This is a genomic window from Streptomyces lothianensis (assembly GCF_047779955.1).
In the GTDB taxonomy this organism is placed as follows: Bacteria; Actinomycetota; Actinomycetes; order Streptomycetales; family Streptomycetaceae; genus Streptomyces.
Map to the genome: position 1 here is coordinate 1 of NZ_JBLMKT010000007.1, position 57671 is coordinate 57671.

43 protein-coding genes, 8 tRNA genes and 1 pseudogene (1 of these 52 running past the window's edge) are annotated in these 57671 nt (G+C 71.3%); 28 read left to right on the top strand and 24 right to left on the bottom strand.

The features are described from left to right. From ACLF6P_RS00415 to ACLF6P_RS00435, 5 genes and pseudogenes are all read left to right on the top strand, one after another. Window positions 1-897 (top strand): annotated as a pseudogene (locus ACLF6P_RS00415) (hypothetical protein); the annotation flags it as partial. A 287-nt stretch (window positions 898-1184) separates the two neighbouring features. Then, window positions 1185-2435, top strand: a complete 1251-nt coding sequence (gene purD, locus ACLF6P_RS00420) for a phosphoribosylamine--glycine ligase (RefSeq protein ID WP_415947238.1) — start codon at window positions 1185-1187, stop codon at window positions 2433-2435. Between the two features lie 342 nt (window positions 2436-2777). Continuing rightward, window positions 2778-5192 (top strand): hypothetical protein, encoded by a 2415-nt coding sequence (locus tag ACLF6P_RS00425; RefSeq protein WP_415947239.1) that lies wholly within the window; start codon window positions 2778-2780, stop codon window positions 5190-5192. Window positions 5193-5358: 166 nt separating this feature from the next. Further along, on the top strand, window positions 5359-6876 hold the full coding sequence (locus tag ACLF6P_RS00430; protein WP_415947240.1) for a N,N-dimethylformamidase beta subunit family domain-containing protein: 1518 nt from the start codon (window positions 5359-5361) through the stop codon (window positions 6874-6876). Window positions 6877-6983: 107 nt separating this feature from the next. Beyond that, window positions 6984-7889, top strand: a complete 906-nt coding sequence (locus ACLF6P_RS00435; protein ID WP_415947241.1) for a phosphoribosylaminoimidazolesuccinocarboxamide synthase — start codon at window positions 6984-6986, stop codon at window positions 7887-7889. Window positions 7890-7982: 93 nt separating this feature from the next. Here ACLF6P_RS00435 and ACLF6P_RS00440 read toward each other — a convergent pair. The 8 genes from ACLF6P_RS00440 to ACLF6P_RS00475 form a co-directional block, all read right to left on the bottom strand. After that, window positions 7983-8058: transfer RNA gene (locus ACLF6P_RS00440), tRNA-Gly, on the bottom strand. A gap of 36 nt (window positions 8059-8094) precedes the next feature. Then, window positions 8095-8715: a response regulator gene (locus ACLF6P_RS00445; RefSeq protein ID WP_415947242.1), complete on the bottom strand. Its 621-nt coding sequence runs from the start codon at window positions 8713-8715 to the stop codon at window positions 8095-8097. Beyond that, a complete protein-coding gene (locus ACLF6P_RS00450) occupies window positions 8712-10106 on the bottom strand; it encodes a sensor histidine kinase (RefSeq protein ID WP_415947243.1) in 1395 nt (464 codons plus the stop codon). The genes ACLF6P_RS00445 and ACLF6P_RS00450 overlap by 4 nt, the downstream gene beginning before the upstream one ends. Window positions 10107-10124: 18 nt before the next feature. Beyond that, window positions 10125-10934, bottom strand: coding sequence for an ABC transporter permease (locus ACLF6P_RS00455; protein ID WP_415947244.1), 810 nt, complete (start codon window positions 10932-10934; stop codon window positions 10125-10127). After that, a complete protein-coding gene (locus ACLF6P_RS00460) occupies window positions 10931-11911 on the bottom strand; it encodes an ABC transporter ATP-binding protein (protein ID WP_415947245.1) in 981 nt (326 codons plus the stop codon). Before ACLF6P_RS00460 ends, ACLF6P_RS00455 begins: the two co-directional genes overlap by 4 nt. A 201-nt stretch (window positions 11912-12112) precedes the next feature. Continuing rightward, window positions 12113-12188, bottom strand: a tRNA-Gly gene (locus tag ACLF6P_RS00465). Window positions 12189-12268: 80 nt separating this feature from the next. Continuing rightward, window positions 12269-12340: transfer RNA gene (locus ACLF6P_RS00470), tRNA-Gly, on the bottom strand. 170 nt (window positions 12341-12510) lie between these two features. Beyond that, entirely contained in the window at window positions 12511-12843 is a 333-nt protein-coding gene (locus tag ACLF6P_RS00475) for a histone-like nucleoid-structuring protein Lsr2 (protein ID WP_415947246.1), read from the bottom strand. Window positions 12844-13262: 419 nt separating this feature from the next. Between ACLF6P_RS00475 and purS the strand changes: the two genes are divergently transcribed. The 7 genes from purS (at window position 13263) to purM (ending at window position 21138) form a co-directional block, all read left to right on the top strand. Next, on the top strand, window positions 13263-13529 hold the full coding sequence (gene purS / locus ACLF6P_RS00480; protein ID WP_415947247.1) for a phosphoribosylformylglycinamidine synthase subunit PurS: 267 nt from the start codon (window positions 13263-13265) through the stop codon (window positions 13527-13529). Next, on the top strand, window positions 13526-14206 hold the full coding sequence (gene purQ / locus ACLF6P_RS00485) for a phosphoribosylformylglycinamidine synthase subunit PurQ (protein ID WP_415947248.1): 681 nt from the start codon (window positions 13526-13528) through the stop codon (window positions 14204-14206). Before purS ends, purQ begins: the two co-directional genes overlap by 4 nt. 32 nt (window positions 14207-14238) lie before the next feature. Then, window positions 14239-16488, top strand: a complete 2250-nt coding sequence (gene purL / locus ACLF6P_RS00490) for a phosphoribosylformylglycinamidine synthase subunit PurL (protein WP_415947249.1) — start codon at window positions 14239-14241, stop codon at window positions 16486-16488. Window positions 16489-16656: 168 nt separating this feature from the next. Then, window positions 16657-17448 (top strand): maleylpyruvate isomerase family mycothiol-dependent enzyme, encoded by a 792-nt coding sequence (locus tag ACLF6P_RS00495; protein ID WP_415947250.1) that lies wholly within the window; start codon window positions 16657-16659, stop codon window positions 17446-17448. Window positions 17449-17497: 49 nt separating this feature from the next. After that, window positions 17498-18385: an META domain-containing protein gene (locus tag ACLF6P_RS00500; RefSeq protein WP_415947251.1), complete on the top strand. Its 888-nt coding sequence runs from the start codon at window positions 17498-17500 to the stop codon at window positions 18383-18385. An 88-nt stretch (window positions 18386-18473) separates the two neighbouring features. After that, entirely contained in the window at window positions 18474-20003 is a 1530-nt protein-coding gene (gene purF / locus ACLF6P_RS00505; RefSeq protein WP_415947252.1) for an amidophosphoribosyltransferase, read from the top strand. Window positions 20004-20049: 46 nt separating this feature from the next. Then, window positions 20050-21138 carry a phosphoribosylformylglycinamidine cyclo-ligase gene (purM, locus tag ACLF6P_RS00510; RefSeq protein WP_415947253.1) on the top strand — a complete coding sequence of 363 codons (1089 nt, stop codon included), beginning with the start codon at window positions 20050-20052 and terminating at the stop codon, window positions 21136-21138. 164 nt (window positions 21139-21302) lie between these two features. On the opposite strand, the gene ACLF6P_RS00515 is transcribed toward purM, so the two are convergent. Continuing rightward, a complete protein-coding gene (locus ACLF6P_RS00515) occupies window positions 21303-21554 on the bottom strand; it encodes a DUF3073 domain-containing protein (protein ID WP_415947254.1) in 252 nt (83 codons plus the stop codon). A gap of 309 nt (window positions 21555-21863) precedes the next feature. After that, entirely contained in the window at window positions 21864-22976 is a 1113-nt protein-coding gene (locus tag ACLF6P_RS00520) for a Leu/Phe/Val dehydrogenase (RefSeq protein WP_415947255.1), read from the bottom strand. A gap of 172 nt (window positions 22977-23148) precedes the next feature. On the opposite strand from ACLF6P_RS00520, the gene ACLF6P_RS00525 reads away from it, so the two are divergent. Both ACLF6P_RS00525 and bldC read left to right on the top strand, forming a co-directional pair. Beyond that, window positions 23149-24075: a hypothetical protein gene (locus tag ACLF6P_RS00525; protein WP_415947256.1), complete on the top strand. Its 927-nt coding sequence runs from the start codon at window positions 23149-23151 to the stop codon at window positions 24073-24075. A gap of 518 nt (window positions 24076-24593) precedes the next feature. After that, window positions 24594-24800 carry a developmental transcriptional regulator BldC gene (gene bldC, locus ACLF6P_RS00530; protein ID WP_003949541.1) on the top strand — a complete coding sequence of 69 codons (207 nt, stop codon included), beginning with the start codon at window positions 24594-24596 and terminating at the stop codon, window positions 24798-24800. A gap of 671 nt (window positions 24801-25471) precedes the next feature. Here bldC and ACLF6P_RS00535 read toward each other — a convergent pair. Both ACLF6P_RS00535 and hrpA read right to left on the bottom strand, forming a co-directional pair. Further along, a tRNA-Asp gene (locus tag ACLF6P_RS00535) sits at window positions 25472-25546 on the bottom strand. A gap of 122 nt (window positions 25547-25668) precedes the next feature. Then, complete coding sequence (hrpA, locus tag ACLF6P_RS00540; RefSeq protein ID WP_415947257.1) at window positions 25669-29601, bottom strand: ATP-dependent RNA helicase HrpA; 3933 nt, start codon at window positions 29599-29601, stop codon at window positions 25669-25671. Between the two features lie 181 nt (window positions 29602-29782). Here hrpA and ACLF6P_RS00545 point away from each other — a divergent pair, with 181 nt between their 5' ends. Together ACLF6P_RS00545 and ACLF6P_RS00550 are read left to right on the top strand one after the other, a co-directional pair. Further along, window positions 29783-30544 (top strand): DsbA family protein, encoded by a 762-nt coding sequence (locus tag ACLF6P_RS00545; RefSeq protein WP_415947258.1) that lies wholly within the window; start codon window positions 29783-29785, stop codon window positions 30542-30544. 8 nt (window positions 30545-30552) lie between these two features. Continuing rightward, window positions 30553-31401, top strand: a complete 849-nt coding sequence (locus tag ACLF6P_RS00550) for a cytochrome c biogenesis CcdA family protein (protein ID WP_415947280.1) — start codon at window positions 30553-30555, stop codon at window positions 31399-31401. 68 nt (window positions 31402-31469) lie between these two features. Here ACLF6P_RS00550 and ACLF6P_RS00555 read toward each other — a convergent pair whose 3' ends face one another. The 5 genes from ACLF6P_RS00555 to ACLF6P_RS00575 all read right to left on the bottom strand — a co-directional run bounded on the left by ACLF6P_RS00555 (window position 31470) and on the right by ACLF6P_RS00575 (window position 37430). After that, window positions 31470-32726 carry an ATP-grasp domain-containing protein gene (locus tag ACLF6P_RS00555; RefSeq protein WP_415947259.1) on the bottom strand — a complete coding sequence of 419 codons (1257 nt, stop codon included), beginning with the start codon at window positions 32724-32726 and terminating at the stop codon, window positions 31470-31472. A gap of 65 nt (window positions 32727-32791) precedes the next feature. Continuing rightward, the gene (locus ACLF6P_RS00560) at window positions 32792-34012 is read right to left on the bottom strand and encodes an ATP-grasp domain-containing protein (protein ID WP_415947260.1); all 1221 of its coding nucleotides are present in this window, start codon (window positions 34010-34012) and stop codon (window positions 32792-32794) included. A 107-nt stretch (window positions 34013-34119) separates the two neighbouring features. After that, entirely contained in the window at window positions 34120-35217 is a 1098-nt protein-coding gene (locus ACLF6P_RS00565) for a hypothetical protein (RefSeq protein WP_415947261.1), read from the bottom strand. Between the two features lie 56 nt (window positions 35218-35273). Continuing rightward, window positions 35274-36620 carry an aldehyde dehydrogenase family protein gene (locus ACLF6P_RS00570; protein WP_415947262.1) on the bottom strand — a complete coding sequence of 449 codons (1347 nt, stop codon included), beginning with the start codon at window positions 36618-36620 and terminating at the stop codon, window positions 35274-35276. A gap of 138 nt (window positions 36621-36758) precedes the next feature. Next, complete coding sequence (locus tag ACLF6P_RS00575; protein WP_415947263.1) at window positions 36759-37430, bottom strand: cyclase family protein; 672 nt, start codon at window positions 37428-37430, stop codon at window positions 36759-36761. Between the two features lie 476 nt (window positions 37431-37906). Here ACLF6P_RS00575 and aroF point away from each other — a divergent pair, with 476 nt between their 5' ends. From aroF to ACLF6P_RS00615, 8 genes are all read left to right on the top strand, one after another. Continuing rightward, window positions 37907-38944, top strand: a complete 1038-nt coding sequence (gene aroF / locus ACLF6P_RS00580; protein ID WP_415947281.1) for a 3-deoxy-7-phosphoheptulonate synthase — start codon at window positions 37907-37909, stop codon at window positions 38942-38944. A gap of 22 nt (window positions 38945-38966) precedes the next feature. Continuing rightward, complete coding sequence (locus tag ACLF6P_RS00585; protein ID WP_415947264.1) at window positions 38967-40061, top strand: acyl-CoA synthetase family protein; 1095 nt, start codon at window positions 38967-38969, stop codon at window positions 40059-40061. A gap of 2 nt (window positions 40062-40063) precedes the next feature. Then, on the top strand, window positions 40064-41599 hold the full coding sequence (locus ACLF6P_RS00590) for an isochorismate synthase (protein WP_415947265.1): 1536 nt from the start codon (window positions 40064-40066) through the stop codon (window positions 41597-41599). An 87-nt stretch (window positions 41600-41686) separates the two neighbouring features. Beyond that, window positions 41687-42886 (top strand): NAD(P)/FAD-dependent oxidoreductase, encoded by a 1200-nt coding sequence (locus ACLF6P_RS00595; protein ID WP_415947266.1) that lies wholly within the window; start codon window positions 41687-41689, stop codon window positions 42884-42886. Between the two features lie 24 nt (window positions 42887-42910). After that, window positions 42911-44002 (top strand): histidinol-phosphate transaminase, encoded by a 1092-nt coding sequence (gene hisC / locus ACLF6P_RS00600; protein ID WP_415947267.1) that lies wholly within the window; start codon window positions 42911-42913, stop codon window positions 44000-44002. Between the two features lie 214 nt (window positions 44003-44216). After that, window positions 44217-45488 carry an MFS transporter gene (locus tag ACLF6P_RS00605; RefSeq protein WP_415947268.1) on the top strand — a complete coding sequence of 424 codons (1272 nt, stop codon included), beginning with the start codon at window positions 44217-44219 and terminating at the stop codon, window positions 45486-45488. A 151-nt stretch (window positions 45489-45639) separates the two neighbouring features. Then, the gene (locus ACLF6P_RS00610; protein ID WP_415947269.1) at window positions 45640-47013 is read left to right on the top strand and encodes a hypothetical protein; all 1374 of its coding nucleotides are present in this window, start codon (window positions 45640-45642) and stop codon (window positions 47011-47013) included. Between the two features lie 110 nt (window positions 47014-47123). Further along, window positions 47124-48179, top strand: coding sequence for a zinc-dependent alcohol dehydrogenase (locus ACLF6P_RS00615; RefSeq protein WP_415947270.1), 1056 nt, complete (start codon window positions 47124-47126; stop codon window positions 48177-48179). A 207-nt stretch (window positions 48180-48386) separates the two neighbouring features. Here the strand turns inward: ACLF6P_RS00615 and ACLF6P_RS00620 are convergent, their stop codons facing one another. Next, on the bottom strand, window positions 48387-49400 hold the full coding sequence (locus tag ACLF6P_RS00620; protein ID WP_415947271.1) for an ArsR/SmtB family transcription factor: 1014 nt from the start codon (window positions 49398-49400) through the stop codon (window positions 48387-48389). A 46-nt stretch (window positions 49401-49446) separates the two neighbouring features. Here ACLF6P_RS00620 and ACLF6P_RS00625 point away from each other — a divergent pair, with 46 nt between their 5' ends. After that, window positions 49447-50667, top strand: a complete 1221-nt coding sequence (locus tag ACLF6P_RS00625; protein WP_415947272.1) for an MFS transporter — start codon at window positions 49447-49449, stop codon at window positions 50665-50667. Window positions 50668-50710: 43 nt separating this feature from the next. On the opposite strand, the gene ACLF6P_RS00630 is transcribed toward ACLF6P_RS00625, so the two are convergent. The 5 genes from ACLF6P_RS00630 to ACLF6P_RS00650 all read right to left on the bottom strand — a co-directional run bounded on the left by ACLF6P_RS00630 (window position 50711) and on the right by ACLF6P_RS00650 (window position 53125). Next, window positions 50711-50784 (bottom strand) — tRNA-Phe (locus tag ACLF6P_RS00630). Between the two features lie 23 nt (window positions 50785-50807). Next, window positions 50808-50882: transfer RNA gene (locus ACLF6P_RS00635), tRNA-Asp, on the bottom strand. A gap of 38 nt (window positions 50883-50920) precedes the next feature. Continuing rightward, window positions 50921-50993 (bottom strand) — tRNA-Glu (locus ACLF6P_RS00640). A gap of 197 nt (window positions 50994-51190) precedes the next feature. Further along, window positions 51191-52711, bottom strand: a complete 1521-nt coding sequence (locus tag ACLF6P_RS00645) for a metallophosphoesterase family protein (RefSeq protein ID WP_415947273.1) — start codon at window positions 52709-52711, stop codon at window positions 51191-51193. 63 nt (window positions 52712-52774) lie between these two features. After that, window positions 52775-53125 carry a metallopeptidase family protein gene (locus tag ACLF6P_RS00650; protein ID WP_415947274.1) on the bottom strand — a complete coding sequence of 117 codons (351 nt, stop codon included), beginning with the start codon at window positions 53123-53125 and terminating at the stop codon, window positions 52775-52777. A 289-nt stretch (window positions 53126-53414) separates the two neighbouring features. Between ACLF6P_RS00650 and ACLF6P_RS00655 the strand changes: the two genes are divergently transcribed. From ACLF6P_RS00655 to ACLF6P_RS00665, 3 genes are all read left to right on the top strand, one after another. Continuing rightward, a complete protein-coding gene (locus tag ACLF6P_RS00655) occupies window positions 53415-53966 on the top strand; it encodes a hypothetical protein (protein ID WP_415947275.1) in 552 nt (183 codons plus the stop codon). 365 nt (window positions 53967-54331) lie between these two features. Then, complete coding sequence (locus ACLF6P_RS00660) at window positions 54332-56650, top strand: DEAD/DEAH box helicase (protein ID WP_415947276.1); 2319 nt, start codon at window positions 54332-54334, stop codon at window positions 56648-56650. Between the two features lie 172 nt (window positions 56651-56822). Next, window positions 56823-56895: transfer RNA gene (locus ACLF6P_RS00665), tRNA-Lys, on the top strand. A 342-nt stretch (window positions 56896-57237) separates the two neighbouring features. Here ACLF6P_RS00665 and ACLF6P_RS00670 read toward each other — a convergent pair. Continuing rightward, window positions 57238-57671: the 3' portion of a glycine-rich domain-containing protein gene (locus tag ACLF6P_RS00670; protein ID WP_415947282.1), read on the bottom strand. It continues 28 nt past the right edge of the window; 434 of the gene's 462 nt are visible here — the last part of the coding sequence; the start codon falls outside the window, past its right edge; the stop codon is at window positions 57238-57240.

Genomic DNA, 57671 nt, shown 5'->3' on the forward strand with positions numbered 1-57671 from the left:
AGCGCTCCGCCGTCCCGGCCACAGGCCGCGCAGCCTGCTGCCCCGCCCGCCGCGCCCGCCCCGCAGACCGGCGGCGGCGGTGGTCCGGCGCTGGGTGCGCCGCCGCCGGGCAGCCCGGACGTCCGCTCGATGTGGCCGAACATCCTGGAGGCGGTCAAGAACCGCCGCCGCTTCACCTGGATCCTGCTCAGCCAGAACGCGCAGGTCGCGGGCTTCGACGGCACAACCCTCCAGCTCGGCTTCATCAACGCGGGAGCCCGCGACAACTTCACGAGCAGCGGCAGCGAGGACGTCCTCAAGCAGGCGCTCGCCGAGCAGTTCAACGCGCACTGGAAGATCGAGGCGATCATCGACCCCTCGGGCGGCTCGGCCCCGCCCCCGGCGGCGACGGGTTTCGGCGGCTCCGGCGGCTCGTACGGGGGCGGTCAGGGCGGCTCGCACGGAGGCGGTCAGGGCAGCGGTCCGTACGGCGGGGGGCAGAGCAGCGGCTCGTACGGCGGAAGCCAAGGCGGTTCGTACGGAGGGGGCTCGGGCGGCGGCAGCGGCCAGAGCAGCTCGTACGGGAGCGGGCAGAGCGGTACGTACGGAGGCGGCCAGACCGCTGCGTACGGCGCGGGCGCCGCCCCCGCATCTCAGCGCCCCGAAGCGTCCGCCCCGCAGCAGGCGCCCGCTCCCGGCCCCGGCTCGCAGCAGACTTCGGCAGGCCGCCCCGCCCAGCAGGCCTCGGCGCCCGCGTCGTCGTCCTCCTCGTACAGCCAGGAGCCGCCCCCGATCTCCCCCGAGGACGACATCCCGCAGGAGGATGACCCGGACCTCGACGAGAGCGCCCTGAGCGGCCACGACCTGATCGTCCGCGAGCTGGGCGCCACGGTCATCGAGGAGATCGCGAACGAGTAGCGGCCGCCCCTCGGGGGCGAGGGAACGGTGCGCCTGGCCGAGTCGCACTGTGCCCAGCCGGGCCGTGCCCAGCTGGGCCGCGCGCCGAGCAGCGCTGCTCCGAGCCGAACCGAACCGAGCGGAGCCGGGCCGTGCGCCGAGCCCAGCCGCGCCGCGCCGCGCCGCGTGGATCAGCACGTCCCGAGCGGTGCCCCGAGCGGCGCCCGAGCGATTTCGGAGCTTCCCACAACCCCCGAGCGCCCCCCATCCGTGCAAACGCACCGGACCCCCCGACTAGGCTGCGCACCGTGAAGGTCCTCGTCATCGGCAGCGGTGCCCGCGAACACGCCCTGTGCCGCTCCCTGTCCCTCGACCCCGACGTCACCGCGCTGCACTGCGCGCCCGGCAATGCCGGGATCGCGGAGGTCGCCGAGCTGCACCCGGTCGACGCCCTCGACGGCGCCGCCGTCGCCGCGCTGGCCCGCGAGCTGGAGGCCGGGCTCGTCGTCGTCGGCCCGGAGGCGCCGCTGGTGGCGGGCGTCGCCGATGCCGTGCGGGAGGCCGGCATCCCCTGCTTCGGCCCCTCGCGCGAGGCGGCCGAGCTGGAGGGCTCGAAGGCCTTCGCCAAGGATGTGATGGCCGGGGCGGGCGTCCCCACCGCGCGCAGCTACGTGTGCACCACGGACGCGGAGATCGACACGGCGCTCGACGCCTTCGGCGCGCCGTACGTGGTGAAGGACGACGGGCTGGCCGCGGGCAAGGGCGTCGTCGTCACCGAGGACATCGAGCAGGCCCGCGCCCATGCCCGTGCCTGCGAGCGCGTGGTCATCGAGGAGTTCCTCGACGGCCCCGAGGTCTCGCTCTTCGCGATCACCGACGGCACCACCGTGGTGCCGCTCACCCCCGCCCAGGACTTCAAGCGCGCCCTCGACAACGACGAGGGCCCCAACACGGGCGGCATGGGTGCCTACTCGCCGCTGCCGTGGGCCGATCCGAAGCTGGTCGACGAGGTCATGGAGACGGTGCTCCAGCCCACGGTCGACGAACTGCGCCGCCGCGGCACGCCCTTCGCCGGGCTGCTCTACGCGGGGCTCGCGATCACCGGCAGGGGCGTACGGGTCATCGAGTTCAACGCCCGTTTCGGCGATCCCGAGACCCAGGTGGTCCTGGCCCGGCTGCGGACGCCGCTCGCGAGCGTCCTGCTCAACGCCGCGAACGGCACCCTCGACCTCGAGCCGCCGCTGCGCTGGCGCGAGGACGCGGCCGTCACCGTGGTCATCGCCTCGCACAACTACCCGGGCACCCCGCGGACCGGCGATGTGATCGAGGGCCTCGACGAGGTGGCCGCGCAGGATGCCCCCGAGGCGTACGTGCTGCATGCCGGGACCCGGCGCGAAGGCGAGTCCGTGGTCAGCGCGGGTGGGCGGGTGCTGTCCGTGACCGCGACCGGCAAGGACCTGTCCGAGGCCCGCGAACGCGCCTACCGCGCCGCCGCACGCATCCGTCTCGACGGCTCCCAGCACCGCACGGACATCGCGGCGAAGGCGGCGGGCGCCTGAGCGCTGCGTGACACCGGGCCTCTGGGCCCTTCACCAGCGGGCCGCTGAGCCCCTTCGTACCACCGGGCGCACGCCCGGAGCACGGTCGTTCACGGGACCGGATCTGACACAAGATCCGGTCCCGTTTCGTCTGCACCTTTGCCCAAAGCCATTCCATCGGGTGACCGATCCCCCATACGGCTGACGGGCCCCGAGGCCCCAACTATGGTGCGGCGCAAGCGTTCCCGGCATCTCCAGGCGCCTCCTAGCCAAACAGCCCACCGGCATTGCGATGTCAGTGGCGGGTGCCACAGTGGGGGAGTGAGCAAAGCCGTCGCAGCACGAAGGGGGTGACGTCCGGCCGTGTCCGGAACCAGTACGGGAAGCGAGCGGGGCGCGGTGGGCGCACGCGCCCGCGCGCTCGCCGTCCTGCGCGTCCGCAGCAGCGCCCTCGCGATCGCGCTGCTGCCCGCCGCGGTGGCCGTGGTGCTGCTCGCAGGCGGGGTCACGGGCCGTCTGAGCGGCGGGAGTTGGGATCTGGCGCGCTGGATCGTGAGCGCGCTGGCCGGGGTCGTGCTGCTCGCCGCGGGCGTCGTCGCCCTCTTCGTGGCGCGCTCGCGGCCCGCCCTGAGCCCCACCGTGCCGGTCGCCGAGGCCTCCGCCCCGGATCTGTACCGCCTGGTGCGCGAGCTGGCGGACCGGCTCGACGTACCCGCCCCGTCCGCGATAGCGCTCACCCCGGACTGCGACAGCTGGCTGGAGGACCGCACCCACCGCACCCACCGCGCCCACACCCCGCCCCGCCCCGGCCTGCTCCGGCGCGCACGCACGGCCATACGCGGACGGCGCACACCGCCGCGCACCGGGCCGGAGGGGCAGGGAGGTCCGGAGGGGCAGGCGCGTCCGACAGGTTCGGCAGGTCCGACGGGGCAGACCGGTTCGGTGGTGCGGTCCGGCGCGGCGGGGGACGAGGCTGCGGCGATACGGGACGGTGCAGGGGGCGCGGCGCAGGGTGCGCAAGGCGGCGGGTCGGTACGGGGGGATGCGGGCCAGGCCGTACGGGCGGCGGATGCCGCGGTCGGCCGGGGCGCCGCGCATGCCGCGCCGGGACCGGACCCGGATGCTGCGCCGGGCCGGGGCGGCGCGGACGGCGCGCGGGGCCGAGGCGCGGGGAGCCCGGTCGTGCCGGCCGGGGAGACCGCCGCGGCCTTCGGGAGCGCGGACCCCGTGGGCATACGGGGCGGCGAGACCGTCTCCGCGCGGCGTGGCGCGACCGAGTCCGCCGAGGCGGGTCCGGTCGCCCCCGTCCTCGTCATCGGCTCCCCCTTCCTGTGGTGGATGCGGATCGCCGAGCTCCGGGCGCTGCTCGCTCCGGTCGTCGCCGGTACGGGGCCCTCGGCCCATCCGGACATAGCCGCCGCCCGCCGTTTCGTACGGGGCCTGGACGCCGCGGTGGCCGTGACCGAGCGGCCCGGTCACGGGCCCGTCGCGCGGATCGTGCTCGGCGGGGTCGGCCGGGTCACCCGGCTGATGCTGCGCGCCTGCCGGGTGCACGCGGCGGAGATGGAGCGGGGGGTCGCGGCGGCGGCCGCCGACCGCGCGCAGACGGTGGACTACGGGTTGCGGATTGTCGCCCAGGAGCAGGTCGGGCTCGCCTACGCGGGCTGGGACCGGCTGCTCACCAAGGTCGCGCTGCCCGCCTGGCGCATGGGCCGCTGGCCCTCCGGGCTCGACGCCGGTGTGGTCGCCGCGCTCACCGAGCTCTCCCGGCGCGACCGCCTGGCCGAGGGCTTCGCCGCCCGGCTCGGCGAGCGGCCCGCCTGCGATCTCCTCGAGGAGCCCGGCGCGGTGGACGCGGCGGCCTCGCTGCTCGCGGCCCGGCTGTTCCACGGGGAGCAGGGCGGTGCGGACTGGGCGCCGGTCGACTGGCAGGACTATCCGGAGGAGGTCGTCGACCGCAAGTGGCGCACGGACGCGGCCCGCCTCCACCGGGCCCTGGACACCTTGACCGCCGCCTCCACGACCACCCACCACCCGGACCCGCCGGCACCGACGTTGGCGCGTGTGATGGACCACCTGTCGGCGGCGCCGGGCGAAGCGGACGGCGAGGGCGGCGCAGACGGCGAGGGCGCCGCAGACGCTCCAGACGCGCCAGACGCCGAGGACGCCGAGGACGCCGAGGACGCCGAGTCGGCCACGGCGGCACCCGGCGGGGACGGCGAGACGGCCCGGACGGGCAAAAGTCTCCACGCCACCCCGGCCCCCGCCGCACCCACCCCCGCCGCACCCACCCCCGCCGAACCGATCCCCGCCGAACCGATCCCCGACGACGACTCCCTCCCCATCGTCCCCCGCGGCGATCACGACCCCGCCGATCCCCTCGGTCTCGCCCCCCGGAGCGAGCAACTCGCCTCGCTGCTCAGTGTCGAGCTCTCCCGTGAGGAGGCCGCCACGCCCGCCCCGGAGCCGCCGAGGCCCGAGGGAGCCGTCTGGGACGAGGCGGTTCTGCCGCTCTTTCCGATGCAACCGCCCCGTTCCGGTCGGGAGTTGCTCGCCGATCACGTCACTGCCATGGTCTGCTGCGCCGCCGTCGACACGGCCGGTGCCACCCCCGGCCTCGACTGGCTCGACGGCCCGGCCCTGCTCGTCTCCGGCACCCGCGCAGCCGACCTCGGCCCGCGCGTGCGCAGCCTCGTCGAGGGCGGCGATCCGGAACCCCTGCGCGACTGGCTCACGGAGCGCGGGGTACGAGCGGAGAAGCCGGTCCGGCTGGTTTGAGGGCCAGCATCCGGAAGAACGCGTTCCGTTCACGTCAATTCACGACGAACGGTGACGGGATGCGTGCGTAATGTGATGTGCTGGGATCGGCCATCAACAACCAGTCACCAACCACACCGACGCGGCACCGGCAGAGCGCGGAATCCGGGGGAGGGAGGGGAGCGGCATGGGCAACGGCAGGATGCCGAAAAGCGGCACGCCGGGGACCGGAGCGCCGATCAGGCGCTGGGAGTCCGGCGCGCTGGCCCACGCCGTGAGCGACCCCTTCGGTCAGGGCCCGCTGCCCTGGCTGCGCGGCAGCGAGCACTACTTCGACGACACCGGCCAGGTCGTCCCCTGGTACCTCGACCACGCCCCGGCGCCCGGCGCCCGTATCCCCGCGCCCCGCAGTACCACCGGCCCGCGCACGGCCGATGACGTGCACCAGCAGATCAAGGGATTCACCTCCACGGGTGCCGTCACCCCCGGCGAGTCCATCGACTTCCGTATCACCGTGGACCCGCCGCAGCAGTTCGCCGTCGACATCTACCGCATCGGCCACTACGGCGGCGACGGCGCCGCGAAGATCACCACGAGCCCCCGCCTCTCCGGCATCGTCCAGCCGCCCCCGCTCGCCGCCGACCGCACGGTCTCCTGCCACCACTGGTGGCTCTCCTGGCGGCTGCAGGTCCCGAGCTACTGGAGTACGGGCGCGTACGTGGCGGTCCTGACCACCAACGACGGCTACCGCTCGCACATCCCGTTCACGGTCCGCGACGACCGCCCGGCGGATCTGCTGCTCCTGCTCCCGGACGTGACCTGGCAGGCGTACAACCTCTATCCGGAGGACGGCCGCACGGGCGCCAGTCTGTACCACGCCTGGGACGAGGACGGGTCGCTGCTCGGCGAGGGCGATGCCGCGAGCACCGTCTCCTTCGACCGCCCGTACGCGGGCGCGGGCCTGCCCCTCCACGTGGGCCACGCCTACGACTTCATCCGCTGGGCCGAGCGCTACGGCTACGACCTCGCGTATGCCGACACCCGCGATCTGCACGCCGGGCGCGTCGACCCGGCCCGTTACCGGGGCCTCGTCTTCCCGGGCCACGACGAGTACTGGTCGGTGCCGATGCGCCGCACTGTCGAGCGGGCCCGCGACGGCGGTACGTCCCTCGTCTTCCTCTCCGCCAACACCATGTACTGGCAGGTGGAGTTGAGCCCCTCGCCCTCCGGTGTCCCGGACCGACTGCTCACCTGCCGCAAGCGCCGCGGCCCCGGCCGGGCGGCGCTGTGGCGTGAAGTGGACCGGGCGGAGCAGCAGTTGATCGGCATCCAGTACGCGGGCCGGGTGCCGGAACCGTCCCCCCTCGTCGTACGGAACGCCTCGCACTGGCTGTGGGACGCGACCGGTGCGCACGAGGGCGACGAGGTCGAGGGCCTGGTCGCGGGCGAGGCCGACCGGTACTTCCCGCGGACCCAGCTGCCCGAGCACCACAGTCGCATCCTGCTCGCGCACTCGCCGTACCGCGACGGCGACGGGGCGCGGCGGCACCAGGAGACCTCGCTGTACCGGGCGCCCTCCGGCGCGCTGGTCTTCGCCTCCGGCACCTTCGCCTGGTCGCCGGCGCTCGACCGCCCCGGTCATGTCGACACCCGCATCCAGCGGGCCACCGCCAACCTCCTCGACCGCATCTGCAAACGGGACTGAGAGCGCGTCGGCGGCGCCCGGACGGCCCACTCCGGGGAGCCCCTGGTCGGCGCGGCCTTCGCGATAGGCGAGAATCGGACCGTTGGCCGAAACCACGGGGAGGAACCATGCCCGGATTTGTGGAAAAGCCCGAACCGATCGAGGTGCCGGGCCTGGTGCACCTGCACACCGGAAAGGTGCGCGACCTGTACCGGAACGAAGCGGGCGACCTCGTCATGGTCGCCAGCGACCGCACCTCCGCGATGGACTGGGTGCTGCCCACGGAGATCCCCGACAAGGGGCGCGTGCTCACGAAGCTGTCCCTGTGGTGGTTCGACCAGCTCGCGGATTTCGTCCCGAACCATGTCCTGTCCACCGAGGTCCCGGCGGGCGCGCCCGCCGACTGGGCGGGCCGGGTCCTGGTCTGCAAGTCCCTGAAGATGATTCCGGTCGAGTGCGTGGCGCGCGGCTATCTGACCGGCTCGGGGCTCCTCGAATACGAGGAGTCGCGCACGGTCTGCGGGCTCGCCCTGCCGGAGGGCCTCGTCGACGGCTCCGAGCTGCCCGCGCCGATCTTCACGCCCGCGATGAAGGCCGCCGTCGGCGAGCACGACGAGAACGTCTCGTACGAGGAGGTCGCGCGCGAGGTCGGCGCGGAGACGGCGGCGCAGCTGCGTCAGACGACGCTGGCCGTGTACGGGCGGGCCCGGGACGTGGCCCGTGAGCGGGGGATCATCCTCGCGGACACCAAGTTCGAGTTCGGCTTCGACGGGGAGGAGCTGGTGCTCGCGGACGAGGTCCTCACGCCGGACTCCTCGCGGTTCTGGCCCGCGGACCAGTGGGAGCCGGGGCGGACGCAGCCGTCCTTCGACAAGCAGATCATCCGCAACTGGCTGAAGTCGCCGGAGGCGGCGTGGGACCGGCAGGGCCCCGACGGCGAGAACCCGCCGCCGCCGCTCTCGCCGGAGATCGTGGAGCGCACGCGCTCGCGCTACATCGAGGCGTATGAGCTGCTGACGGGGACGGCCTGGTAGTCGGTCGGCGTCGAGCCCCCGGCGAGAACCGGGGGTCCGACGACCCCGAGCCAACGCAGAAGGCCCCCGGCGAGAACCAGGGGCCTTACTGTGTGGAGCGAACGACGAGGTTCGAACTCGCGACCTCAACCTTGGCAAGGTTGCGCTCTACCAACTGAGCTACGTTCGCATGCTCCGTGGGCTCATGCCCTCGGTGCGAAGCCCACTATACCCAACCGCGCTCGCGCGCGAGACGAACCGCCGCGTGCCGGTTCTCGGCCCCGAGCTTGGACACCGCGGACGAGAGGTAGTTCCGTACGGTCCCGGGTGACAGCGCGGCCCGCTCGGCGATCTCCGCGACCGGCGCACCATCGGCCGCGAACTCCAGCACCTCTGCCTCCCGCGCGGTGAGCGGTGAGTCCCCGGAGGCGATCGCGTCGGCCGCCAACTCCGGGTCCACATAACGGTTTCCGGCGTGCACCGTGCGGATGATTTCCGCGAGCCGCTGCGCGCTGACGGTCTTCGGCACGAAGCCCCGTACGCCCGCTTCGAGCGCCCGCTTGAGATGCCCCGGCCGACCGTGGCTCGTCACGATCATGGTCCGGCAGGAGGGCAGTTCACCGCGCAGCGATGTGGCCACACTCACACCGTCCGCCCCGGGCATCTGCAGATCGAGTACGGCCACATCGGGCCGGTGCGCGAGCGCCATCGCGAGCGCCTCGGGCCCGGAGGCGGCCTCGGCGACGACCGTCAGGTCCTCCTCCAGGGCGAGCAGGGCGGCGAGCGCTCCGCGGATCAGATGCTCGTCGTCTGCGAGCAGGACTCTCAGGGACGGTGCGTCGCTCATCGCGCGGTCTCGCTCTCGTTCGTACGGAGGGCGGCTTCGGCCACCTGCGGCCTTTCGGCCTCCTGCAACGGCCCTTCGTCCCCCCGCGACGGCCCCTCGGCCACCTGCGGCCCTTCGTCCCTCTGCAACCGCCCTTCGGCCACCCGCAACGGCACTTCGGCCACCACCCGGAACATCCCGTCCCCCGCCGGACCCGCCGAGAGCACCCCGCCCACCGCGGCCAGCCGCTCCCGCAGCCCGGCCAGCCCCGAACCGCCAGGACCGGGCCCGCCCGGCGCCTTGCGCGGCTCGACGGCGGCCCCGTCGTTCTCGACGGTGAGCGCGGCCCGCCCGTCGCTCACGGCCAGCGCGATCGAGCAGCGCGTCGCGTCCCCGTGCCGCAGCACATTGGTCGCGGCCTCCCGCACCACCCAGCCCAGCGCCGCGTGCGCGGCGGTCGGCAGCGCCTCCGCGGCCCGCGCGCCGCTGGTGCGGCAGTCGATGCCGGCCGCGGTCAGCACGCCCTGCGCACCGGCGAGTTCGGCCCCGAGGCTCGCCTCGCGGTAGCCGCGTACGACCTCCTGCACCTCGCGCTGCGACTCCCGTGCGATGCGCTGCACCTCCGTCATCTGGTCCACGGCCTCGGGCCTGCCGCGGTGGGCGAGCTGGACGGCGAGTTCGCTCTTCAGGGCGATCACCGCGAGGTTGCGGCCCATCACATCGTGCAGGTCCCGCCCGAACCGCAGCCGTTCCTCGGCGACCGCGAGCCGCGCCTGCGTCTCCCGCCCGCGCTCGGCCTGCCACATCACCGAGAGGCTCCAGGCGGAGCAGCGGACGCTGGCCAGGCAGAGCAGTCCGCCGCCGAAGACCCCGGCGGCGGTCGCGATCAGGATGCCGCCGCGCAGCCCCACGGCCGCGCTCACCCCGGTGACGGCGGCCGCGCCGAGCAGGCAGCGCACCAGGAACGTACGGACCGGCAGGGTCAGACAGCGCTCCAGGCAGTACGGGATGACCGCGAACACCGAGAAGAAGACGGTGGACGAGGCATCCGCCTCGCCCCGGGAGGCCCGCTGCGCCGCGATGGCGAGACCCAGCGTGGCGATCATCAGCGCGGCCGCGTGGACCCGGCCCCGGCGGGGCACGGAGCCCCGCCCCAGGTAGGAGTCGAAGCCCCGGGCGATCATCCGGCAGGCGACCACGCACTGGTCGGCGCCGGAGCAGAGCAGCAGCACGCCGAGCGTGACGACGAGCGGCTGCCGGCCGAAGAGCGCGACGACCGGCAGCACCAGCCAGGACAGATAGAAGAACCACACCATCGCCCGGACGATCAGGAGCGACTGGAACTCCATCCGCTCCACATGGCTGCGCTCGTCCCAGACCCGCCGGCGCCACCGCCGATAGCGCTCCCGCACCTCGTCACTCCCCGCCGCTCAGCGCCGCGGTTCCCACCGGAACCACCGCGATACAGCAAACACCGCGACCGCGATCCAGGCCACCGCCGTCGCCAGTGCGACGAAGGTGTCGGAGCCGGAGAGCGTGCCGGTCCAGCCGCCCCGTACGAGGGTCATCACCGGGGAGAGCGGCAGCAGTTCGAGTACGGAGGCCAGCCTGTCGGGGAAGACCTCCAGGGGAACGGCCACACCCGAGCCGATCATCGTGACGAAGACGAACGGCAGACCCATGACCTGCGCGCTCTCCGCCGTCTTGCTGACCGCCGCGGTCAGGGCGGCGAACGCCACGCACAGCACGAGTCCGAGCAGGAAGCCGAGCACCGCCAGATGGACCGCCGAGGGTGCGGCGAGTCCGAGCAGCGGTGTCGCGGCCACGGCCACGACCAGGCTCTGCGCGAACCCGATCAGGGACGGGGGCAGCGCGGCGCCCGCGAGGATCTCCCGGTCGCGCAGCTCGCCGGTGCGCAGCCGCTTGAAGACGAGCTCCTCGCGGCGCGCGACGTAGATGTTGACCAGGGAGCTGTAGACCGCGAAGAGCAGCGAGAAGCCGACCGCCGCGGGGATCAGCACCTGACCGATGCTGAACCCGGTCTCGTCGAGGGTGTCGCCCTGGAGCGAGGCCTGCACGCTGAACGGCAGGATCAGGGGTACGACGAGTGCGGTCACCAGGACACCCTTGTTCCGCGCGAGCAGCGTCAGCTCGGCGCGCGCGAGCGACAGCAGGCGGCCCGCGGGGGTGGTCCGCGCGGGGGCGGGGGCGGCGGCGGCGGTGGTCGGTGTGGCGCTCATGCCACGGTCTCCTTCGTCCGTACGGCGGTGTCCTCGGCCCTGCCGTCGCCGCGCGCCTCGCGGGCGATCTGCAGGAAGGCCTCCTCGAGGGAGGCGGAGCGGACATCGAGCCCGTGCAGGGCGATGTTCTGCTGCTCGGCCCAGACGAGCAGGCCGGTGGCGGCCCGCTGCAGTTCGTGGGTGTGCAGCTTCACGCTGCGGCCGTCGACCGTGTGCCCGCTGACACCGAGCTCGGCGAGCGGCGGCAGATCGCCGACGAAGTAGCCCTCGGGCAGGTCGAAGGCGATCCGGGACGGCTGCGAGGCGGTCACCTCGGCGGGTGTGCCGGCGTGCGCGATGCGCCCTTCGTGCAGGATGGCGAGCCGCTCGGCGAGCGACTCGGCCTCCTCCAGGTAGTGCGTGGTCAGGAGCACGGTGGTGCCGCTGTCGCGCAGGCCGCGCACCAGGTCCCAGGTCTCGGTGCGCCCTTCGGCGTCGAGTCCGGTGGTCGGCTCGTCCAGGAACAGGACCTCGGGCCGTCCGAGGAGCGCGAGCGCCAGGTCGAGGCGCCGCTTCTCACCTCCGGACAACTGCTTCACCCGTACGTTCGCCCGCCTGGTGAGCGAGACGAGTTCGAGGGCCTCGCCGACCGGGCGCGCCCCGCTGGTGCTTCCGGCCCACATCCGTACGGTCTCGGCGACCGTCAGCTCGGCGGGGAAGCCGCCCTCCTGCAGCATCACGCCGATCCGCGGGCGGACGGCGTTGCGCTCGGTGTACGGATCGTGGCCGAGGATCCGTACCTGTCCGGCGGTGGGCGCCGCGAGGCCTTCGAGCAGTTCGACGGTGGAGGTCTTTCCCGCGCCGTTGGTGCCGAGCAGGGCGAAGAGCTCGCCCTTGCGCACGCTGAACGAAATCCCCCGCACCGCCTCGAAGCCGCCCGTGTAGGTGCGCCGCAGATCGATGACGTCGATCACGCGTTCTTCGGTGGTGGTGTTCATGCCCCAAGTCTCCCCGCAAGGGCCGGCGAAGATCAGTGCGGCCCGTCACGACCTGGGGTGACAGCTCTCACGCCTGCGTATGACACCTGTCATACGCAGGGCGTAGGGCGTAGGGCGCAGGGCGCGGATCCGTGTAAGGACGGGCCGGTCACCGGTCCGGAAACGCAGAAAGCCCCCGGTTTCCCGGGGGCTTTCCGCTCATGGAGCGAACGACGAGGTTCGAACTCGCGACCTCAACCTTGGCAAGGTTGCGCTCTACCAACTGAGCTACGTTCGCATCGCCTCCGACCAGCTCTCACCGGTCGGCGCTGACACAAGACTACCTGATCCACAGCTGTGGTCGTAGACCTGCATCGGAGCGGGTGACAGGAATTGCACACTGCGCCTCCCCCCTGGAAGGGGGGTGTTCTGCTGCTGAACTACACCCGCGCGTTCTCCCGCGGCTTCCGGTTTCCCGGGCCCCGCGGCGCGCTCCAGACTCTAGCCGACCTGCGGGGGTGCAATGCAAGTCGGTCGGGCCCCGGCCCGCCGCGCGGACGTATCCGCGGTGCCGGCGGGGGTGTCGGCGGAGCCTGCCGCCGACACCCCTGAGCCCGGGGTCAGTTCGCGGCTTCGAAGGCCTCGTAGACCTTCTTGGGGATCCGGCCGCGGGCCGGCACCTCCATCTTGTGGGACCGCGCCCAGGCCCGTACCGCCGCGGGGCTCGCCGCCACCGAGGTGTGCTTCACGGCCCGGCCCGCCTTGCCCTGGCCGCGCGAGCTCCGCTTGCGCCCCGCCTCCAGGTACGGGGCGAGCGCCTCGCGCAGTTTCTTGGCATTGTCCTGATTCAGGTCGATCTCGTACGACTTCCCGTCAAGACCGAAGGCGACAGTTTCCGCCGCTTCCGAGCCGTCGATGTCGTCGAAGAGAGTGACCACGACACGCTGCGCCACGAATATCGGTCCTTTCGTGCGGAATCACCGCTCGGCCGCCGGTCCGGCAGATGCTTGGTCTCCGCCGCGCGCCGACGATGCCTTCCACCGGCCTTGATCGGCCTATTGTCCGGCTATTGCTTTTTGCCCGCGAATCCGCCGGCGAATCCTTTGTATCGCGCCCGGCATTGCATTGGGAAGTCCGACTAAATCTCTCCGCGTGTCCGGGCGCAATGGGTGGCGGGAGGTTTCTTGCCGGGTTTCCCGTGATTTTCCCCCGCCATTACGTGCGCAGGCGCCGCCGGACCTCGTGAAAGTGAGCGGGCTCACGTAGGAACCTACGAATCTACGCGAGTAGAAATTTCCGTCGGATACGCTGAACCGGCCAGCTCAGCATCGTGCTGGAGCCACCTGCTCAGCACCACACCCCGGGAGTGCCAGTGGCACGCGTCGTAGTCGACGTCATGCTCAAGCCCGAGATCCTCGACCCGCAGGGACAGGCCGTGCAGCGTGCACTGCCGCGCCTCGGATTCGACGGGATCGCGGACGTACGTCAGGGCAAGCGTTTCGAACTCGAAGTGGACGGTCCGGTGGATGACGCCGCGCTCGCCCGTATCCACGATCTTGCGGAAACCTTCCTCGCCAACACCGTGATCGAAAACTTCACCGTGAAGGTGGAAGAGCCCGTGGTGGGAGCCGAAAAGTGACCGCTCGTATCGGCGTCGTCACCTTTCCGGGTTCCCTCGACGACCGGGACACCCAGCGCGCGATCCGTCTGGCCGGCGCGGAGCCGGTGGCCCTGTGGCACAAGGACAAGGATCTGAAGCAGGTCGACGCGGTCGTCCTGCCCGGTGGTTTCTCCTACGGCGACTATCTGCGCGCGGGTGCCATCTCGCGGTTCTCGCCGGTGATGGAGACCCTCATCGACCAGGCGAAGGCGGGCCTGCCCGTCCTCGGCATCTGCAACGGCTTCCAGGTCCTCACCGAGGCCCACCTGCTGCCCGGCGCGATGCTCGGCAACGACCACCTGCACTTCATCTGCCGCGACCAGAAGCTCCGCGTCGAGAACGCGGAGACCGCCTGGACGGCCGACTACGACAGCGGGCAGGAGATCCACATCCCGCTGAAGAACATGGACGGCCGCTACGTCGCCGACGAGCGCACGCTCGACATGCTGGAGGCCGAGGGCCGCGTGGCGTTCCGGTACCTCGACTTCAATCCCAACGGCTCGCTGCGCGACATCGCCGGCATCACCAACGAGGCGGGCAACGTCGTCGGCCTGATGCCGCACCCGGAGCACGCTGTGGAGCCGCTCATCGGCACCGGCCGCACCGACGGTCTCCCCTTCTTCACCTCGATCCTCAAGAAGCTGGTCGCTCCGTGACCGAGCGCAGCGAGGGAGCCAAAGGACGCAGCATGAGCCTCGACACCGTAGAGAACGCAAGCAAGACCCCCGACGTCGAGCTGCCGTGGGCCGAACTCGGCCTGAAGAAGGACGAGTACGAGCGCGTGGTCGAGATCCTCGGCCGCCGCCCGACCGGCGCCGAGCTCGCCATGTACTCGGTCATGTGGTCCGAGCACTGCAGCTACAAGAGCAGCAAGGTGCACCTGCGCCAGTTCGGCGAGAAGGCCCCGCAGTCCGACGCCATGCTCGTCGGCATCGGCGAGAACGCGGGCGTCGTGGACGTAGGCCAGGGCTACGCCGTCACCTTCAAGGTGGAGTCCCACAACCACCCGTCCTACGTCGAGCCCTACCAGGGCGCGGCCACCGGCATCGGCGGCATCGTCCGCGACATCATCGCCATGGGTGCCCGCCCGGTCGCAGTCGTCGACCCGCTGCGCATGGGCGCCGCCGAGCACCCCGACACCAAGCGCGTCCTGCCGGGTGTCGTCGCGGGCATCGGCGGATACGGCAACTGCCTGGGCCTGCCCAACATCGGCGGCGAGGTCGTCTTCGACGCCTGCTACCAGGGCAACCCGCTGGTCAACGCAGGTGCCATCGGCGTCATGCGGCACGAGGACATCCACCTCGCGAAGGCCTCCGGCGCGGGCAACAAGGTCATCATGTACGGCGCCCGGACCGGCGGCGACGGCATCGGCGGCGCCTCGATCCTGGCGAGTGAGACCTTCGACGATGCGAAGCCGTCCAAGCGGCCCGCCGTCCAGGTCGGCGACCCCTTCCAGGAGAAGCTGCTCATCGAGTGCACCCTGGAGGCCTTCGCCGAGAAGCTCGTCGTCGGTATCCAGGACCTGGGCGCCGCCGGTATCTCCTGCGCCACCTCCGAGCTGGCCTCGAACGGCTCGGGCGGCATGCGCGTCGAGCTGGACGACGTACCGCTGCGCGACTCGACTCTGTCTCCCGAGGAGATCCTCATGAGCGAGTCGCAGGAGCGCATGTGCGCGGTCGTCGAGCCTTCGAAGGTCGACCGCTTCCTGGAGATCTGCGCGAAGTGGGACGTCATCGCGACCGTCATCGGCGAGGTGACGGACGGCGACCGTCTGGAGATCTTCTGGCACGGCGAGAAGATCGTCGACGTCGACCCGCGCACCGTCGCCCACGAGGGCCCGGTCTACGAGCGGCCGCTGGCCCGCCCCGACTGGCAGGACACCCTCCAGGCGGACGATGCCGGCAAGCTCGCGCGGCCTGCGAACTCCGAGGAGCTCAAGGAGCAGGTCCGCAGGCTCGTCGCCTCGCCGAACCAGGCCTCCAAGAAGTGGGTCACCCAGCAGTACGACCACTTCGTCCAGGGCAACACGGTCCTCGCCCAGCCCGAGGACTCCGGCATGATCCGTATCGACGCCGAGACCGGCCTCGGCGTCGCCATCGCCACCGACGGCAACGGCCGCTACGCCAAGCTCGACCCGTACACGGGTGCGCAGCTGGCCCTCGCCGAGGCCTACCGGAACGTGGCGACGACCGGCGCCAAGCCGCTCGCCGTCTCCGACTGCCTGAACTTCGGTTCGCCCGAGGACCCGGCGGTGATGTGGCAGTTCGCCGAGGCCGTACGCGGCCTCGCGGACGGTTGCCGGCAGCTCGGCACGCCCGTGACCGGCGGCAACGTCTCGCTCTACAACCAGACGGGCGAGGCGGCGATCCACCCGACGCCGGTCGTGGCGGTCCTCGGCGTCATCGACGACGTGGCCCGGCGTACGCCCGTCGCCTTCCAGGAGGACGGCCAGCTTCTCTACCTCCTCGGCGACACCCGCGAGGAGTTCGGTGGCTCGGCCTGGTCCCAGGTCGTCCACGACCACCTCGGCGGCCTGCCGCCGAAGGTCGACCTGGAGCGGGAGCGGCTGCTCGCCGAGATCCTGATCTCCGCCTCCCGCGACGGCATGATCGACGCCGCGCACGACCTGTCCGACGGCGGCCTCGTCCAGGCCGTGGTCGAATCGGCTCTGCTCGGCGGCAAGGGTGCGCGGCTCGTCGTGCCGGACGGGCTCGACGCGTTCACGTTCCTGTTCTCGGAGTCGGCGGGCCGTGCCGTGGTCGCGGTCCCGCGCAGCGAGGAGCTCCGCTTCACGGACATGTGCGGGGCGCGGGGACTGCCGGTCACCCGGATCGGTGTGGTCGACGGCGACGCGGTGGATGTCCAGGGCGAGTTCGCCCTGTCCCTGGACGAGCTGCGCTCGGCACACGAGGACACGATCCCGGGCCTGTTCGCGTAACCGGTCCGCGTAACCGGTCCGTGTAACCGGTCCGTGTAACCGGTTCGCGTAACCGGTTCGCGTAACCGGTCCGCTGCTGCGTCTTGGTCTGCGAAGCCCCCGGGCGGCCCGTCCGCCCGGGGGCGCTCCGCTCCGCGCGCCCCCGACCGCAGGACTACGCTCGGGGGCATGCCGCCCAAGTCCCGCCCCCGTGCCTACGATCCCGTCAAGACGCGCGGTGCCGTGCTCGCTCAGTTCGGCCATGTACGGGAAGCCGTGCGCGGGCTCGGTGAGGAGCAGCTGGCCCGGGAGACGTATCTCGCGCCGTGGTCCGTGCGGGAGCTCGCCGCGCATGTCGGGATGGTGATGTACGCCGTCGTGCGGGGGCTGGAGGCCGAGGAGCCCGCGAGGGCCGAGCTGGGGCTCGACCGGTACGTCGGCACGTCCGCCCCGCACGCGGCGGACATCGCCGAGACCGTGCGGGGTCTCGCCGAGGAGCACCCCGATCTCGACGCCTGGTACGGCGAGATCGGTGACCGGCTCATCCCGTTGCTCGATGCCGCCCCCGCCGGACGGATCGTGCCCACCCGCGTCGGGGCCATGGCGCTCGACGACTTCATGGTGACCCGGGTGCTCGAACTCGTCGTGCACACCGATGATCTCAACCGCGCGGCCGGGACCGACGTCCCGATGCACCGCCACGCCCTGGCCACCTGCACCCGCCTCCTCGCCGACGCCCTCGCGCACAGGGCCCCCGGTGCCTCGACGGAGGTCCGGATCCCGCCGTATGCCGTCGTGCAGTGCATCGAGGGCCCCCGGCACACCCGCGGCACCCCGCCCAACGTCGTCGAGACGGATCCGCTGACCTGGCTGCGGCTCGCGACCGGGCGTACGGCATGGGCCGAGGCGGTCGGCGAGGCGCGGGTCAGCGCGAGCGGGGAGCGGGCCGACCTGTCGGCTCTGCTGCCGCTGCTGCGCTGAAGGGGAAGCCGGACGGGAACCGGACGCACACCTCGACCGTCACACCGGCATGCGGTACACCCAGCGAGCAGGCAGCAAGGCAGTGATCGGTTCCGCGGCCGCGGCTCTCGCGGTCGGGCTTCTCGCCGGCTGCGGCGAGCAGCGGGCCGACGGGGACGGCGGCGGCGTCGGGGCGGGATCCGCCTCCGCTGCCGCGTCCGGCGCCGCGTCCGGCGCCGGACGGCAACCGGCCGCGGACGGGACGCCCGCGCTCACCGGTGTCCGGTGGGGCGTCGAGAGCCTCACCGCCGACGGCGAGCGCACCGCGCCGCCCCGCGGTGGCGCGTACATCGAGATCGGGCAGGACGGCCGGATCCACGGCACCTTCGGCTGCAACTCCTTCTCCGGCGAGGCGGCCGTGGACGGCACGAAGGTGACGGTCGGCTCGCTCGCCCGTACCGAGATGTACTGCGGCAACGACTTCGAGGACCGCGCCTTCGCCGTCCTGGAGGGCGGGCTGACGGCGAAGGAGGTCGGCGGCAAGCTGCGGCTGAGCTCGGGCGACGGCGACTTCCTCACCCTGGCCGAGCTGGAGCCCGTACCGCTGACCGGTACGAAGTGGCAGGTCAACGCCGTACTGCACGGGGATGCGGCGACGTCGCTGCCGCAGGATGCGAAGCCGCACCTGACCTTCCGCGCGGACGGCCGCGTGACCGGGAACCTCGGCTGCAACGAGATCGACGCCGAGGCCACCATCCACGAGAACGGCACGCTCAGCCTCCGGCCGGTCGGCACCACGTACAGGAAGTGCCCGGAGGACGTCATGCGCACCGAGCGGGCGCTGTACGCGCTCTTCGAGGGCGGCGGCGAGGTCGAGTACAAGATCACGCATCGTGTGCTGCAGCTGGTCTCGGGTGACAACGGTCTCAGTGCCACCGCGGCGGAGGGCGAGAAGTAGCACGTCCGAGGGATGTCTCGTACGTTCGAACGAAGAATGAGGTGTACCGCATTCGGAGCATGGCTCGATCTCGCCTACACTCGTGCACGTGCCACGTGGTGACGGACGACTCAGCCACGACCTGCTCCCCGGCGAGAAGGGCCCCCAGGACGCTTGTGGCGTCTTCGGTGTCTGGGCTCCCGGCGAAGAGGTCGCCAAACTTACCTACTTCGGGCTCTACGCCCTCCAACACAGGGGCCAGGAGTCCGCGGGAATCGCGGTCAGCAATGGTTCCCAGATCCTCGTCTTCAAGGACATGGGACTCGTCTCCCAGGTCTTCGACGAGACCTCCCTCGGATCGCTGCAGGGTCATATCGCGGTCGGTCACGCCCGCTATTCGACGACCGGCGCCTCCGTCTGGGAGAACGCCCAGCCGACGTTCCGCGCCACCGCGCACGGCTCCGTCGCGCTCGGCCACAACGGCAACCTGGTCAACACGGCGCACCTCGCCGAGCTGGTCGCCGAGCTGCCGCCGGACCACCAGGGCCGCGGCACCAGGGTCGCCGCGACCAACGACACGGACCTGATCACCGCCCTCCTCGCGGGCCAGCGCGACGCGGACGACAAGCCGCTGACCGTCGAGGAGGCCGCCGCGAAGGTGCTGCCCGAGGTCAGGGGTGCCTTCTCGCTCGTCTTCATGGACGAGGGCACGCTGTACGCGGCCCGCGACCCGCAGGGCATCCGCCCGCTGGTCCTCGGCCGCCTGGAGCGCGGCTGGGTCGTCGCCTCGGAGACCGCGGCCCTCGACATCTGCGGCGCCGCGTACGTCCGCGAGGTCGAGCCCGGCGAGATGATCGCCATCGACGAGAACGGCCTGCGCACCTCCCGCTTCGCCGAGGCCAAGCCCAAGGGCTGCGTCTTCGAGTACGTCTACCTGGCGCGCCCCGACACCGACATCGCGGGCCGCAATGTCTACCTCTCCCGCGTCGAGATGGGCCGCAGGCTCGCCGAGGAAGCGCCCGCCGAGGCCGATCTGGTCATAGCGACGCCGGAGTCCGGCACCCCCGCCGCGATCGGCTACGCCGAGGCCAGCGGCATCCCGTACGGCTCCGGCCTGGTCAAGAACGCCTACGTCGGGCGTACGTTCATCCAGCCCTCGCAGACGATCCGCCAGCTCGGTATCCGGCTCAAGCTGAACCCGCTCAAGGAAGTCATCAAGGGCAAGCGCCTGGTGGTCGTCGACGACTCGATCGTCCGCGGCAACACCCAGCGCGCCCTGGTCCGGATGCTGCGCGAGGCCGGTGCGGCCGAGATCCACATCCGGATCTCCTCGCCGCCCATCAAGTGGCCCTGCTTCTTCGGCATCGACTTCGCCACCCGCGCCGAGCTGATCGCCAACGGCATGTCGGTCGACGAGATCGCCACGTCGCTCGGCGCCGACTCCCTCTCGTACATCTCCATCGACGGCATGATCGAGGCGACCACCATCGCCAAGCCGAATCTGTGCCGGGCCTGCTTCGACGGCGAATACCCGATGGAGCTTCCGGACCCGGAGCTGCTCGGCAAGCAGCTCCTGGAGACGGAACTGGCCGCGGGTGCCGCGGCCACGGCAGCGACCGACGCGATCCGTCGGCCGTAGGCCCTCTCTTCTCTTCTCCTCACCTCGACCTGAAAGATCCCAGGCAATGTCTGAGACCGCTGTTCCCTCGTCGTCTGGTGCCTCCTACGCCTCCGCAGGCGTGGACATCGAAGCGGGCGACCGCGCCGTCGAGCTGATGAAGGAGTGGGTGAAGAAGACGCAGCGCCCCGAGACCACCGGTCTCGGCGGCCTCGGCGGGTTCGCCGGCCTCTTCGACGCCTCGGCGCTCAAGCGCTTCGAGCGGCCGCTGCTCGCCTCTGCGACGGACGGCGTCGGCACGAAGGTGGACATCGCGCGCCGGCTCGGCGTCTACGACACGATCGGCCACGACCTCGTCGCGATGGTCATGGACGACATCGTGGTCTGCGGTGCCGAGCCGCTGTTCATGACGGACTACATCTGCGTGGGCAAGGTGCACCCCGAGCGGGTCGCGGCCATCGTGAAGGGCATCGCCGAGGGCTGTGTCCTCGCCGGCTGCGCGCTCGTCGGCGGCGAGACCGCCGAGCACCCGGGGCTGCTCGGACCCGAGGACTTCGATGTCGCGGGCGCGGGTACGGGCGCCGTGGAGGCGGACCGGGTGCTGGGCGCGGAACGCATCCGAAAGGGGGACGCGGTCATCGCGATGGCGTCCTCGGGACTTCACTCCAACGGGTACTCGCTGGTGCGCCATGTGCTCTTCGAGCAGGCCGGGATGAGCCTGGACACCGAGGTGGCCGAGCTGGGCCGCAGCCTCGGCGAGGAGCTCCTGGAACCCACGAAGATCTACTCCCTCGACTGCCTCGCGCTGATGCGGACCACCGAGGTGCACGCCTTCAGCCATGTGACGGGCGGCGGGCTCGCGGCGAACCTGGCCCGGGTGATCCCGGACGGCCTGCACGCCGTGGTGGAGCGGTCCACGTGGACGCCGGACCCGGTCTTCGGCCTGGTCGGCAAGGCCGGTTCGGTGGCGCGGGCCGAGCTGGAGAAGACGCTCAACATGGGCGTCGGCATGATCGCGATCGTGCCGCCGGAGTCGGCGGAGGTGGCGGTCCGCACGCTCGCCGACCGCGGCGTGGAGGCCTGGGTGGCCGGCGAGATCGTGGAGCGCGGCGAGCACGCGCTGGGTGCCGAGATGGTCGGCGACTACGGGATCTGAGGGGGCTGGGGGCGTCAGCCCCCATGAACCCAGCCCGCCGCGGAGCGGCGGAGCATCCCGGGGCGCAGCCCCGAAAGCAGCACGAACCCCGGTCCGGCGAAATCGCCCGGACCGGGGTTCGTGTGTGAAGCTGTACGCAAATTCCGAAGCTGTACGAAAAAGAGTCAAGCGCCGCGGCGCCGCGACGCCGGAGGATCGGACTGGTCGTCCTCGTCCTCGTCGTCGTTGTACAGATCCGCGTACTGGGCGTACGGGTCGTCTTCCTCGTCGTCCTCGAACGGCTCACCATTCGGCGGCTGCTGCGAAGTCGAAGCGCCCAGCTCATCGGCCAGACGCGAAAGATCAGTCCCGCCAGTGCTGTACTTCAGCTGGCGGGCGACCTTCGTCTGCTTGGCCTTTGCCCGGCCGCGCCCCATGGCTCGACCCCCTTGGATATGGGGCTCACTGGCCCCAGAGTCTTGACACGCGTTCATGATCAGGAACGGACTCTCCGCGGAGAGACCGTGCCGTAGGGCTTCAACGGTACCTGCTTCAGCGCGCATACGGTACGCCGCCCGCAGGACGCGCCTGCGGCGAGCACCAGTGGGGAGCCCCGTCCCCGCTGGTCAGTCCCGATTTTAACCTGTTCTTCGCCTGCGACCCGCCGACCGGCGTGAGCCTTGTCTCGTCGCTGACGGTCCTGAATGGCACAAGCACACCCAGGACCGTCGTACGGACGACGCCGCTCAGGCCTTTGCGGCCCGTGCCTGAGCCATCAGCTGCTCCGCGATCCGGTCCGCCGCGGCGGCCGGCGGGATGCCGTCCGTCTTGGCGCGAGCGAATATGGCCAGCGTGGTGTCGTAGATCTTCGAGGCCTTGGCCTTGCAGCGCTCGAAGTCGAAGCCGTGCAGCTCGTCGGCGACCTGGATGACGCCGCCGGCGTTCACGACGTAGTCGGGCGCGTAGAGGATGCCGCGGTCCGCGAGGTCCTTCTCGACGCCCGGGTGCTCCAGCTGGTTGTTGGCCGCACCGCAGACGATCTTCGCGGTCAGCGCGGGCACCGTGTCGTCGTTGAGGGCGCCGCCCAGTGCGCACGGGGCATAGATGTCGAGGCCGTCGACGCGGATCAGCGCGTCGGTGTCGGCCACGGAGGTCACGACGGCACCTTCCGTACCGGCGTGCCGGTCGAGAATCCTCCGTACGGAGTCCTCACGCACGTCCGTGATGACGACCTCGGCGCCTTCGGAGACGAGATGCTCCACGAGGTGGTGACCGACCTTGCCGACACCGGCGATACCGACCTTGCGGCCGCGCAGCGAGGGATCGCCCCACAGGTGCTGTGCGCTGGCGCGCATGCCCTGGTAGACGCCGAAGGCGGTGAGCACGGAGGAGTCGCCCGCGCCGCCGTTCTCGGGGGAGCGGCCGGTGGTCCAGCGGCATGCGCGGGAGACCACGTCCATGTCCGCGACGTAGGTGCCGACATCGCAGGCCGTCACATAGCGGCCGCCGAGGGAGGCGACGAAGCGGCCGTAGGCGAGGAGCAGTTCCTCGCTCTTGATCTGCTCGGGGTCCCCGATGATCACGGCCTTGCCGCCGCCGTGGTCGAGTCCGGCCATGGCGTTCTTGTACGACATCCCGCGCGCGAGGTTCAGGGCGTCGGCGACGGCCTCCGCCTCGGTCTCGTACGGGTAGAAACGGGTGCCGCCGAGGGCGGGGCCCAGAGCGGTGGAGTGGATGGCGATGACGGCCTTGAGGCCGCTCGCCCGGTCCTGGCAGAGCACTACCTGCTCATGTCCGCCCTGGTCCGACTGGAACAGGGTGTGCAGCACGTCGGCAGGGGCGCCGGTCACTTCGGTCACGGTGGTGACTCCCATGGATGTTGCGGCGGTTGGAACGGCTTCCTGTGGGTGGGGAGGCCGTGTGAGAGCAGAGTAAGACCTCGGAGGCATCCCCAGGGCCGGAGAGCCGGTATCCGGCACTCCGTGCTGCGGATCACTCTCTCGCGCGCGGGCGGCGTGGGACGATTCAGGGGTGACCGAGGTGTCGGCGGTATGCGTTCCCTATGCGTCCTATCTGCGCGTGTACGAGCCGCTGGCGGCCTTCGGGGAACGCGAGCGCGCCCACTGGCTGCGCTACGCGGAACGCGAGGAACACCCCTCCTACCAGGACGAACTGCGCCGCTCCCTGCGCGATCTGCTGACCGGCCCGCCCGTGCCGGTCCCCGTGCACGAGAGCGCCGACGCCTTCCTCGTATCTGTGGACGGGGTCCTGTGCGTCTGCCCGTGGCGGACCCGGCTGCGCAGCTGGCAGGCGCTCGGGGCGCTCGACGACGAGCTGCCGCTTCCCGTGCTCGACGCCGCGCTGCCGCCGGTGCTTCGCCGGCAGGCGGCCGCCGACTACGCCGACTGGCGCGAACGCAATCCCGACGCCCGCCCGTGGATCCGCTCGTCCGCCTGGCAGGTCCCGCTGAGCTGGTTCCTCCTCTTCTCCGACGAGGAACGGCGGTACGAGGAGAAGGGGACGTACGAGGAGAAGCAGGCGTACGAGGAGAAGCAGGCGTACGAGAGGGAGCAGGCGCACGAGGGTGAGGAGCCGGCGCGTGGTGCGGCGGACGCGCCCCTGCTGCGCTACCGCACTCCGATGGTGCAGGCCCGGCGACGTCTCGCCCGGGGGCTCAGGACGCTGCGCGAGCACTTCGACGAGGGGCCGATGGTCGAGGGGGTGACGGATCTCGGGCGTTGGCTCGAGGAGTTCCACCCGCGTTCACTCGTCGAGCTGGACTACGGCGGCCTGGTGCACACCCTCCCCTCCGATCATCTGGCGGACGACCACTCGGCCGCGGACGTGGCCGAGGGCATCGCGGCACTGCGCGCGGGCGACGGCGAGGAGGCGGCCGCCGCGTATGCACGGCTTGTGGAGCGGTGGCGGACGGTCCGCCTGCGGCAGTACGCAAGTTGACCAAATCGGGGCATCCTGGCCCCTCTCGGGTCTTTTGCGCATCTCGGTTGGGGCTATGGTCGGAGGACTGCGAGGACGTAGGTCCCGATCCGGGCCAAAGGGTCAAGGGTGACGGACTGCACGTACAGCGCCCTTGCGCCGTTCCCGGTGCTCCATGCCAAAATAGGACAAGGAGTCCGGGGAGGACTCTGTCCGCCCAACCTGGGGCGGAATGCTCGGCATTGCACTCTGATCGGGGGGTCTGATGACTTCTGATCACGCTGTGACTGATCGTCACGCCTGCGTGACTGTCCGCTATGGCACGGTCCATCGGCTTCCGTCGTTGATGGACACCTGAGAGGGCAATTCCATCGGTTTGGCCGACGCGGCTGGACGGATGGTGTAGTTGTAGTGCCGAGGACAAGCCGTTCGTCCTATAACCGACTCGACTCGCGTCCGCCATTTCGGGCAACGCGGGTCAAGGTGCAGAATTTAGAGGAAAGAACCGAGAACGATCGGTTCTCCCGAGGAGGCCGCTCATGACCGCTCGCACCCCTGATGCCGAGCCGCTGCTGACCCCGGCTGAAGTCGCCACGATGTTCCGCGTCGACCCCAAGACGGTCACGCGCTGGGCGAAGGCCGGCAAGCTCACGTCCATCCGCACGCTGGGTGGGCACCGTCGTTACCGCGAGGCTGAGGTCCGCGCACTGCTGGCGGGCATCCCGCAGCAGCGCAGCGAGGCCTGAATCACCCCTCAGCCCGCAATTCTGGGCCGTACCGGGTCCCCCAACCCGGCCGCAGCCCGCACATAGCTCCACACGACTCGGGTCACTGCCCCAACAGCGGCCCTGCCCAAGACATCGGGTGCGTCGTCGATCGCGCTGGACTCCGCCGGGTCCGGCGCGATCTTTTTTGTGCGCTCACGGGGGCGGGTGGCGTGGGTGCTGAGCGGAGCTGTTGGAGTCTGGGCGAGGTCCGGGGGTGTGACCGGGCCGCACTCGTCAGTAGGTGCAATTGCACATATTAAATTGACCTGTTGTAGGAGGGGTGTAAGTTCCGGTGTTCTGGAAACTTATTCGGTGACACCCGTCACACGACGTGCGGCTTGTGGCATACGCCTTACCTGGGGTAATGGCATCGCGGGCCGGAGGCGATGCGTTGACCCTCCCTCAGGGTCCCACCATGGGCCCCGACTTACCGGCGGCTTTGGTCATCTCCTCGAAGGACTTTCGTCCTGGGGGCAGGGCGCAGGGCGCAGGGAACACGCAGAAGGCCCGCACCTTGCGGTGCGGGCCTTCTTGCTGCGGTCCTGACGGGATTTGCTGTATCCGTGGCGGCTCCGTCGCGGGCGCGGCCTCCGGTTGGCTGCGTGCACGAGAAAGGCTCCGCATCGCATCGGATGCGGAGCCTCGACAGGCGGTCCTGACGGGATTTGAACCCGCGGCCTCCACCTTGACAGGGTGGCGAGCACTCCAAACTGCTCCACAGGACCTTGGTTTGCGGCGCTTGTTCCTTCGTTGCGCTGCGAGAAGAGACTGTACAGCAGTGCAGGCCCGGCGGTCGAACTCACTTGTTGCGACCGCGCCGCTACGGATCGAGGGGGCCGGACACCCCCTACGGAGCCGCCGCGTCCACCGCCTTCACGATCCGCTTGTCGGAGATCGGATACGCCGTCCCCAGGGCGTGCGCGAAGTAGCTGACCCGCAGTTCCTCGATCATCCAGCGGATCTCGCGCACCTGCGGCGGCACCGGCCGCCCCTGCGGCAACTGCTCCAGGAGCCAGGCGTACTCGTCCTGCATCTCGTGCACCTTCTCCATCCGCGCGGTGTCCCGCTGCGCGGACGTGGGCATCTGCTGCAGCCGCCGGTCGGCGGCCACGAGGTAGCGCAGCAGGTCCGGCAGCCGCCGCAGTCCGGCCTCGGTGACGAAGCCGGGCTTCACCAGGGCGTCCAGCTGGGTGCGTACGTCCTGGAGGTTGGGCAGCAGCGCCGCGCTCCTCGTGGACTTCAGGCGGCGCTCACAGGCCTGCCAGGCGGCGAGCACCTGCTGCACCTGGCCGACCGTGTGCACGGTGGCGTCCACGAGGTCGGCGCGGACCTTCTCGTACAGCTTCCGGTAGGACTCCTCGTCCCAGGCGGGCCCGCCGAAGCCCTCGATCAGCTTGTCCGCGGCGGCGGTCACGCAGTCCTCCACGAGCGCCGGGATCGAGCCGTGCGGGCTCGCGGAGAGCGTGAGCTTCTGCTGGTTCGTCAGCTTGCCGGAGGCGAACTTCGCCACGTTCACCGGGATGTTCAGGAGGATCAGCCGGCGGGTGCCGCGCCACATCGCCTGCTGCTGCTCGGTCTCGGTGTCGAAGAGCCGTACGGAGACGGAGGTGCCGTCGTCCACGAGCGCCGGGTAGGCCTTGACCGGCTGCCCTGCGCGCCGGGTCTCGAAGACCTTCTGCAGCGAGCCGATCGTCCAGTCCGTGAGGCCCTTGCGCTCGATCGACGGACCGCCGGAGCGTTCCGCGGTCGCGGCCGCCGCCTTGGAGATGGCCTGCCGCGCCTTGGGCTTGAGCCTGAGCCGCAGCGCCTCCAGGTCCTTCGCCTCGGCGAGCTTCCTGCGGCGCTCGTCGACGATCCGGAAGGTGATCTTCAGATGGTCCGGTACGCGGCCGAGATCGAAGTCCTCGGCGCTCACCGGCACCCCGACCATCGCCTTCAGCTCCCGCGCGAGGGTCACCGGCAGCGGCTCCTGAAGGGGCGTCGCCCGTTCCAGGAAAGCCTTCGCGTAGTTCGGCGCGGGCACGTAGTGGCGGCGGATCGGCTTGGGCAGCGAGCGGATCAGCTCGGTGACGACGTCCTCGCGCAGGCCCGGGATCTGCCAGTCGAAGCCCTCGTCGGTGACCTGGTTGAGCACCTGCAGCGGGATGTGGACGGTCACACCGTCCGCGTCCGCGCCCGGCTCGAACTGGTAGGTCACCCGGAACTTCAGCGAGCCCTGCCGCCAAGTGTCCGGATAGTCAGCCTTGGTGACGGCCTCCGCGGACTCCCTGATCAGCATCGAGCGCTCGAAGTCGAGCAGCTCGGGCTCCTCCTTCTGCTGCTTCTTCCACCACGAGTCGAAGTGCGCGCCGGAGACGACGTGCTCGGGCACCCGCTGGTCGTAGAAGTCGAAGAGAGTGTCGTCGTCGACGACGATGTCGCGCCGGCGGGCCCGGTGCTCCAGCTCCTCGACCTCGGTCAGGAGCTTGCGGTTGGCGGCGAAGAACTTGTGGTGGGTGCGCCAGTCGCCCTCGACGAGCGCGTTGCGGATGAACAGGTCACGGGAGACCTCCGCGTCGATCCGCCCGTAGTTGACCTTCCGCTCGGTGACGATCGGCACGCCGTAGAGCGTCACCTTCTCGTACGCCATCACCGCCGCCTGGTCCTTCTCCCAGTGCGGCTCGGAGTAGGTGCGCTTGACCAGGTGCTCGGCGAGCGGCTCGATCCACTCGGGCTCGATCCTCGCGTTCACCCGCGCCCACAGCCTGGACGTCTCCACCAGCTCGGCGGACATCACGAACTGCGGGGTCTTCTTGAACAGCGCCGAGCCGGGGAAGATCGCGAACTTCGCCGACCGTGCGCCCAGGTACTCGTTCTTCGCGCCGTCTTTGACGTCCTTCATCCCGACATGGGAGAGAAGGCCGGCGAGCAGCGACACATGCACCTGCTGGTCGGCGGCGTCGTCCTCGTTGAGATGGATGCCCATCTGCTTGGCGACGGTCCGCAGCTGCGTGTAGATGTCCTGCCACTCGCGGATCCGCAGGAAGTTCAGATACTCCTGCTTGCACATCCGCCGGAATGAGCTCGACCCGCGCTCGCGCTGCTGCTCGCGGACATAGCGCCACAGGTTCAGATACGCGAGGAAGTCGGAGGTCTCGTCCTTGAACCGGGCGTGCTGCTGGTCCGCCTGCGTCTGCTTCTCGGCCGGGCGCTCGCGCGGGTCCTGGATGGACAGCGCGGCCGCGATCACCATGACCTCGCGCACACATCCGTTCCTGTCCGCCTCCACGACCATCCGGGCCAGCCGCGGGTCCACCGGCAGCTGGGCGAGCTTGCGGCCCAGCTGGGTGAGCCGCTTGCGTACGTCCTTCTGCTTCGGGTCGAGCGCGCCGAGCTCCTGGAGCAGTTGCACACCGTCGCGGATGTTGCGGTGGTCCGGCGGGTCGATGAACGGGAACTTCTCGATGTCGCCGAGCCCGGCCGCGGTCATCTGCAGGATGACGCTCGCCAGGTTCGTACGCAGGATCTCGGCGTCCGTGAACTCCGGACGGGACTCGAAGTCCTCCTCCGAGTAGAGCCGGATGCAGATGCCGTCCGAGGTACGGCCGCAGCGGCCCTTGCGCTGGTTGGCGCTGGCCTGGCTGATCGCCTCGATGGGCAGGCGCTGCACCTTGGTGCGGTGGCTGTAGCGGGAGATACGCGCCGTGCCCGGGTCGATCACGTACTTGATGCCGGGGACGGTCAGCGAGGTCTCGGCGACGTTCGTGGCCAGCACGATCCGGCGGCCGGTGTGCGGCTGGAAGACCCGGTGCTGCTCGGCGTGCGACAGGCGCGCGTAGAGCGGCAGGACTTCCGTGAACCGGTACTTCTTCTTCTCTAGCGCATCCGCCGTGTCACGGATCTCCCGCTCCCCGGAGAGGAAGACGAGGATGTCGCCCTTGCCCTCGCGCTGCAGCTCCTCCACGGCATCGCAGATCGCGGTGATCTGGTCGCGGTCGGAGTCGTCCGAGTCGTCTTCGAGGAGGGGCCGGTAGCGGACCTCGACGGGATACGTACGGCCGGAGACCTCGACGATCGGGGCATCGCCGAAGTGGCGGGAGAAGCGCTCCGGGTCGATCGTCGCCGAGGTGATGACGACCTTCAGATCAGGGCGCCTGGGCAGCAGCTGGGCCAGATAGCCGAGCAGGAAGTCGATGTTGAGGGACCGCTCGTGGGCCTCGTCGATGATGATCGTGTCGTAGGCGCGCAGCTCGCGGTCCGTCTGGATCTCGGCGAGCAGGATGCCGTCCGTCATCAGCTTCAGATACGTGGAATTGCTGACCTGGTCCGTGAAGCGGACCTTCCAGCCGACCGTCTCGCCGAGCGGGGTGTCCAGCTCGTCGGCCACGCGCTCGGCGACCGTACGGGCCGCGATACGCCTCGGCTGCGTATGGCCGATCATGCCGCGGACGCCGCGGCCCAGCTCCATACAGATCTTCGGGATCTGCGTCGTCTTGCCGGAGCCCGTCTCACCCGCGACGATCACCACCTGGTGATCGCGGATCGCCTCGAGGATCTCGTCCTTCTTCTGGCTGACCGGCAGCTGCTCCGGATACGTGATCTCCGGCAGCGCGGCCCGCCGCTCCCGTATGCGCGCGGCGGACTTCTCCGCCTCACCGGCGATCTCGTCGAGCACCGCTTGGCGTGCCTCGGGCTTGCGGATACGGCGGGCACCCTCGAGGCGGCGGCCGAGGCGGTGGGCGTCACGGAGCGAGGTCTCGCCGTTCACGAACCTGGCGAGATCGTCGAAGGAAGTAGACATACGGACCCCAGGATCTCACCTGGCGCTCGGCGGTGGCGAACGCATTTCGGTCCGCTGTGTCCGCGTATGTATCCGTGTAGGGCACACTTGGGCCCCGGTCCGCCCGTGCGCCGAGGGGGCGCGGCCACGCCCCGCACGCCCGCACGCCCTGCGTACGTCCCTCCAGGAGACCTGCTCACTCATGTCCGCGAACAGCACCGCCGACAAGAACCCCCGCAGCCGCAACATCGTCATCGGCGCCGGTGTCGCGACCGCCGCCCTGCTGCTCGGGCTCTTCTCGTACACCGCGACCAAGCCCTCGCCCCCGGCCGCCAGGAGCAATCCGGTCGCCGAGGTCACCGAAGGACCGCAGGACGAGTCCCGCTCCCCGCTCGAAGCGCTCGCCCGCCGCGAGGGCGGCGATCCGCTGGCGGTCGGGGAGGCGGACGCGCCCGTCGTGCTCATCGAGTACGCGGACTTCCGCTGCTCGTTCTGCGGGAAGTTCGCGCGCGACACCGAGCCGAAGCTGATCGAGAAGTACGTGGCGGACGGGACCCTGCGCATCGAGTGGCGCAACTTCCCGATCTTCGGCGCCGAGTCGGAGCGCGCGGCGCGGGCCGCCTGGGCGGCCGGGCAGCAGGGGCGGTTCTGGGAGTTCCACGCGCTGGCGTACGCCGAGGACGCCAAGGAGAAGGGCTTCGGGGACGAGCGGACCACCGTGCTCGCGAAGGAGGCGGGCGTCGCCGACCTCGCGCGCTTCGAGAAGGACCGGGACGGCGAGGCCGCGGAGCAGGCGCTCACGAAGGACCGCGAGGAGGGCTACGGGCTGGGCGTCAGCTCCACCCCGTCCTTCCTGGTCAACGGCCGTCCCATCGCCGGCGCCCAGCCCCTGTCCGCCTTCGAGGAGGCGATCGAACAGGCGGCGGCCGCCAAGAGCGCGGAGGCCAAGGGCGGGGACCAGTAGTGCCCGGGATGGACATCGGCTACTTCGCCGCCTTCCTCGGCGGCCTCCTCGCCCTGCTCAGCCCGTGCAGCGCCCTGCTGCTGCCCGCGTTCTTCGCCTACTCGATCGAGACCTCGTCCCGGCTGCTGGCCCGCACCGGCATCTTCTACCTGGGCCTGGCCACCACCCTGGTCCCGCTGGGCGCGGCCGGCTCCTACGCGGGCCGCTTCTTCTACGGCAACCGGGACGCGCTCGTCCTCATCGGCGGCTGGCTGATCATCGCGCTCGGCGTGCTGCAGATCCTCGGCATGGGCTTCGCCTCCCGCCGGATGACCGAACTGACCGGCCGTATCCGCCCCACCACCGGCCTGTCCGTCTACGCCCTCGGCGCGGTCTACGGCCTCGCGGGCTTCTGCGCGGGCCCGATCCTCGGCAGCGTCCTCACCGTCGCGGCCCTCGGCGGGAACCCGGCCTACGGCGGCGCGCTGCTCGCGGTGTACGCGCTCGGCATGGCCGTCCCCCTCTTCGTACTCGCCCTCCTGTGGGAACGCTTCGAACTGGGCAGGCGCAAATGGCTGCGCGGCCGGACGGTCCAGGTGGGCCGCCTCGAACTGCACACCACGTCCCTCCTCTCCGGCCTCTTCTTCGTCACCCTCGGCGCCCTGTTCCTCGCCTTCGACGGCACGACCGCCCTCCCCGGACTCCTCGACGTGGACAGCTCGTTCACGGTCGAGCAGTGGGCACGGAGGGTGGGCGAGGCGGTTCCGGACTGGGCGGCGCTGCTTGCGGTGCTCGGGGTCACGGCGACCGTCCTCGCCGTACGGGCCCGGCGGCGTCAGCGGCGGGTATCGGGCCGTTCGCACACGGTCAACGGGTAGCCGGAGTCGCCTCCGGCCCACCGTGCCGAGCCTGTCGAGCCCCCGCCGCCGACGGCAGGCAGCCGGGCTCAGACGAGTTCGTAGAACCCGTCGCCGTCCAGATAGCGCGTGGTCAGCGCGTCGCGGGCGACGGTGGCCGCGACCTCGTGCAGGAGGTAGACCCGCAGCGGGAAGGTCCAGTCGTCGGTGGACGGGTGGAGGGTGTCGCCCGGATGGGCGCGGAACAGGACGTCGTGGAAGCTGTCCAGGGCGCGCAGCTCGGCCAGCCGGGGGTACGAGCGCAGGGTGCCGCCCCGGGGAGACACCATGTTGACGATGCGGGCGTGGCGGTCGACCCGGTAGTCCTCGTCGGCCGCGGCGAGAAAGGCGTCCGGGGCGGTACAGGCGTCGACGGTGAGGTCGAGCTGGCTGGTGCCGAGGGCGGCCGTCACCGGGACGTGAACATCGGCCCCGCAGACCCGCGCGCCCGTTTCGACCAGCCGAGGGCCCTGCGGCGTCAGCTTCAGTTCGGTGTGCGCGGGTCCGTGGGCGATACCGAGGGCGTCGAGTACCCCGAAGGTGTGCTCGACCAGACTGTCCTGTTCCGGTCCCCGCCGGGGCAGCAGCTCGGCGCCGGCGGCGAGCTCGGAGACGCCGTTGGCGCTCAGCGTGTGCATCTTCCAGATGTCGGAGACACGGTGGACGCCGTCGCGGCTGACCGTGTTGACGATGTACTCGTGGCCGACCAGGTACTCCTGGGCGAGCACGGCGTCGTTCGACTGGCCGAGCACGCTCGTGCTGCCGTGCAGGGAACGGAAGGCCGCCTCGACCTCCTCGGCCCCCGAGCAGTAGAAGACGCCGTCGCTGCCCGCGCTGCTCACCGGCTTCAGCACGACCTGGCCGCCGCCCACCTTCTCGTACCAGCGCAGCAACTCCTCCCGGTCCGCGGTGTGGAGCTGCTCGACGGCCGGGAGTCCGGCTGCCCTGACCGTTTCGATCATGCGGTACTTGTCGCGGCGGGCCGTGCTCAGATCGGTCCCGTTCGACGGCAGCCCGAGCCGCTCGCCGAGGGCGTCGGCCAGCAGGACCGCGCGTTCGACGCCGGGGACGAGGCCGATGACGCGATGCGCGCTCAGAGCCCGCAGCGTCTCGTCGAGGTCACCGCGGTGGACGAGGTGTGCGTCGAAGTCCTCGGGCCGGTAGCCGCGAGCGTAGTTGGCGGGGATGTCCGGCGTGCTCTGCAGGTGGACGCAGGCGTGACCGCGACTGCGGAAGATCGGTGCCAGACAGCGTGCACTGGCGTAGGCGTCGACGATGACGACCACCGGGGCGCTCGCAGTGTTCATGGGTTCCTCATGGGTGTGGTGGCTCGGTGAGCGGTCTCGGGGCGGGCTGGTGCGCACCGTGCGGATCAGGCCGGGTGATCCGGTGCCTGTGAATCCGAGGCGGAGGGGCTGGTCCGTACCCGCACCCGAGCGGCGGCGGCCTCGGCGCGGTGAGCGGCTTCCCCGGCATCGCGGCCCACCGCGATCACATCGCCGCACACCCGGTCGGCCGACCAGCTGACCTGCGGTATCACCATGCCTGGCTTCGCCTTCACGCCGAGGGTGACGCCTTCGAGCCCGTCGTCCGGCAGCTCGACCTCGGTCACCGTGCCGGGTTCGGCCGACAGGAACCGGATCGCCGCGCCGCCGAGCGGGGCCGGGACCTCGGCCTTCCAGGGTTCGAGTCCGAGCGGTACCGCCACCGCGGCGCGGACCAGGTCCACGCCGTAGGCGAGTCTGACCAGCTCGGGGATGTTGTCGCCGCCGGCCCGGTTGTGGGACTCGATGATCCGCAGCCCGTCGGCCGTGATCATGATCTCCGTGTGGGAGGGGCCCTCGACCAGGCCGACCACGTCCAGCAGGCGCTCGGTCAGCCGCACGATCTGCTCGCGGGTGCCCTCGTCGACGTCCGCGGGGACGGAGTGCCCCGATTCCACGAACCCGGAGCCGAGGAGTTTGTCGGTGACGGCGACGACGGTGTGCGCGCCCTCCACCGAGAAGCCCTCCACACTCACCTCGCGGCCGGTGAGGAACTCCTCCGCGAGCATCCGCGTGCGCCCGGCCGCCTCGACCAGCGACCAGACCTCGGCGGCCCGGTGCGCGGCCTCGACCTTGTGCACATCGCGGCTGCCGCCGTAGTCGAGCGGCTTGATGATGCCGGGCCCGCCGATCTCGTCGAGGAATCCGGCCAGTTCGGCCGCGTCGTGCACGACCCGGAAGCGGACCGGTGAGAGGTCCGCCTCGGCGAGCCGGCCGCGCATCGCGGACTTGTCCTTGAGCAGGGTGACCGTGCGCAGGGAGTTGCCGCCGAGCGCGAACTCCTCGTTGAGGCGGGCCGCGGCCACCAGACCCAGTTCCGCTGGGGAGAAGAAGCGCACCACGGGCAGCCGGGCGTGCAGGGCGCGTCCGGCCTCCAGGACGGCCTGCTGGTCGGCCAGGTCCACTTCGACCACCTCGACGCACCAGCGGCGTGCGGCCTCCGGGTCGTACATGCCGGGCTTGGCGAACTGGACGATTTCGCAGCCGAGTTCAGCGGCCGACTGCAGCACGCTGGGGCGGCCGCCAAGCAGGGCGATGCGCGGAGCCATCTCTCGTGCTCTCCGATCTGTTCGTGGGGGGAGGGAGGGAGGTGAAGGACGGGAAGGAGAGGGGGACGAGCCCGGGCCCCGGAGCCCGCTCGCCGGCCGGGAGGCGGTCACTGCTCGATGAGCGTCACGTTGTCCCCGAAGCGCATCAGCGGGCGGTAGTCGGCCGCGCGGGTGTGGCGCATGGTGCGCAGCATGGCGATGGCGCTGCCCGCGGCTTCGTCGTCCTGGATGATCGAGCTGTCGTCACCGACCAGGGTGGCGGTGATGGTGATGTGCTGCTCGATGTCCTGCAGATCCGCTTCGAGCAGCGCGTCCCGGGCCAGCGCGACCTCGGGGTCGTCGGCGGCGAGCTTCTCGAAGGAGTCGGTCCAGGTCCTGGCCAGCGTGCGCATGGCCTTGCGGAAGGCCTTGTGCTCCGGCTGGGTGCGTCCGGTGAGGGCGGCGGGGACGGCCGGCGGGCTCATGGTGGGCCGGACCTCGGCGTCGTAGCAGGGCGCTGACATGTCGCCGGAGTGCATCATCGCCGCGGTGAAGGCACGTACGTACACCGCCGCCTCGCGCAGGGCCCTGCCGGCCGCCTCCGTCTCGCCCTCCTCCCTGTTGACGAGGGCGCGCCTCACCGCCTCGGCCGCGGCGAGGTTGAGCACGAAGTAGAAGTGGTGGGTGATGACCCAGCGGGTCAGCTCGTCCTGGGCAGGCTCGACGGGGGGCGGCCCGGCGGGCGTCAGGGGCGAGGCGGGATCGCGTTCCGCCGTGCGCGGGGCGAGGCCGCGCAGCACCTGGATCATCGCGTGCACCTCCGCGGCCTGCTGGTTCAGCGTCAGGCGGGCTATGCGCAGGTCGGCCAGGGCGCGGGCGACGATGACGGTGACCTCGGACACGAGGCGGGCATCGTCCAGTTCGGCGGTGCGGACCCCGAAGTAGTCGTGGTTGGGGACGATCGGGGTGAGCGACGAGGCGTCCATCGGCTCCACCTGGGCGAGTTCGGCGAGCCGGGCGGCCGCCGTGACCGCGCCTTCCAGAGCCGTCCTGATCTCGGCCGGACGGGCTCCTTGCGGGTTGAGCAGTTCGGTGTGCAGGCCCTCCAGGGCGGTCACCGCGATGTCCAGGGACGCTTCCACGGGCGCGGCCGGCCGGGAGTTCGCACGGACCAGGTTGTTCGAGGGCAGGATGACGAGGGGGAGTTCGGGGCAGGCAGCAGACAAGTCAGACACCTCGGTGCGTCATGTGCGGGAACAGAGGAGGAGGCGGCGCGCGGCGGTCACGCCCGGGCGTGACCGCGGGCCTCGTTGAGGAACTGGCCGAGGTAGCCGTCGTGCGGCAGGTGCGGGTCCTGCCACCACCGGGTGACCGGGCCTTCGACGACCGTGCGCACCCCGGGCATGGCGAGGGCTTCCTCGACGAGCGAGGCGTCTTCGGTGAGCAGACCGAGAGCGAGCGAGTCGTCCAGGGCCGTCATGCCGTCGGTCCTGCGCCAGGGCGCCACCCAGGCGCAGGGAAAGGGAAGTTCGGTCGCGAGTGCCGGGTGGTCGGGGCGGTCGAGGAGGTACACCGAGGGGCGCAGTGCGACGGCCTGGCCTCCGACGGGCGCCAGCGGACCTTCCGGGAGGTGCGCGGCGACGAGATCGGGTGCGCTCCCGGCGGCGGAGGCGGCGGCCGCGCGCAGCGCCTCGGCCTCGCGCCGGGGCCGCACCGGCAGTACGGCGCGCGGGTCGGTGACCTGGTGGGCGGGGAGCGCGGCGAGGCGTTCGGCGAGCCGTTCCGCCAGCAGCCGGTGGTCGCCCGTGGTCAGGACGGCGGTCGTATTGGTGCAGCGCACTCCGCCGTCCCCGGCGATCTCGGAGACGAGATGGTCGAGGAGGGGCTCGTCGACCTCGGTGTCCACGAGGATCTTGCTGCGGCCCGGTCCGCGTACCAGCACCCGGTCGTTGCCGCGCAGCCGGGTGACGGTGGCCTCACTGCCGTAGACGAGGGCGAGGTCGCCCGTCTCGGTGAGGACGTCCGCGGTGGCGTGCCCGCCGGGGAGCAGACTGACGCTGCCGGGATGCAGGCCCGCGGTGAGCAGGGCGCGCACCAGGCGCAGCGGGGTGAAGGGGTCCCGGCCGCCGGGTCGTACGGCGACGCGGTAGCCCATGGCGAGTGCCTGGAGCCAAGCTCCGTGAGTGCCGGGGTGGTTGCTCGGTGCGATGACGGACAGCAGTCCGCCGCGGCGCACCCAGCGGGCGGTCTCTCCGGCGCCGGCCGGAACCTGGCGTCGGACCACTTCGCCGAGTGACTCCCCCTCGCGGGCCACGCGGTCCAGCACACCGTGCGCCACGGAGACGGGCACACCGGAGGCGAGCGCCTGGAGCCGGCAGTACTCCTCGGGGGACTGGCCGCCGAGGGTCGCCTTGGCGAAGAGCCGGCCCGCCTCGGCCAGGACGTCGAGACGCTCCCGGAGGTCGGGTTCCGGCGAGCGCCGCATGGCCTTGACCGTCATCCGGGCCACGAGGGGCGGGATCTCGTGCACGGTCGCCAGAGGTTCGCCGGTGACATCGTGCAGGACGCGGGTGTCGCGGGAGGTGTGTTCCTCGCCGGCACGCAGTGCGGGAACGGGTGATAACAGCACGCGATCAACTTCCTTGGATCCGGGCTCGGTTCGGATTCCCTCGCGTCCGGCCGGCGCCGGTGTCTCCGGGACCGACCGGACGTCGCGGAGGCGGTCCGGTCGGGCGGATGCGGTCGGGTCGGGGCGGACGCGCTCGGGTCAGAACGGCCAGCCGTCGAAGACCACGGCGCGGGAGGGCGCGGCCTCGACGTCCGCGATCTTGATGGGCAGCGCCATGAGCTGGACGACGGGGTTGGTGATGCGTCCGAGGTTCTGGATGTTCTCCAGGATCGGGATGCCGGCGGCGAGCAGCGCGCGGTGCACCTGGCCGCTGCGGTCGTCGGGCCTCTCGGTGATGCAGTCCATGCCGACCAGCGTGGTGCCGTTCTCGGCCATCCACTCGGCCGCCGAAACGGTGAGGTAGGGGGGCTTGTCCCAGTAGTCCTCGCGTCCGAGGTAGCGGTCGGGGTGGTCGGTACGGATCAGCAGCCGGTCCCCCTCCTGCCACACGTCGCGTACCGCCTTCTCCAGGTCCTCGCCCGTCACCGGGTCCAGGTCGCGCTTGTGGGAGAGGTCTGCGACGACCGCGCGGCCCACGAACGTGCTCAGCGGCACCTCGTCGATCTTCTCGCGGTCCTCGAAGAAGTGGTAGCCCGACTCCACATGCGTCCCATTGTGGGGGAATATGTCCAAATTGGAGAAGGTTCGGCCGATCCCGGACGGGTCGGTGGCCGGCGTCATGGCGCGCCGAATGTGGAATTCCGGATACCACGGGGCGTCATAGGAGGGCATGCCCTCGGACCAGCCCTGGCTAATGTCTATCAGCTGCACACCGCACTCCGTCACCTGAGTGGAATTCACCCCACCGGGGCGGCAGGGCCGGAGAGAACGTAACACGCCGGCGGGGGAAGTCCAGGGCGATTTAGTTAGCTGAAGTTTGAACGGAATGCGGAGTCTTTAATTCCGTGAGGCGGGAATCGGAATGGGTTGCTTCGCCGATTCATCCTTTACTTGAACTCACCGATTTATTACCGGTCCTTTGCATTCCGGATTCTGTGGTGACGTTATGCCTGGTTTGGGTGGTTGCTTTGTCGTGATGAGGTGCATGGGGGCCCTTGGTCCGCTAAGTGAGAGTGGGTGGCATCTGTCAGTCTTCCTTGGCAAAGGCGCATTATGCCGCTTCTGCCCGTTTGGATCTCCAGAAGTTCCTGCTTGCGACTCGGTGGCGGGCTCGGCTACTGTCGCCGTCGGCTCAATGAGGTAAGTGTTCGACTAGCCCATGGAAGGCCAGTTCCGTGATCGTGATAATGGATTCCACGGCGTCAAGAAAAAGTGCCGAAAAGGTCGCCGACACCCTTTCGGTGAATGGAATCGAAGCATTCTTAGTAATTCTGGGTGAAGCCCTCGTGCTTGTTTCGGAGAAGACCGGAACCCCGGAGTTGGTGGCCGAGCTCGACGATCTTCCGGACGTCGCCCGTGTCCTGTTGGTGCCCGGTCCGCAACGGCTCACCAGCCGCGTCTTCCGGGAGGAGAACACCCAGGTCCGCGTGGGTGAGAACGTCCAGACCGTTTTCGGTGGTACGGATTTCGTCGTGATCGCCGGCCCCTGCGCCGTGGAAAGCGCGGAACAGATGACCGAGATCGTCGATCTTGTGCGGTCGGCGGGCGCGATCATGCTGCGCGGCGGTGCGTTCAAACCGCGCACCTCGCCGTACAGCTTCCAGGGGCTCGGACTCGCCGGTCTCGCCCTGCTCGCCGAACAGCGCCGGCGCACCGGACTTCCCGTGGTCACCGAGGTCGTCACCCCGAAGGACGTCGAGTGCGTCGCCGAGGAAAGCGACATGCTGCAGATCGGCGCACGCAACATGCAGAACTTCGAGCTGCTGCGCGAAGTCGGCGCCGCGGGCAGGCCCGTCCTGCTCAAGCGGGGCATGTCGGCCACGATCGAGGAGTGGCTGCTGGCCGCCGAGTACCTGCTGCACAGAGGCAACGACGACGTCGTCCTGTGTGAACGCGGCATCCGCAGCTACGACCGCAGCACCCGCTTCACGCTCGACCTCAGCGCGGTGGCCGAGGCCAAGCGCCTCACGCACCTCCCGGTGATCGTGGACCCGAGCCACAGCACCGGCAAGCCGCACCTGGTCGGTCCGATGTCACTGGCCGCGGCCGCAGCCGGCGCGGACGGGCTCATCATCGACGTGCACAACGACGCCCGCTCCGCGCTCTGCGACGGCGCCCAGGCCCTCGACGGCGATCAGTTCGCGTCCGTGATGGCCCAACTGAGCCCGCTTCTGGACGCCGTGGGCCGAAGGCTCGCCCCGGCCGCCCAGCTCGCCTCGGCCTGACCGACCGACAGGAGACTCCAGCATGTCGAGCCCGATCCGCGATCCCTTCACCGCGGACCTCCCGCCGGAGGAGTTCGTTCCCGCCGCCATGCGGTGGCACTTCTCTCCCGAGACCGGTTCACCGTACTGGCTCAAGCGCGCCGACTCCCTCGGCTTCGATCCGCTCACCGACATCCGCACCTGGGACGATCTGGACCGCTTCCCCGATGTGAGCGAGGAGTGGCGCACCGTCCCCGTCGACGACCTCGTGCCGGCCGGAACCGCCGCCGAACCCTGGGACTTCCAGGTCTTCGACAGCGGCGGCACCACCGGATCGCCCAAGCGCATCGTCGAGTCCCGCTCCCGCCGCAACGGCGTCCACTGGGTCAGCGAGGTCCTCGCCGAACACGGGATACCCGGCCACGGCGGGGGGCACTGGCTGCACATCGGTCCCACCGGACCGCACATCGTCGGCCGGTCCGTCGGCCTTCTCGCCCAACTCCGCGCCACGTTCTGCCACTACATCGACTTCGACCCCCGATGGGTCAAGAGCTGTGTCCGGGAGGGCAGGGGCGAGGAGGCGGGTCGCTACGTACGGCACATCCTCGCCCAGGCCGGCGACATCCTCGCCACCCAGCCCGTCTCCGTGCTCTTCGCCACCCCGCCGGTGCTGGAGGCGCTCTGCGCGGACGACGCCCTGCTCGACCTCGTGCAGCGCAAGGTACGGGGGGTCGTCTGGGCGGGCACCAGCGTCAGCCCGGAGACCCTGCGCGCGTTCGAGGAGGAGCTGTTCCCCGACGCGGCCGTCGTCGGGCTGTACGGCAACACCATGATGGGCATCGCTCCGCAGCGCCCCCGCGAGAGCGACGACGCCCACCCGTGCGTCTTCGTCCCGTTCCACCCGTACAGCCGGGTCAGGGTCGTCGACCCCGAGCGGCCGACGCAGGAAGTGGCATACGGCGAACGCGGGCAGGCCCGCATCAGCCTGCTCTCCCGCGATCTCCTGGTCCCCTGGACGCTGGAGCGGGACTCGCTCATCAGGGTGGCCCCGACCACGCGCTACCCGCAGGACGGGCTCGCGGACATCCAGGTTCCCTCCGGTGACGCGGGCCAGGGAGTCATCGAGGGGGTGTACTAGGCATGGCCGTCGATACGGCGGCAGCACCCGCCGCCTTCACCCTCACCGCCGACGAACACGCCGACCTTGTCGCCGTCTGCCACGCGGGCGTCGAGCGGGCCCGCACCACCGGACGCCACGCCCTCGTCAGCTGGGCCCGGCCGTACGAACTCGCCGATCCCCTCGTGGCCTGGGCGCGAGCCCGCACGCGCACGGGCCGTTCCCTGTACTGGCAGTCGGCATGGGACGGCACGACCGTTCTCGCCTTCGGCAGCGCCCACGATCTGCGCGGCACCGGAGCCGACCGCCTGGCCACGATCCGTTCCGCCTGGACGGCGCTGGTGCAGGAGACCGTCACCGGCGGCATGTCCGGAGCAGGGCAGGGGCCCCTGGCCGTCGGCGGCTTCGCCTTCGCCGACCCCGCCGGCGCGGCTCCCGGCGCACTGCCGGAGGCCCTGCTGTGGGTGCCGTTGCTGCAACTGCGCCACACGGCGCCGGAATCGGCGGAGCCTACGGGCCTCGCGGGCCTCGCGGGCCTCGACCTCGCGGAACCGACCGGTCCCGCCACGGCCGAGTTACGACTCAACGCCCTGGTGGACGGCAGCGACGATCCCGAACTGCTGGCCAGGACGCTGACCCTGCGAGTCGGGCGCTGCCTCGCCGCCAGGGACACCGGCGCCCTGGACACCGGCATCCGGCACGCCGACGACCCGAGATCCGCCCTCCGGGCAGTCTCAAGTGTCGAAACCCCCGCGGCCGGTGAGTGGAAGGGCCTCGTCCGCAGCGCCACCGAGCGCATGCGGGCGGGCGACTTCGAGAAGGTGGTGCTCGCCCGGCGTCTGGACGTCACCGCCGACCGGGAGTTCGACGTGCCCGCGGCGGTCCGCCGGCTGCGGGAGACGTACACCGGCACGGCCGTCTTCGCCTTCGGGCACGGCGGCACCACGTTCCTCGGTGCGACCCCCGAGTATCTGGTCCGGGTCGGGAACCGGGAGGTCGAGGCGCTCGGCCTGGCCGGCACCACCCCGCGCGGGGCCGGGCCCGAGGAGGACCTGGCGTTCGAGGCCGAGCTGTCGGGCAGCACGAAGCTCCGGCACGAGCACGAGGTCGTGGTGCGGATGCTCAGCGACGTACTCGCGGAGTCCTGCGTCGACGTGACGGCCGGCACCGAGCCGCAGGTGCTGAAACTCGCCAACGTCCAGCACCTTTCCACTCCGGTACGGGCCCGCCTGCCCGAGGGCTCGGCGGAGGGAGTCCTCGGCCTCGCGGCCCGTCTGCACCCGACACCCGCGCTCGGCGGCCACCCCCGCGCCGAGGCACTGGACTGGCTGGCCCGCCACGAGGGATTCGACCGCGGCTGGTACGCCGGTGCGGTCGGCTTCACCGACGGCACCGGGAACGGACAGTTCGCCGTGGCCATCCGTTCCGCCCTGGTCCAGGGGCGCTCGGCCGCCCTGTACGCCGGTTGCGGACTCGTCGCCGACTCCGACCCCGACACCGAGTACGCCGAGACCTGCGCCAAGCTCCGTCCGATGCGCGCCGCCCTCGGCCTCGACTGACACCCGTCGTGGGCCCGGTGCCGCCCCGCGGGGCGGCACCGGGCCCCGTTCCCGTCCCCGGACCCGAGCCCACGGAGAACAGCCACCGTGCCCCTGGAGAACATCGTCGTCGTCGGCGGCGGGCTGGCCGGCGCGCACACCGCCGCCGCACTGCGTGCCCGCGGCCACGGAGGCGCGCTCACCCTCGTCAGCGCCGAATCCCATCCGCCCTACGACCGTCCGCCGCTCACCAAGTCGGTGCTGGCCGGCGGGGAGGAGGACACGACCTTCCCCACCGACTGGGCGGCGCTGGACGTCGACCTGCGCCTGGGCGAGCGCGCCGAGGCGCTCGACCTCCACGAGCATCGGCCGGGCGGCGTTCTGAAGACCACGTCGGGCTCGCTCGCCTTCGACGGGCTCGTCCTCGCCACCGGCTCGGAACCCGTCCGGCTGCCCGGTGCGGGACGCCAGCACGTGGTCCGCACCGTGGACGACGTCCGCGCGCTGCGTCCGCTGCTGCGCCCGGACACCCGGCTCGCCCTCGTCGGCGCCGGGTGGATCGGAGCCGAGGTCGCCACCGTCGCCGCCGCGCGGGGATGCCGGGTCACCGTGGTGGAGGCCGGCCCCGCTCCGCTCGCCACCGCGGTCGGCGAACGGGTCGGCGGGTGGACCGCGCCCTGGTACGCGGCGGCCGGCGTCACCCTGCGCTGCGACACCGCCGTCGCCTCGGTGGACCCCGGCGGACTGCGCCTGGCCGACGGTGAGTTCCTCGCGGCCGACGTGGTGGTCGTGGGCGTGGGCGCCCGCCCCGCCGTCGGCTGGCTCGCCGACAGCGGTCTCGAGATCGCGCGCGGGGTCGTCGTCGACGAGTCCCTGCGCACCGCGCGCCCCGAAGTGGTGGCGCTCGGCGACTGCGCCGCCTGGTGGTCGCGGCGCTACCGGCGTCATCTGGTGGTCGAGCACTGGGACACCGCACTGAAGTCGAGTGAACAGGCCGCCGCCGCGCTGCTCGGCGAAGACGTCCGCCACGACCCCGTGCCCTACTTCTGGTCGGAGCAGTTCGGCCGCACCGTGCAGTACGCGGGCGACCACCACGGCGCCGACCGGACCGTCCTGCGGGGCTCGCCGCAGGACCCGGCATGGACCGTGTTGTGGCTGGCGGGCGACCGTCTGTGCGCGGTGCTTGCCGTGGACCGGCCCCGCGACCTGCTGCAGGCACGCCGCGCGCTCGCCAAGGGCTGCGTCGTCGACCTCCCCGCCGCCACCGACCCCGGAACCGCGCTGCGCGACGCCCTGCGCGCGGCCTGAGAACCCCGGAGAGGACACCCGTACATGACCACGACGACGACCACGACCCATCCGTCGCCCAGATTCCGCACCGCGCTCGACCGACTCACCGCCTACCGGCCCGAGGAAAGGGTCTTCGGCCCCGACGGCCGCTACTACGCCCTCGCGGCCAACGAGACACCGTTCGGCCCGCTGCCCGCGGTGACCGCGGCGGTCCAGGAAGAGATCCAGGGAGTCAACCGCTACCCCGACAACGGCGGCCGTGCGCTCACCGCCGAGCTCGCCGAACGGTTCGGAATCGACCCGGAGGGGATCGCACTCGGCTGCGGTTCGGTCGGCGTCACCCAGCAGCTGCTCACCGCCGTCGCCGACCCGGGCGACGAGATCCTCTACGCCTGGCCCTCCTTCGAGGCGTACCGCCTGCTGACCCGGCTGGCCGGGGCCGCCTCCGCCGAAGTACCCCTGCGCGACGACAGGCACGACCTCACCGCGATGGCGGAGCGCGTCACCGAACGCACCCGGCTGATCTTCGTGTGCAACCCGAACAACCCGACCGGAACCGCCGTCGGACGCGCGGAACTCGAGCAGTTCCTCGACCGGGTGCCGGACGACTGCCTGGTCGTCCTGGACGAGGCGTACCACGAGTACGTACGCGACCCCGACGTCCCCGACGGCCTCTCCCTGCTCACCGACCACCCCAACCTGGTCGTCCTGCGCACCTTCTCCAAGGCGTACGGACTCGCCGGCCTGCGCATCGGCTACGCGGCCGGGCACCGCGAGGTCATCGGCACCCTGCGCAAGGCCTACCTGCCCTTCAGCGCGGGAAGTGTCGCCCAGGCGGCAGCGATCGCGGCGCTGCGCTCGGGGGAGGAGGTGTCCCGCAGGACCGACTTCATCACGGCCGAACGCGCTCGTGTCGCCGCCGCTCTCACCGCGCACGGACATCCCGTGACGGCGAGCGAGGCCAACTTCCTGTGGCTGCCCCTCGGCGAGAACTCCGCCGCGTTCGGCGCGCACTGCGCGGGCGCGGGTGTCTCGGTACGGGCCGTGGCGGGCGCCGGTGTCCGCGTCACCCTCGGCCTGGCCAGCGACAACGACGCCTTCCTGGCGGCCGCCACCACCTTCCCGACGGCCTGAGAAACCGTCGCCGCACCAGCACTCGCTCCCGCACCAGCACGCGCTCCCGACCACCAGTACCCGCATCCGCACCCGCACCAGTACCCGCACCAGCACCGGCTCCCGCACCCGCATCAGCACCCGCTCCGGGCCCGAAGGGCAAGGGCCCGGCGGCGGGCTCGCGAACCGCACCTACCACCGAGCCGGCAGCGCCCGGCTCACTTCTTGGAGACGCATGTCCTTCCTCCGCCCCCGGTTCCCGGGCGAACGCGCCCTGGTGTCGGGAATCGCCGTGGACGCGGTCGGCTCCGGCATGTACGTCCCGTTCAGCCTGGTCTTCTTCAGCCATGTGACGGGCCTGCCGCTGCCCCTGATCGGTCTGGTGCTCACCGTCACCGGACTCGTCGCCATCGCCGCCGTCCCCCTGGTGGGCATCGTCGTGGACCGTTTCGGCGCCCGCACCACCCAGATCTCCCTGTACGTGGTGCGCGGTGCCAGCTTCGCCTGCTTCCCGCTCGCCGACACGCTCCCCCTCTTCGTCGTGGTCGCACTGCTGACCTCCGTGGGCACCCGCGCCTTCCGGCCCGCGCAGGACGCACGGTTGGCCGAACTGGCCGACGGCACCGACCGCGACCGTCTGCAGGCGCTCAGCCGCAGCCTGAGCAACGCCGGTCTCGGGGCGGGCACCCTGATCGCCTCGGTGCTCATCGCCACCGCCGGCGACTTCGGCTACACGGTCACCGCCTGGCTGAACGGCGCGAGCTTCCTCGCGGCGGGCTTTCTCGCCTCCCGCACACCGGCCGCTCCGCCCCGCACCCCCGCGCACCAGCGTGCCCGCGGGGGCGGCTACCGGGTCGTCGCCAAGGACCGGCCCTTCCTGACCCTCGTCTGCGCCAACTTCCTGGTCGCCCTCGGCTTCTCGGCGCTCACCGCGCTGCTCCCGCTGTACGCGACGGGCTGGCTGGACCTGCCGGACGGGCTCCTCGGCAGCGCCTTCCTCCTGAACACCGTGGTCTGCGCGACCCTCGGCGTCCCCGTCGCCGCACTCGCCCGGCGCCGCTTCACCTCCCGGCCCAGGACCGCCGCGGCCGGTGCCGCGCTCTTCGCCGTCGCCTTCCTGGGCCAGGCCGCGCTCGGCACCGTCCGGCCGGACGGCGTCCCGCTCCTGCTGACCGGACTGCTGGGCGCGGTGCTCGTGATGACCATGGGCGAACTGCTGTACAGCCCGTCCTCCGGCGCTCTGTCACAGTTCGCCGCGCCCCAGCAGCTGCGCGGGCGCTACCTCGCCACGTACCAGCTGTCGTGGTCGCTCGCGTACGCCCTGGGCCCGACCGTGTTCACCCTGCTGCTCACGGTCGACGGCCGACTGCCCTGGCTGCTGGTGGCGAGCACGGCGTCCCTCGGCGCGGTGCTGCTCGTACGGGTGGAGCGGAGGCTGCCGGCCGAGGCCGTCACCTTCGCCCCCGCTCCCGCGCCCGGCAAGCAAGCCCCCACCGCCGCCACTTGATCCGCTCGGTCCGCGAGGGGCCGCGGAGTTCGCGGGGCCGTCGGGCCGTGGCCGTCGGCCCGCGGGGTCCGCGCAACCGGAGCCGAGCAACCGAACCAACCATGACGGGGGGTGCCCCCCCCCCCCCCCGGCGCACGATCTGGAGAAGGACATGGACCGCGTAACCCTGACCGAAGCGTATCTGGCGGAGCTGGAGTCCTCGGGACTCTCCAGCGAGGAACTGCTCGGCAACCTGCCGCAGAACAAGATCCTCAACAGCGACAAGCCGAACGGGATGGGCAAGTGGCTCGCCCGCCCGGTCTTCCTCGGCGGCGAGGAACTCGCCCTCCTCACCCGTGACCTGGACCATCTCCTCACCGCGCTGGACAGCCTCCCCGCGAAACTGTTCGGTGGTGACTTCGCCGCCTTCGCACGGGCCGTGGGACTGAGCGAGCCGCAGGTCGAGGCGGTGCTGCAGAACCGCGGTGAGCGGATGACCCGGCAGAGCCGGGCCGACCTGGTCCACGACGGAACCGGCTTCAAGCTGCTCGAACTCAACCTCGGCAGCGCGATAGGCGGCGTGGACAACGTCGACGTCTGCCGCGAACTCCTCGAGGTCCCCGTCCTCGCCGGGTTCGCCGAGCAGCACGGCCTCACCTTCGTCGACTCGCTGCGCGAACAGGTCCACAACATCCTCACCGAGAGCGGCTTCTCGGCCGCCGACAATCCGGTCGTCGCCCTCACCGAATGGCCCACCGCCTTCGCGGACGAGCTCCCGTACATGACGCAACTGTGTGAGCGCTGGGGCGAACTGGGCCTCGACGCCACCCCCTGCCACCTCGGTCAGCTGGAGGCGCGTGACGGGCGGGTGTGGCTGGAGGGCCGCCCGGTCGACATCGTCGTGCGCATCTTCCTCATCCGGGATGTGACGGGCCCCGACGCGCCTGCCCTGACCGGGCCCCTCTTCGACGCCGCCCGCCGAGGCGAGGTCAAGATCTTCACCCCGCTCGACACCTCCGCGTACGCCAGCAAGGCGGCGCTCGCGCTGCTGTCCGACGAGGGCAACCGGCACCTGTTCACGTCCGAGGTGCTGGAGAGCCTCGACCGCATCCTGCCCTGGACCCGCCACGTGCGCCGCGAGGAGGTGACGCTGGAGAACGGCGACCGCGTCGACCTCGTCGACTACGCCCTGACGCACGCGGACGAGCTGGTCCTCAAGCCGACATCCCTCTCCGGCGGCAAGGGAGTCGTCCTCGGCTGGGCCGAGGACCTCACCCCCGAGGCATGGCGCGCGCACATCCTCGCCGCGCTGGACAGCCCGCACGTCCTGCAGCGCCGGGTGCGGCCCGCCCAGGAGACGGTCCCCGTTCCCGGCGGCGGGGTGGACCGGTTCCGTCCGGTGTGGGGGATCATCACGGGCGTCAACGGCTTCATCGGCGGCAGTGTGCGGGCCATCCCCTCCGCGGCCGGCGACGTGGTGGTGAACGTCGCCAACGGCGCCCACGTCGGAGCGCTCCTGCACGAGGCACCGGCCCCGTCCGCCTGATTCGAGGCACCGCCCCGGACTTCCCGACCACCCCGGCAGTGCCGGACGCCCGGTCTGCCCACCCTCGTAGCGCGGCGCGTATGCCGCGCAGTTCCAAGGAGACCACCGTCATGAAGGCCGCTGTATTCCATGGCAGGCGCGACATCCGGGTCCAGGACTGGCCGGACCCGCCCGACCCGGGGCCGGGGGAGATCCAGCTCGAGGTGGTGCGCGCGGGCATCTGCGGCACGGATGTGGAGGAGTTCGCCACCGGCCCGCATCTCATCCCGCTGACCGCACCGCACTTCGCCAGCGGCCATCAGGGCCCCCTGGTCATCGGCCACGAGATGGTCGGCCGGGTGGTCGCGGCCGGCCCCGGCGTCGACTCCTTCCGGCCGGGCGACCTGGTCGTCCCGGGATCCGGTGTCTCGTGCGGCGAGTGCCGCTGGTGCCTGGCCGGTCGGACCAACGTCTGCGCCCGGTACTACACACTCGGGCTGCACGTGGACGGCGGCCTCGCCGAGCGCGTCAACGTCCCCGCCCGGATCAGCCGACCGGTGGGAGGGCTCGACCCGGACGTCGCCATCATGGCGCAGCCGCTCGCCGTCGCCCTGCGGGCGGTGCGCGGCATCACCACCGAGCCGGGGAGCCGTACCGTCGTGGTGATCGGCCTGGGCAGCATCGGCGCCCTCGCGGTGGCCGCCTGTGCGGCCCGGGGCGTGGAGACGATCGGTGTCGACGTCACGCCCGGCCGGCTGGAGACCGGGCGCAGGGCAGGTGCGGGCCTGCTCGTCGACGCCTCGCGGGAGAACGCGAGCGACGTGATCCGGGCGGCGACGCGGGGACACGGCGCGGACGTCGTGATCGAGGCGTCGGGCGCCACCGCCGGGCTCGCCACCGCGATGAACGCGGTGTGCCGGGGCGGTCATGTGCGCCTCGTGGGCCTCCACCGCGACCCTTCCCCGCTCGACCTGACGCGGCTGGTCCTGGAGGAGATCACACTCGACACCTCCAAGGTCCACATCTGCGACCAGGACCTTCCCGAGGCGCTGGCGCTGCTCGACGCCCATCCGGAGATCGCCACGACGGCGCTGGACGACGTCATCGCCCTGGACCGGCTGGTCCCCGACGGCTTCGTCCGCGTCGAGCGGGGCGACGTGGCGGGCAAGGTGGTGGTCCGTCCGTAGATCCCGCGAACCGTGGGCAGGGCGAGTCGCGGCCCGTCGGGATGACGGCCGCGGACGCGCTCGCCTCGACAACCGCTCGCGATCGGGTCCGTACGAACCGGTCTCCGCCCGGTCAGCCGGGCCGCGTGTGGTCAACCGGGACTTGTATGGTCAACCGGGACTTGTGCGGTCAACCGGGCCGCGTGTGGTCAACCGGGACTTGCGCGGTCAACCGGGCCGCGTGCGCAGCAGTTCGTCGGCCACGGCGGTGCGCGCGTAGAGCACGGAGCGGCCCACGCGGTGCGCGCTGACCAGCCCCGCGTCCCGCATCGCGGTGAGGAACTGGGAGACCCCGGCGGGCGAGATGCTGGTCCGCCGGGCCAGTTCGGTGGTCGAGGCGGGGGCCTGCAACTCGGTCAGCAGCAGGGTGCGCGAACGGCCGAGAACCGCGGCGACCGCGTCGGTCCGGGAGGGCTCCGACCGCTCCCACAGCACGCCTGCTCCGCGCGCGGGATAGGCGAGTTGGAGCGGTTCGGTGTCCCGCACCACCGTCAGCAGCCCCGGTCCGGCGAACACCGACGGGACGAGCAGCAGCCCCGCCCCCTTGGTCGCACGGTTCAACGTCTCCGGTCGGCGGATCAGGCGCAGTGTGTTGTCATCCCAGCTGACCTTGGAGTGCAGCCCGTTGAACAGCGCACCCGCGCCGTACTCGGCGACCTGCCGGGCCCGGTGGAAGACATCGGCGTCAAGGACCGTACGCATCCGCTGCCAGTACGGCGCCAGAGCCAGCTCCCAGAACTTCTCGATCTCCGCCGCCAGGTCGGCCAGCCGCGCCTCCGGATCGGCCTCCAGGGACCGCACCCGGGCAGAGGGCCCGCCCACGTGCCGCCCGAAGTGACCCAGATCCCGGCGCACGGCCGCAGGGGCGGAGCCGCGGATGGTGTCCAACTCCTCGGCCAGCGAAGGCGTGTGGCGGGCAGGGGCGGGATTGAGGAAGTCCGGGAGGTACCCGCTCGGCGGGATCAGTGCGGCGAGCCAGCCACGGTCCAGCTCGGCGGCCGCGAGCCGGGGACGCACCTGCTCGACCCAGGGGAGGTGGACAGGGGCGGGACACGCGGAGCGCAGCAGCCGGTAACTGGTCACGACCTCCCACATGGGCGAGATCGCGAACCGCATTCGAGCCAGGTCACTGGCCGAGAACTCCATCTCCGCCAGGGCGGATCCCCTCCACCATTCAGTCATCACTGAATCATTTGTGGCGCCGGATCGGGCCCCACATCATGCGACCATGTTCTCCGCTTACAAGGGCCTGCCACGTACGGCCTGGATCATCTTCGGCGGCACGATCGTGAACCGCATCGGCTTCATGGTCGTGCCCTTCCTAGTCTATTACCTCGGCTCAAGGGACGTCAGTACGTCCCAAATCACCTATGTGCTGGGCTGTTTGGGCATCGGCAGCCTGGTCGGCCCGCTGCTCAGCGGGGTGCTCGCGGACAGCTGGGGCCGCCGCTCGACGATGGTCACCGGACTGGTGGGAACGGCCTGTGCGCACGGCCTGCTGTTCGCCGCGCCCAACCTCGTGACCCTGGCCCTCGCGGCCGCCGTCCTCAGCGTCTGCGGCACCATGGTCAGCCCCTCCGCCAACGCCCTCCTCGCCGAGTCCGTCGACGATGAACGCCGCCGCAACGCCTTCTCGCTCGTCCACTGGGCGGTCAACATCGGCAGCGCGGGCGCCGGCGTCCTCGGCGGCTTCCTGGCCGAGAACGGCTACTGGCTGCTCTTCCTGGTGGACGCGGCCACGGCCCTCGCCTTCGCCGCCATCGCGGTGACTTTCCTCCCCGAGGGCAAGCGCACCGCTCCGGCCCCGGCCGGCCAGGGCGGCGGCTATGGCGTGGTCGTGCGAGACCCCCTGATGCGGGCGATGCTGCCGCTGTTCGGAGTCACCCTCGCCATCTACTCCCTGACCGAGGCGAGCCTGCCGCTCGCGATCCGCGACGACGGCCTGTCCCCGAAGGTCCTCGGCCTGATCGCCGCGCTCAACGCTGTCCTGGTCGTCATCCTCCAGCCCCTCGCCGCCTCGGTCCTCGCCAAGGTCCGGCCGCTCATCGTCTACGTCTTCGCCTCCGCCCTCATCGCGGTCGGCGTCGCGCTCACCGGCCTCGCGGACGACCTGTGGAGCTACGGCGCCACCGTTGCCGTGTGGTCGCTCGGCGAGGCCGCCATCGGCGGCATCCACTCGGCGACGGTGCAGAGCATCGCCCCGGAACACGCGCGCGGCCGCTACCAGGGCGCGTTCCAGTGGCTGTGGGGATCGTCCCGCTTCCTCGCACTGACCGCGGGAACGGCCGTGTACGCCCATCTGGGGCCCGCGTACCTGTGGTGGTTCTGCGCGGTGGCCGGAGTCCTGGCCCCGCTGGGTGTCCTCGCCCTGGGCCCGGCCATCGAACGGCGTACGGCGCAGCTTGCGGCCGCGAAGGAGCAGCCGAAGGAGGCGGCAGCCGGGATGTGAGGGAACACGGAAGGCCCCGATCCGAGGATCGGGGCCTTTGCTGTGGCTGGGGCCGGGGTCGAACCGGCGACCTTCCGCTTTTCAGGCGGACGCTCGTACCAACTGAGCTACCCAGCCACGAGATCCACGAGGGATCTCAGCGGTCCTGACGGGATTTGAACCCGCGGCCTCCACCTTGACAGGGTGGCGAGCACTCCAAACTGCTCCACAGGACCAAGCTGTTGCGCGAACAAGTGTCGCACAGGGTGTTGCGTGCCCCCAACGGGATTCGAACCCGTGCTACCGCCTTGAAAGGGCGGCGTCCTGGGCCACTAGACGATGAGGGCTACTGCTGTACTGCTCTGCTTCGTCTGGTCGCCCCCAGGGGACGTGAGAAGCATGTGACTCCGCATTCCCCGAAGGTTCCGCTTCTCCCATGCTTCGAAGAAGCTTAGGACGGTCAAGCCCTGACCGGTGCGCTGTGGCACGACCAGACTGTACTACGGCCTGTGGGCCGGGGCCAAACCGAATAGGCGGCAGCCCCTTACGGGGTGTTCTCCTCCGGGAGATGGCGGCTGACCTCCGCCTTTGTCAGGCCCAGGCCGCCCAGGCGGATCTCGTCCCAGGCCTGGAGGCGGCGGGTCTCGCGGTCCAGGTAGAGGACCGAGGCCGAGAGGGGATCGGGCTCCTCGTCCTCGTTCTCGACCGCCCGCAGACCGCTGCCGCCCGTGGATCCCTCGATACGGAGCCGGGTGCCGTCCTCCATGACCTCCGTCTTCTGGCGGTGCAGGTGCCCGGCCAGCACCAGCGGCACCGCCCCGTCGGTCTCGCGTGCGGCGACCGGGTTGTGGGCGACGGCGACGTCCACGGGCGTGCCGCGGGACCGCTCCAGCAGCAGCGCCGCGGCGAGCGCCTGACCGGCGAGTTCCTCCGCGGGGTCGCCCTCGGCGGCCACCGAGCGGTCCGGGGTGTACTGCGGATCGCCGATCCCGGCGATCCGCAGCCCGGCGATGTCGACCGCCTCGCCCTCGTCGAGGACGTGGGCGTTGTCCATGCGCTCCAGGTACGCCTGGGTGTGCCGCGTGGAGTCGTGGTTGCCGCGGACCCACACGTAGGGGGCGCCGAGGTGTTCGACCGGGTCGAGAAAGGCGTTCTCGGCGGCGCTGCCGTGGTCCATCGTGTCGCCGGAGTCGACGATCAGATCGATCTCGTACTGCTCGACGAGTGAGCCGATGATCTGCCAGGCCGCCGGGTTGAGGTGGATGTCGGAGACGTGCAGGAGGCGGATGGTGCCCGGGTCGGGCTCGTAGACGGGGAGTGTGGAGGCGGCGTCGTAGAGCCGGGTGACGTTGGTGACCAGGCGCGCCAGCTCCTTCTGGTAGACGTCGAATTCGGTGACGATGCTGCGCGCGTTGCCGACGAGGGAGGGGGCGGAGGCGAGCAGGCCGGAGAACTTCGGTTCCAGGACGGATTTCGGGTTCCACGTCGCGTACGCCGTGAGCCCGGAGGCCGCGAGTACGGCGAGCGCCGTGCCGCCGGTGAGGAGGGCGCGCCGCGGGGAGCGGTAGACGGCCAGGCCGAGGGCCGTGGCGCCGGAGACGACGGCGATGCAGGAGCGTACGGCCAGGTCGCGGGTGCCGGAGACGACATCCGACGTGACCTCGTCCTGCAGTCCGGAGAACAGCTCGGGGCGGTCGATCAGGAGCTGTGAGCGGGCCGGGTCGAGGCGGTCGACGTCCACGTCGAGGCGGACCGGGGCGTGGTGCGAATCGAGTTCGAGGGCGCCGAGCGGGGAGACGTTGATCTTCGTGCCGCCGGTGAGCGACGGGCGCAGCGTCATCTTGGTGTCCATCGGCCCCACGGGCGTGCGCACACTGCCCACGATCAGCAGCCCCAGCCACGCGCCGAGCAGCACGACGGCGGCCATGCCGAGCGCGCGGGCGTACGGGCGCGGCCGGCGGGCCAGCTCGGGCAGGGGCGGTGGGCGGCGCGCACGGTAGCGCCGTACGAGAGCGCCGGGCACTTCTCGTACGCGGAGCATGGCGGCGGCCAGGACGCGTGCCATCAGGAAGTACGTATGCCCCTCGGGCGGGAGATTATGCGTCGATTGGCCCGTTGGCCCGTGATGTCACCCCCAGCCCAGCTCGTGCAGGCGCTCGTCCTCGATGCCGAAGTGGTGGGCCACCTCGTGCACCACGGTCACGGCGACCTCGTGCACCACGTCCTCGGGGGTCTCGCAGTAGCGCAGGGTCGGCCCCATGTAGATGGAGATGCGGTCCGGCAGCACGCCCGCGTACCACTCGCCGCGGTCGGTGAGCGGGGTGCCCTCGTAGAGGCCGAGGAGTTCGGGGTCGTCGGCCGGGGGTTCGTCCTCCACGAACACCGCCACGTTGTCCATGACCCGGGTCAGTTCGGTCGGAATCTGGTCGAGCGCCTCACTCACCAGCTCTTCGAAGGCTTCGCGTGTCATCTCCAGCACAGGGCCATTGTGGGTGAGGCGGGGCGATTTCGGTGGGGTGCGGGTGGCGGGCGGTGTCCGGTTCCGGGGCAGGGTGGTGCGGCAGGGGGGGCGCGGGCGTGGTGCGGGCGTGATGCGGCAGCGGGCGCGGCGTGGACCGGGAGTGGGGGCGGCGTGCACCGGCAGGGGGCGCGGCCCCGCCGGACGCGCACCGCGCCGCTTCGCGGCGGAGCGGCACGGCGCCGTGTCCTCGCGTGCCGTACGGGAGTTGGGCACGGCGATCCGATCGCCGCGCCCCGGAGGTGCCGTCGTGCGCCAGCCCGCCCTTTTCGACCGCCCGCCCCGGACCGCCGCCCCCGGCCGTCCGCTGCGCCTGACCGCCGTACTGCTCGCCGCCGCGGCGAGTGCGGGCTGCATGAGCATCGGGGCGGACGAGGGTGAGCCCGCGCCGAAGCCGACGACCTCACAGCAGGCCGAGGGGTCCGCGCCGGGCGGGCGGGCCGTGGTGACGGGTGGCGCGCGCGGCGGGCAGCGGGCGGAGCACCGGGAGGACGCGAGCCCGGAGGCCTCCGAATCGGCCACGCCCAGCGCCTCGCCGTCCGAGAAGGAGACGGAGCCCTCGCGGAGCCCGGTCGGGGACGACCCCGGTCCGGCCCCGTCGAAGACCCGCACGAAGCCGCCGGAGCCCAGCCCGACCGAGGAGCCCGCCGAACCGGAGCCCTCCCCTTCGCCGACGCCGAGCGAGGAGCCCTCCCCGCAGCCTTCGGACTCGTCGGGCGCGCACGAGACGCAGATGGCCCAGGAGCAGCGCATCGAACACTTCTGGGAGCGCGAGCCCTCACCGCAGCGGGGTCCGGCCTGAAACCGGCCCGCCTTCGCCGCAGTGGGGGTCCGGCCTGAAACCGGCCCGCCTTCGCCGCGGGCGGGCCCCGCTCCGCCGGACCTGTGGTGACCGGTCCGCCGGAGCCGCAGCAACCGGTCCGCCGACGTTGCGGCAAGCCCCGGCCGAGTCCGGTGCAGCAAGCCCGGCCCGAGTCCGGTTTGCCTTTTGGTGCGGGGGGTGCGTACAGTGGTAGATCGTTTGATCCCATTTGCCCGGCGCAGCAGAGAGCGCGCCGCGTGGCGCGTACTCTCCCTTGCCGTGACCGGACCGCATCGAGGCGGCCGACATTGTGACTTCACGGAGTTATGGGCGCGTGCCGAGACTCCGAGAGGTTGCAGTTTCGCATGTCCACTTTCAGTACTGATCACGCCGTCATGCCCGCGTCCACCGAGGACGAGGCGGTCGTGGAGACCGCCGCCGAGGCCGGCGAGACCGCTGACACCCCCGACACCCCCGCCGCCCCCGAGGTCACCTTCGGCGACCTGGGCCTGCCCGAGGGCGTCGTCCGCAAGCTCGCGCAGAACGGTGTGACCACCCCCTTCCCGATCCAGGCCGCGACCATCCCGGACGCCCTGGCCGGCAAGGACATCCTGGGCCGCGGCCGCACCGGCTCCGGCAAGACCCTCTCCTTCGGTCTGCCGCTCCTGTCCCGCCTGGTCGGCGGCTCCACCGAGAAGCACAAGCCGCGCGGCGTCATCCTCACGCCGACCCGCGAGCTCGCGATGCAGGTCGCCGACGCGCTCCAGCCGTACGGCGACGTCCTGGGCCTGCGCATGAAGGTCGTCTGCGGCGGTACGTCCATGGGCAACCAGATCTACGCGCTCGAGCGCGGCGTCGACATCCTCGTCGCCACCCCGGGCCGCCTGCGCGACATCATCAACCGCGGCGCCTGCTCCCTGGAGAACATCGAGGTCGCCGTACTCGACGAGGCCGACCAGATGGCCGACCTGGGCTTCCTGCCCGAGGTCACCGAACTGCTCGACCAGGTCCCGGCCGGCGGCCAGCGCATGCTGTTCTCGGCCACGATGGAGAACGAGATCTCCACCCTGGTCAAGCGCTACCTGAACGACCCGGTGACGCACGAGGTCGACAGCGCCCAGGGCAACGTCACGACCATGACGCACCACATCCTCGTCGTGAAGCCGCGCGACAAGGCTCCCGTCACCGCCGCGATCGCCGCGCGCAAGGGCCGCACCATCATCTTCGTCCGCACCCAGCTGGGCGCCGACCGGATCGCCGAGCAGCTGCAGGACGCCGGCGTGAAGGCCGACGCGCTGCACGGCGGCATGACGCAGGGCGCCCGTACCCGCGTCCTCGCCGACTTCAAGGACGGCTACGTCAACGCGCTCGTCGCCACCGACGTCGCCGCCCGAGGCATCCACGTCGACGGCATCGACCTGGTCCTCAACGTGGACCCGGCCGGCGACCACAAGGACTACCTGCATCGCTCGGGCCGCACCGCCCGCGCGGGCCGCTCCGGCACCGTCGTGTCCCTCTCCCTCCCGCACCAGCGCCGCCAGATCTTCCGCCTGATGGAGGACGCGGGCGTCGACGCCTCGCGCCACATCATCGGCCAGGGCGGCACCTTCGACCCGGAGGTCGCCGAGATCACCGGCGCCCGTTCGCTGACCGAGGTCCAGGCCGACTCCGCGGACAACGCCGCGAAGCAGGCCGAGCGCTCCGTCGCCCAGCTCACCAAGGAGCTGGAGCGGGCGCAGCGCCGCGCCACCGAGCTGCGCGAGGAGGCCGACCGGCTCACCGCGCGTGCCGCCCGTGAGCGCGGCGAGGACCCGGAGACGGCCGTCGCCGAGCGCGCGGCCGAGGCCGTCGTCGAGGAAGCGGCCGCCGCCGTGACCGAAGCGCCGGAGCCGCAGGTACGCGAGGAGCGCCCCTCCTCGTACGACCGCAACGACCGCAACGACCGCACCGAGCGCTCCTCCTCGTACGAGCGTCCGCAGCAGCGCCGCGACGAGCGCGGCAACTTCGAACGCCGTGACCGTGACGACCGCGGCGGCCGCTCCTTCAACCGCGACCGTGACGACCGCGGCTTCAACCGCGACCGCGGTGGCGACCGTGGCGGCTTCCGCCGCGACACCCGCGACAACCGAGGCGGCGGTTTCAACCGCGACCGCGACAACCGGGGCGGCGGTTTCAACCGCGACAACCGTGGCGGCAACTTCGAACGCCGTGACCGTGACGACCGCGGCGGCCGTTCCTTCAACCGCGACCGTGACGACCGCGGCTTCAACCGCGACCGTGACGACCGCGGCTTCAACCGCGACCGCGGTGGCGACCGTGGCGGCTTCCGCCGCGACACCCGCGACAACCGGGGCGGCGGTTTCAACCGCGACGACCGCGGCGACCGGGGTGGCCGTCCCTTCAACCGTGACCGTGACGACCGTCGTGACGGCGCCCGCCCCTTCGAGCGCCGCGAGGGCGGCCGTGGCTTCGAGCGCCGTGACGGCGGCCGCAGCTTCGAGCGCCGCGAGCACCGCGGTGGCTCGGACCGCCCGTACAACCGCGACAGCCGGGACAACCGCGGCGGCCACCGCGGCTCGGACCGCCCGTACAACCGCGGCGGCGACCACCGCTCCGGCGACCACCGCTCCGGCTCGTCCTTCGGCCGCCGCGAGGACAAGCCGCGCTGGAAGCGCAACGGCTGAACCCAGGTTCTGACCGCGGCCGGGGCCACAGCTTCGCCCGCGCCGAGCGGGCCCGCCTCCACCAGGCGGGCCCGCTCGTTCCACATCCCGCACCACACCCCTACGGGCCACGCCCGGATACCCGATCGGCTCCTCGCCCCACTCCCGCTATGCTCATGGGGTGCAACAGCACGGACCGTTAGCTCAATTGGCAGAGCAGTGGACTTTTAATCCATTGGTTGTGGGTTCGAGTCCCACACGGTCTACAGCGGAGCCCCAGTTCACAGCACCCCTGAACTGGGGCTCACGGCGTTTCCGAGCGCCTGAAGATCGATGGCTCAGTCGACGCTCAACCGAAGTGCAAACGATCATGCATCCTGGCCGCCCGTCCACACCCGAACACGGCAGCGGCCCCGGTCGGCGTTGGATCCGCCGACCGGGGCCGCTGGTGCTCTTCTGTCAGCGCTTGGGCGGCGGGACAATGAACCCGCGTGCCGGTCGCGCCTCGGGGGTGCGAGATTCAGGCTGCTGTGCACGCTGCCACTCGGCGGCCAGCCATGCGTACCGTGGGTTGATCCACTTGCGCTCGTCCATGCGTACCTCCGCGGTCAGCTTACGGGCCACTCGGGCTTGGGCATGGGCCTGATGCCGCACTGTGGGGAGTGCTGGCACTTCGCCGCAACCGACACCAGCGTCTCGTCGGAGGGCGGGGCCCACAGCTCCGGGTCGGCCGTCCAGCCCAGGTGGGCGATCGCCTGCCGGGTGCGGTCGAGGACGGCGGGGTCGTAGTTCGTGGGGTCGTAGCCGGGGTGGTGGTGCACGAATTGGCTGCCGAGCCACGCGCACAGGTCCGCGTACTTGGCGGTGTGCAGGATGAGTGCGTGCCATCCCTCGTCGACGATCCGCGACGGCGCCAGCTCGACGTCGGGGTTGTGGGCGCAGGCGGCCACGAACTTCAGGCCTTCTTCTACGATCCGGCCCGCCATGTCCGCAGCCATGTCCGGGTTGGAGTCGAGGACGGTGCGGCGGCAGGACTCGAACG

Coding starts and splice junctions, on each gene's coding strand:
- ACLF6P_RS00460 (WP_415947245.1), bottom strand. CDS start 11,911: ATGAACACCACCACCGAAGAACGCGTGATCGACGTCATCGATCTGCGG.
- ACLF6P_RS00625 (WP_415947272.1), top strand. CDS start 49,447: ATGTTCTCCGCTTACAAGGGCCTGCCACGTACGGCCTGGATCATCTTC.
- ACLF6P_RS00435 (WP_415947241.1), top strand. CDS start 6,984: ATGCCCGGATTTGTGGAAAAGCCCGAACCGATCGAGGTGCCGGGCCTG.
- ACLF6P_RS00590 (WP_415947265.1), top strand. CDS start 40,064: ATGGCCGTCGATACGGCGGCAGCACCCGCCGCCTTCACCCTCACCGCC.
- ACLF6P_RS00605 (WP_415947268.1), top strand. CDS start 44,217: ATGTCCTTCCTCCGCCCCCGGTTCCCGGGCGAACGCGCCCTGGTGTCG.
- ACLF6P_RS00445 (WP_415947242.1), bottom strand. CDS start 8,715: ATGAGCGACGCACCGTCCCTGAGAGTCCTGCTCGCAGACGACGAGCAT.
- ACLF6P_RS00610 (WP_415947269.1), top strand. CDS start 45,640: ATGGACCGCGTAACCCTGACCGAAGCGTATCTGGCGGAGCTGGAGTCC.
- bldC (WP_003949541.1), top strand. CDS start 24,594: ATGACCGCTCGCACCCCTGATGCCGAGCCGCTGCTGACCCCGGCTGAA.
- ACLF6P_RS00545 (WP_415947258.1), top strand. CDS start 29,783: ATGTCCGCGAACAGCACCGCCGACAAGAACCCCCGCAGCCGCAACATC.
- ACLF6P_RS00455 (WP_415947244.1), bottom strand. CDS start 10,934: ATGAGCGCCACACCGACCACCGCCGCCGCCGCCCCCGCCCCCGCGCGG.
- aroF (WP_415947281.1), top strand. CDS start 37,907: ATGGATTCCACGGCGTCAAGAAAAAGTGCCGAAAAGGTCGCCGACACC.
- ACLF6P_RS00585 (WP_415947264.1), top strand. CDS start 38,967: ATGTCGAGCCCGATCCGCGATCCCTTCACCGCGGACCTCCCGCCGGAG.
- purL (WP_415947249.1), top strand. CDS start 14,239: ATGAGCCTCGACACCGTAGAGAACGCAAGCAAGACCCCCGACGTCGAG.
- ACLF6P_RS00495 (WP_415947250.1), top strand. CDS start 16,657: ATGCCGCCCAAGTCCCGCCCCCGTGCCTACGATCCCGTCAAGACGCGC.
- ACLF6P_RS00555 (WP_415947259.1), bottom strand. CDS start 32,726: ATGAACACTGCGAGCGCCCCGGTGGTCGTCATCGTCGACGCCTACGCC.
- ACLF6P_RS00430 (WP_415947240.1), top strand. CDS start 5,359: ATGGGCAACGGCAGGATGCCGAAAAGCGGCACGCCGGGGACCGGAGCG.
- hisC (WP_415947267.1), top strand. CDS start 42,911: ATGACCACGACGACGACCACGACCCATCCGTCGCCCAGATTCCGCACC.
- ACLF6P_RS00500 (WP_415947251.1), top strand. CDS start 17,498: ATGCGGTACACCCAGCGAGCAGGCAGCAAGGCAGTGATCGGTTCCGCG.
- ACLF6P_RS00560 (WP_415947260.1), bottom strand. CDS start 34,012: ATGGCTCCGCGCATCGCCCTGCTTGGCGGCCGCCCCAGCGTGCTGCAG.
- hrpA (WP_415947257.1), bottom strand. CDS start 29,601: ATGTCTACTTCCTTCGACGATCTCGCCAGGTTCGTGAACGGCGAGACC.
- ACLF6P_RS00550 (WP_415947280.1), top strand. CDS start 30,553: ATGGACATCGGCTACTTCGCCGCCTTCCTCGGCGGCCTCCTCGCCCTG.
- ACLF6P_RS00615 (WP_415947270.1), top strand. CDS start 47,124: ATGAAGGCCGCTGTATTCCATGGCAGGCGCGACATCCGGGTCCAGGAC.
- ACLF6P_RS00620 (WP_415947271.1), bottom strand. CDS start 49,400: ATGACTGAATGGTGGAGGGGATCCGCCCTGGCGGAGATGGAGTTCTCG.
- ACLF6P_RS00515 (WP_415947254.1), bottom strand. CDS start 21,554: ATGGGGCGCGGCCGGGCAAAGGCCAAGCAGACGAAGGTCGCCCGCCAG.
- ACLF6P_RS00645 (WP_415947273.1), bottom strand. CDS start 52,711: ATGGCACGCGTCCTGGCCGCCGCCATGCTCCGCGTACGAGAAGTGCCC.
- purM (WP_415947253.1), top strand. CDS start 20,050: ATGTCTGAGACCGCTGTTCCCTCGTCGTCTGGTGCCTCCTACGCCTCC.
- ACLF6P_RS00660 (WP_415947276.1), top strand. CDS start 54,332: ATGTCCACTTTCAGTACTGATCACGCCGTCATGCCCGCGTCCACCGAG.